This window comes from Enterobacter cloacae complex sp. 277I4 (assembly GCF_050031465.1).
GTDB lineage: Bacteria > Pseudomonadota > Gammaproteobacteria > Enterobacterales > Enterobacteriaceae > Enterobacter > Enterobacter cloacae.
Genome location: NZ_JBLGWC010000001.1, coordinates 4,226,129 through 4,283,799, shown reverse-complemented (window position 1 = coordinate 4,283,799; position 57,671 = coordinate 4,226,129). Strand labels below are relative to the sequence as shown.

Sequence of the window (57,671 nt, the reverse complement as noted above, 5' to 3'; positions counted from 1 at the left end):
AGCCTAGATAAATACCACCAACAATCGATCCTACTAAAATGTTGTATTGTAACAGTGGCCCGAAGATAAAAATAAAGAACGGCGCAAACATCACTAACATGCCGGTAATAATCCACAGCAGGTATTTGCGCAGCCCGAGTTTGTCAGAAAGCAGACCAAACAGCGGTTGGAATAATAGCGAGAACAGAGAAATAGCGGCAAAAATAATACCCGTATCACTTTTGCTGATATGGTTGATGTCATGTAGCCAAATCGGGAAAAACGGGAAGTAGGCTCCCATGATAAAAAAGTAAAAGAAAAAGAATAAACCGAACATCCAAAAGTTTGTGTTTTTTAAATAGTACATAATGGATTTCCTTACGCGAAATACGGGCAGACATGGCCTGCCCGGTTATTATTATTTTTGACACCAGAGCAACTGGTAATGGTAGCTACCGGCGCTAAGGTGGAATTCCGCCGACACTGACGGGCTCCAGGAGTCGTCGCCACCAATCCCCATATGGAAACCGTCGATATTCAGCCATGTGCCTTCTTCCGCGTGCAGCAGATGGCGATGGCTGGTTTCCATCAGTTGCTGTTGACTGTAGCGGCTGATGTTGAACTGGAAGTCGCCGCGCCACTGGTGTGGGCCATAATTCAATTCGCGCGTCCCGCAGCGCAGACCGTTTTCGCTCGGGAAGACGTACGGGGTATACATGTCTGACAATGGCAGATCCCAGCGGTCAAAACAGGCCGCAGTAAGGCGGTCGGGATAGTTTTCTTGCGGCCCTAATCCGAGCCAGTTTACCCGCTCTGCTACCTGCGCCAGCTGGCAGGTCAGGCCAATCCGCGCCGGATGTGGCGTATTGCTCGCCACTTCAACATCAACGGTAATCGCCATTTGACCACTTCCATCAATCCGGTAGGTTTTCCGGCTGATAAATAAGGTTTTCCCCTGATGCTGCCACGCGTGGACCGTGGTAATCAGCACCGCGTCGGCAAGCGTATCTGCCGTGCACTGCAACAACGCTGCTTCGGCCTGGTAATGGCCCGCCGCCTTCCAGCGTTCGACCCAGGCGTTAGGGTCAATGCGGGTCGCTTCACTTACGCCAATGTCGTTATCCAGCGGTGCGCGGGTGAACTGATCGCGCAGCGGCGTCAGCAGTTGTTTTTTATCGCCAATCCACATCTGTGAAAGAAAGCCTGACTGGCGGTTAAATTGCCAACGCTTATTATCCAGCTCGATGCAAAAATCCGTTTCGCTGGTGGTCAGTTGCGGGATGGCGTGGGGCGCGGAGGGGAGTGTCACGCTGAGGTTTTCCGCCAGACGCCACTGCTGCCAGGCGCTGATGTGTCCGGCTGCTGACCATGTGGTCGCGTTCGGTTGCACTACGTGAACCGTTAGCCAGAGTTGTCCGGCGCTCTCCGGCTGCGGTAGTTCAGGCAGTTCAATCAACTGTTTACCTTGTGGAGCGACATCCAGAGGCACTTCACCGCTTGCCAGCGGCTTGCCATCCAGCGCCACCATCCAGTGCAGGAGCTCGTTATCGCTATGACGGAACAGGTATTCGCTGGTCACTTCGATGGTTCGCCCGGATAAACTGAACTGGAAAAACTGCTGCTGGTGTTTTGCTTCCGTCAGCGCCGGATGCGGCGTGCGGTCTGCAAAGACCAGACCGTTCATGCAGAACTGGCGATCATTCGGCGTATCGCCAAAATCACCGCCGTAAGCCGACCACGGATTGCCATTTTCATCATATTTAATCAGCGACTGATCCACCCAGTCCCAGACGAAGCCGCCCTGTAAACGGGGGTACTGACGAAACGCCTGCCAGTATTTAGCGAAGCCGCCAAGACTGTTACCCATCGCGTGGGCGTATTCGCAAAGGATCAGCGGGCGCGTCTCTCCAGGCAACGAAAGCCATTTTTTGATGGACCATTTCGGCACAGCCGGGAAGGGCTGGTCTTCATCCACGCGCGCGTACATCGGGCAAATAATATCGGTTGCGAAGGTGTCGGCTCCGCCGCCTTCATACTGTACCGGGCGGGAAGGATCGACAGATTTGATCCAGCGATAGAGTGCGTCGTGATTAGCGCCGTGGCCTGATTCATTCCCCAGCGACCAGATGATCACACTCGGGTGATTACGATCGCGCTGCACCATTCGCGTTACGCGTTCGCTCATCGCGGGTAGCCAGCGCGGATCATCGGTCAGACGATTCATTGGCACCATGCCGTGGGTTTCAATGTTGGCTTCATCCACCACATACAGGCCGTAGTGGTCGCACAGCGTGTACCACAGCGGATGGTTCGGATAATGCGAACAGCGCACGGCGTTAAAGTTGTTCTGCTTCATCAGCAGGATATCCTGCACCATCGTCTGCTCATCCATGACCTGACCATGCAGAGGATGATGCTCGTGACGGTTAACGCCGCGAATCAGCAACGGCTTGCCGTTCAGCAGCAGCAGACCATTTTCAATCCGCACCTCGCGGAAACCGACATCGCAGGCTTCTGCTTCAATCAGCGTGCCGTCGGCGGTGTGCAGTTCAACCACCGCACGATAGAGATTCGGGATTTCGGCGCTCCACAGTTTCGGGTTTTCGACGTTCAGACGTAGGGTGACGTGATCGGCATAACCACCACGCTCATCGATAATTTCACCGCCGAAAGGCGCGGTGCCGCTGGCGACCTGCGTTTCACCCTGCCACAAAGAAACCGTCACCCGCAGCTCATCGCGCAGCTCGCCGTACATCTGAACGTCTGCCTCCAGTACAGCGCGGCTGAAATCATCATTAAAGTGAGTGGCTACATGGAAATCGCTGATTTGCGTGCTCGGTTTATGCAGCAACGAGACGTCACGGAAAATGCCGCTCATCCGCCACATATCCTGATCTTCCAGATAACTGCCGTCACTCCAGCGCAGCACCATCACCGCGAGGCGGTTTTCTCCGGCGTGTAAAAATGCGCTCAGGTCAAATTCAGACGGCAAACGACTGTCCTGTCCGTAACCGACCCAGCGCCCGTTGCACCACAAATGAAACGCCGAGTTAACACCATCAAAAATAATTCGCGTCTGGCCTTCCTGTAGCCAGCTTTCATCAACATTAAATGTGAGCGAGTAACAACCCGTCGGATTCTCCGTGGGAACATACGGCGGATTGACCGCAATGGGATAGGTCACGTTGGTGTAGATAGGCGCATCGTAACCGTGCATCTGCCAGTTTGAGGGGACGATGACAGTATCGGCGTCAGGAAGATCGCGCTCCAGCCAGCTTTCTGGTACCGCTTCTGGTGCCGGAAACCAGGCAAAGCGCCATTCACCATTCAGGCTGCGCGACTCTTGGGAAGGGCGATCGGTGCGAGCCTCTTCGCTATTACGCCAGCTGGCGAAAGGGGGATGTGCCGCAAGGCGATTAAGTTGGGTAACGCCAGGGTTTTCCCAGTCACGACGTTGTAATACGACGGCCAGTGAATCCGTAATCATTGTCATAGTTGTATCCTGCGTGAATTGTTATCCGCTCACATTTTCGCATAACATACGAGCCGGACACATAGAGTGTAAAGCCTGGGGTGCCTAATGAGTGAGCTGACTCACATTAATTGCGTTGCGCTCACTGCCCGCTTTCAAGTCGGGAAACTTGTCGTGCCAGCTGCATTAAGGAATCTGCCAACGTGCGGGGAGAGGTGGTTTGCGTATTGGGCGCCAGGGTGGTTTTTCTTTTCACCAGTGAGACGGGCAACAGCTGATTGCTCTTCACCGCCTGGCCCTGAGAGAGTTTCAGCAAGCGGTCCACGCTGGTTTGCCCCAGCAGGCGAAAATCCTGTTTGATGGTGGTTAACGGCGGGATATAACACGAGCTGTCTTCGGTATCGTCGTATCCCACTACCGAGATATCCGCACCAACGCGCAACCCGGACTCGGTAATGGCGCGCATTGCGCCCAGCGCCATCTGATCGTTGGCAACCAGCATCGCAGTGGGAACGATGCCCTCATTTAGCATTTGCATGGTTTGTTGAAAACCGGACATGGCACTCCAGTCGCCTTCCCGTTCCGCTATCGGATGAATTTGATTGCGAGTGAGATATTTATGCCAGCCCGCCAGACGCAGACGCGCCGAGACAGAACTTAATGGGCCCGCTAACAGCGCGATTTGCTGGTGACCCAATGCGACCAGATGCTCCACGCCCAGTCGCGTACCGTCTTCATGGGAGAAAATAATACTGTTGATGGGAGTCTGGTCAGAGACATCAAGAAATAACGCCGGAACATTAGCGCAGGCAGCTTCCACAGCAATGGCATCCTGGTCATCCAGCGGATAGTTAATGATCAGCCCACTGACGCGTTGCGCGAGAAGATTGTGCACCGCCGCTTTACAGGCTTCGACGCCGCTTCGTTCTACCATCGACACCACCACGCTGGCACCCAGTTGATCGGCGCGAGATTTAATCGCCGCGACAATTTGCGACGGCGCGTGCAGGGCCAGACTGGAGGTAGCAACGCCAATCAGCAACGACTGTTTCCCCGCCAGTTGTTGTGCCACGCGGTTGGGAATGTAGTTCAGCTGCGCCATCGCCGCTTCCACCTTTTCCCGCGTTTTCGCAGAGACGTGGCTGGCCTGGTTCACCACGCGGGAAACGGTCTGATAAGAGACACCGGCATACTCTGCGACATCGTATAGCGTTACTGGTTTCACATTTACCACCCTGAATTGACTCTCTTCGGGTGCTATCATGCCATACCACGAAATGTTTTGCGCCATTCGGAGGGGGCACGCCGAAGTGAGATTCAAAATGCCGACGTCAGTTCACAGGTGGGTAATGATACCAACGTGTTGATTTCGTATTTTCACTGACACCAGGATCATCCTGATGTTACAAGGATTGAATGACTACAGATTAAAATAGTCATCAACAGGTTGACAGCATTACCGTTTTTTTCGTCTCATTTTTATCGTATTCGGGTGTCTGTCTGTACCATGCAGACGCTCGCTTTTTGTAATGCCAGCTAAAGAAACAGGCTTAACGTAGGATATTTAATGAGATGGTCACTCCCTCCTTCCCGGTACTATGCTGAGGACAGGCTTTCATTCGGAGAACTATCATGGAAAACATTGCGCTCATTGGTATCGATCTGGGTAAAAACTCTTTCCATATTCATTGCCAGGATCGTCGCGGGAAGGCTGTTTACCGTAAAAAATTTACCCGGCCAAAGTTGATCGAATTTTTGGCGACATGCCCCGCTACAACCATCGCAATGGAAGCCTGTGGCGGTTCTCACTTTATGGCACGCAAGTTGGAAGAGTTGGGGCATTCCCCAAAGCTGATATCACCACAATTTGTCCGCCCGTTCGTTAAAAGCAATAAAAACGACTTTGTCGACGCCGAAGCTATTTGTGAAGCTGCATCGCGTCCGTCTATGCGTTTTGTGCAGCCCAGAACGGAATCTCAGCAGGCAATGCGGGCTCTGCATCGTGTCCGTGAATCCCTGGTTCAGGATAAGGTAAAAACAACCAATCAAATGCATGCTTTTCTGCTGGAATTTGGCATTAGCGTTCCCCGAGGAGCTGCCGTTATTAGCCGACTGAGTACCATTCTTGAGGATAATAGTTTGCCTCTTTACCTCAGCCAGTTATTGCTGAAATTACAACAGCATTATCACTATCTTGTTGAGCAGATTAAAGATTTGGAATCCCAGTTGAAACGAAAGTTGGACGAAGATGAGGTTGGACAGCGCTTGCTGAGCATTCCCTGCGTCGGAACACTGACAGCGAGTACTATTTCAACTGAGATTGGCGACGGGAAGCAGTACGCCAGCAGCCGTGACTTTGCGGCGGCAACAGGGCTTGTACCTCGGCAGTACAGCACGGGAGGTAGGACGACATTGCTGGGAATTAGTAAGCGAGGTAATAAAAAGATCCGAACTTTGTTGGTTCAATGTGCCAGGGTATTCATACAAAAACTGGAACACCAGTCTGGCAAATTGGCCGATTGGGTCAGGGATTTACTGTGCCGGAAAAGCAACTTTGTCGTCACTTGTGCTCTGGCAAACAAGCTGGCCAGAATAGCCTGGGCCCTAACGGCACGACAGCAAACTTATGTAGCATAACGGCAGAAATACACCGGTTTAAAGAATTACTGATCTGGTTTTGCGAATACTGATATTGATGATACTAACGGCCCACCGGCCTGTTGAGGAACCTGTAAAACGGAAAGGCTCATTGAAGCCGTATATTTTCTGGAGGTTCATCAGGCGCGGAACTCATCAAGGCGCGGGAATAAAATCCCATTCAGACGCCGGATAGATTCAAGCAAGCCAACTTGTCGTCAAAATCGGTGTTGCAAAAACGGGAGTGACCATAGATTCCGTTTGCCAAGCGGCCCCCATATTGAATGGCTGACGGTACTGGATTTCGATGAGATAAAAATAGACCGTATTTTTATTGCCAATATTGATGACCCGGTGAAGCGAGCGCTACTTGTTTCTGTGGTGAAAGGGTTACGTGGTACTGGCAAACCACTGGTGTTTGAAGGGGTGGAAACGCCAGGACAGTTTGAATTCGTCCGTTCTCTTGGCCCCGGTTACCTAGTTCAGGGCTGGTATACCGGAAAACCCGAAACAATATCTGCGATGAATATTCAGGGTTAAAACGATACGGGGCCCGGCCCGTATCGGCAACCCGACCCGTCAGCGTATCGCTTTCTGTCTGAAGCCGGTTCAGGTCGGCTTCTATCTGCGCGATGCGGCGGGAGATTTATTCAGAACGACTGCCGAAGTTCATCCGGCGAATCTTATCCAGCTGCGCCTGCAGATGGTCTATTTCGCGCTCCCGGTCGGCCTGCTTTTCCAGCAGGGCGCGGTTCAGCGCTTCCTGTTCGGACAGGCGCTGTTTCAGCAGAAGGATGTCGTCAGGGGGAGGTGTTGTTCATAAGCCCGCATTTTACCAGGCTTATTCAACGACAACCAGGATAAAGAGGCCTACAACATGGTCAGGGACGTAAGCAGTCTTTTAGGCTGCCGCCAGTCGATGCCTTCCAGAAGCATTGCCAGCTGCGCCGGGGTCAGGAACACTTTGCCATCGCGGGCAGAGGGCCAGGCGAAGCGGCCGCGTTCCAGCCGTTTGGTCAGCAGGCACAGCCCGTCGCCGGTGGACCACAGCAGTTTGACCTTACTGCCGCTGCGGCCCCGGAAGATGAAGACATGGCCGGATATCGGGTCATCTTTCAGCATCGTCTGCACCTTTGCGGCGAGACCATTGAAGCCGTTGCGCATGTCGGTGATACCGGCAACCAGCCAGATTTTGGTGCCTGTTGGCAGGTGGTTATCACTTCCTTTATCTGTCCTGTGATGATCCTTATGACTTCGCCAGACTACTTCACCACACACATGGGTCTGCCAGATACCGGTTCGGGATGGATTTCCGCTTCTACGCTGAACACCGTCTTTAGAAGCTCTGGTTTCATCACTGCTTCCGGAGCACCTTGCGCCATCACGCGACCGCTTGCCAGTACCACCAGATGATCGCAATAGCGGCTGGCCTGATTCAGATCGTGGAGTACCGTCACTACGGTTTTCCCCTGCCTTTTGAGTTCAACCATCAGGCGCATCAGTTCAACCTGATGATTGATATCGAGGTAGGTCGTAGGCTCATCAAGAAGAATGAGTGGGGTATCCTGTGCCAGCACCATCGCCAGAAACGCACGCTGGCGCTGGCCGCCGGAAAGCTGGGTTAACCTGCGGTCAGCCAGATTGCGCGTCCGGGTCTGACTCATTGCCACGTTGACCCGCTCGTTGTCTTCCGCGGAGAGTCGCCCCCACAACGACAGCCACGGGCTGCGGCCGTAGGAAACCAGTTCCCGTACAGTGATCCCCTCGGGGGATAAATGGTGTTGCGGCAGTAAAGCCAGGCGGCGAGCCAGCTGGCGGGCGGAAAAACCGGCTATGGGTTTTTCATCAAGCAATATCTCGCCAGAGTCTGGTGTTAACAGGCGAGAAAAACAGTTCAACAGCGTCGATTTCCCGCAACCGTTAGGGCCGAGCAGGGCCGTGATTTTTCCGGCAGGCAGGGCGAGAGAAAGTCCATCCAGCACGGTTTGTGCGCCATAGCTGACGGTCAGATTTTCAGTACGTAATCTCATTTATCGCATTCTCACAAGCAGCCAGACAAACCACGGTGCGCCGATAATGGCGGTCAGCACGCCTGCCGGAAGCTCCAGCGGCGGATGAATGATTCGTGCCAGCAGATCGGCAATGACCAGCAACAACGCGCCCGTCAGGGCCGAAACGGGCATCAGCCAGCGGTGACGCCCGCCGGCGATCCTGCGCACCATGTGCGGCACGACGAGACCAATAAAACTTATCGGGCCACAGACGGCCACGCCGGTTGCTGTCATCGCGACAGCCAGCATCAGCCCCTGGAACCGGGTGCGCTGAACCGACACGCCGAGCGTGGCTGCTCGTGCATCGCCCAGCGCCAGCAGGTCGAGATCGCGACAAAAGCGCAGGCTCAGCGGCAAAAACAGAATGAGCAACGGCACGGCAATCTTCACAAAGTGCCAGTCGCGCCCCCATAAGCTACCCGTCAGCCACAGCAGGGCACTGTTTACATCCTGCGGGTGCAGGAGCATCAGGTAATCCGTCAGGCTCGCCCAGCAGGCGGAAAGCGCCACGCCGGTGAGCGCCAGCTTCATCGGCTGGTGGGTCTTTGCCAGCATCTTCAGCAAGATCAACCCCGCCATACCGCCCGCAAAGGCCAGCAGCGGCAGCACCATCACGGATAGTGATGGCATAAGAAGCAGTGCTCCCACAGAGGCAAGGCTGGCGGCATGGTTAATGCCGAGAATATCCGGTGATGCTAGCGGGTTACGCACAATCCCCTGTACCAGCACGCCCGCCACGGCGAGGGCTGCACCGACAAACAGTGCCAGCAGCAAGCGCGGCAGTCGGTACTCCATCAATACATAATAATGCTCGCGTCCGTCCTGCCAGTCGGTCAGCAGCGCGCGCCACGGCACGGGGATCACCCCCATATGGAGTGATAACAGCGCACAACCTGCCAGGGCAAGGGTGATGAAAATGACCAGCGCAATTTTCATCCTCGCCTCCTCACCAGCCAGACAAAGCAAGGACTGCCAATCAGCGCCAGCACTGCGCCTGCGGGCAGATCGCCGGGGAAGGCCAGCGCGCGTGCGAGTACATCTGCCATCAGCATCAGCGTGGCCCCCAGCAGCATGCTCACCGGCAGTACGTTGCGCTGATCGAAGCCTGCCCAGAAGCGCGCCAGATGTGGCACCAGCAGGCCGATAAACGCCACCGGACCTGCCACACTGACGCACGCGCCAACCAGAAGCAGCACTAACATATTGATGATCAAACGTAGTCTCGGCAGGTTCACTCCCAGCGTATGGGCGGTACTGTCGCTGACGTTGAGCAGGTTCAGTTGATTCGCCAGCAGCAACACGACAGGGACTGCAGTGACCACCACCGGCAAGAGCTGCCAGACATCCTGCCAGTGGGCGTGGGACACTCCGCCTGCCAGCCAGTAAAAGATGCCGTAAGCATGATCTTCGGCCAGCAGCAGGGTGATGCGGGTCAGGGCCATACAAAAGGCCGACAGCGCGATACCCGCGAGGATCAGTTTGTTTCTGTCCTGGGTATGACGAAACCCGCCTCCTGCGGTCATGACCAGCAGCCAGCTCACGCCGCCCCCGCATGCCGCGATGAACGACAGGGAATAGCCTGCAACCGGCGTCGGACTCAGCGCGCTGGTAAGCGCCATAGCCAGCGCCGCGCCGCTGTTAATGCCGAGCAGTGAAGGAGAGGCCATTGGGTTGTGGGTCAGGGTTTGCAGCAGCGTGCCCGCGAGCGCCAGGCTTGCGCCGATCAGAACGGCGACCAGGCTTCGCGGCAAACGAAGGTTTTGCACCAGCGCTTCTGGTAGCGTTGGCGTGTGTCCAGGCAGCAGGGCGCGGATTGCGTCTGCTCCGGAAACAGGAATGGCCGAGTAGCAAAACAGACTCAGCCAGAAAATAATAATAAGTACTGCAACGGGAAGCCCCCACAGCAGCACCGGGTGTTTTAGCGCGGTCATTTCACATCGGTAAGCGGCTGATGGTGGAAGATTTTTACCGTGTCAGCGGCAATACGCTCTGCGGCAAAAATACCGCGCATCCGCGCCCAGGCGTTACTGTCGACTGAAGCAACCTGCTGCTTCTGCGCGGCGGTTAATATCTGCCAGAGCGGATCTTGTTGCCAGCGTTTAACAATGCTCTCTTCGCGATAGTGGGCAACCAGCAGCCAGGCAGGATTGACCGCCAGCAGTTGCTCCAGGCCGATGGACGGCATGGACGCGCCCGCCATCGCAGCGGGAACGTTCAGCCCCAGAGAAGCCAGCACGCTGCCGGTCCAGGTCTCCTGGGTATGCAGGTTGAATAGCTGTTCGCGTGATGTGCCAAAGGCCACGCGTGTCCCTGTGGGAAGCTGGCTGGACCACTGCGCCATCTTCTCTTTATGTTGTTCCAGACGCGCCTGCATCTCTCGTTTTTTACCTACCACTTCGCCGATGATAGCCGCTGAGTGCAAATTTTCAGCGTAGGTTTCGTTGCGGGACTTAAGCAGCAGTACCGGCGCGATTTGCTGCAAGGCAGTGTAAATCCCCGCATGGCGACTGCTGTCGGCAATGATCAGGTCTGGTTTCAGGGCAGCAATGGCTTCCAGGCTCGGCTGCGCGCGCGTTCCGACGGACTGCCACGGTTTCAGGTGCGCACGCACTTCGGGCAGGATGCGTTTTGCATCGTTATCGTCGGCAATACCGATCGGGCTGACGTCCACGGCGGCCAGCGCATCGGCGAACGAGAGTTCCAGCACCACAATCCGTTGTGGCGTTTTATCGAGTGTAAACGTGCCGTGTTCGTCCTGAACCGTGGCGGCAAAGGCGTGGCCGATCACCAGCAGCAGGCCTGCAAAAAGAAAACGGATAAATGCCAACATAGTCACATTCCAGCTAAAAGCCCGGCAAGCCGGGCGTTAACACATCAGAACTTCAACGACCCCTGCATATACAGCGTGCGCGGCTGGCCTGCGTAGATGCCTTTGTTGTTGTCGTCATAAGAGCGGATGAAGTAGTCCTGGTCGAAGATGTTTTTCACACCGAACGCCAGGTTCAGATCTGCCATCTGCGGGCCAAAGTCATACGCCACGCGTGCGCCCCAGAGCATGAAGCCGGGAATGCGGCCGGTACTGCCGTCGGCGCTCTCTTTCACCGTATTGGCGTTATCCGCAAACTGGCTGGACTGGAAATCGCTGTTCAGATTGAACGTCCAGTTGCCCGGCTTGTAGTCCACGCCCAGCGTGCCTTTATGTTTCGGGGAGAATGGCACCTGATTGCCATAGGTGTCGCCTTTCTCGCGGATTTCCGCGTTCACATACGCATAGCTGGCGTAGACGGAAACGTTATCAAGCGTTGGCGTTAGCGTACCCAGGTCGTAACGTGCCTGCGTTTCCAGCCCGGTATGGCGCGTTTTGCCACGTGCAGTGACGGTGTCGTTGGTCTGGTTGGAGTCGTACTGATTGTTAAAGTTAATCAGGAACAGCCCCATTTCCGCCGTCAGCGCGCCGTCATCGTAGCGGGTACCGAGTTCCCAGGTTCGCGCTTTTTCCGGTTCCACATTGCCGCTTTGCACAGCCTTGCCAATCTGGCTGTACTGTACGGTGCCGAACGAGCCTTCAGTGTTTGCATAAAGATTCCAGCTATCAGTCAGGTGATAGAGCACGTTCAACGCCGGAAGCGGTGCGTTATAGCTCACCTCTTCGTGCGTGCCTTTGATGGCGTTGTTCTGGTATGACTCGATATGTTCGAAACGCATACCCGGCGTGATGGTCCAGTTGCCGATGTCGATTTTGTCATCCAGATACCAGGCGTGCGCCTCGGTGCCGGAACGCGTGTCGCGGTCGTAAGGGCTTGAGCCGGACGGCAACTGCCCGCTGCTGGTGGCGGTGTAGTAACGCATTTCATGCGTTGATTCATTCACATAGCGATAGCCCACGCCCACTTCGTGCGCGGAAGGGCCGATCATAAAGCTCTGGCTGTAGCGTGGCTCAATACCGCGCACCCAGTAGATACGCGGCGAGAGGGTGATGCGTTTGCCTTGCTCCAGGTAGCCGCTGCGCAGGGTTTGGGTGTAGAACCCCTGAATGTTGAATTTATGCTGGCTGTCCGGCTGGAACTGGTAGCCCAGGCTCGCCAGCTTGCGACGGCCCCAGAAGCGGTCATACGGGCGGGTGGATTGCCAGCGATCGGCGTCGTAATCCGCGCGGGACAGGCCGCCGGGCATGTCGGCTTCACCATCGTAATATTGCAGCAGGCTGTTGAAGGTGTGCACCTCATTCGGCGCATATTTGCTTTTCAGCATCAGGTCGTCGATGCGGGTGGCGCTGTGCTCGCGCCAGTCACTGCCGCGCGTGCCGGAGTAGAGCAGCGCGGTGCCAAAACCGTTGTCCGCTGTGCCGCCCACCATCAGGTTGTGCGTCTCTTTCGGGTTGTTTTGTGAAGAGGTTGGGCTGAGCTGACCTTCCACCCCCGCCTCGATACCAAAGTCCTGCGGAATGGCGCGGGTAACAAAGTTCACCACGCCGCCCACGCTCTGCGGTCCGTAACGCACCGCACCACCACCGCGCACCACGTCAATGGCATCCATGTTGCCGAGCGAAACGGGAGCCAGTGAAAGCTGCGGCTGACCGTAAGGGGCAAAGGGGACGGGGATGCCGTCCATCAGGACGGTCGAGCGGCTGGCGAGGCGTGGGTTCAGGCCCCGGATGCCAAAGTTCATCGCCAGGTCGTGGCTGCCGGTGCCGTTGTTTTCCGGCGCGCTGACGCCAGGGATGCGGTTAAGCACCTCACGCATGGTGGTTGCGCCGGTTTTGGCGAAATCCTCACGGCGGATCACGTCACGCGCGCCAGCATGTTCAAATACGTCGTTTTCACGCGCATCGCCCAGCCAGTCGCCGACCACGGTCAGGGCATCTTCTTTTGGCGCGGGCGCGGTCTCCAGCGTCCAGCTGTTATTTCTCAGCGGTTTTACCTGCAGTCCGCTGCCGTCCAGCAGTTGTTGCAGGCCGCTCTCGACGTCGTAATCTCCGTGCAGGCCGTTGCTCTGCTTGCCGCGCGTCAGGCTGGCGTCAACCGAGAGGGTAATTCCGCTGTGTGCGGCATACTGATTGAGCGCTTTGTCGAGCGATCCCGGTGCGATATCAACCTGTGCAGCAAAAGCGGAAAACGAGAGACCGGCCAGCGGCAGCAGGCTCAGGCGAATGGCGTTAACCAAAGGTGTTGTTTTACGAAAAACGCGTAACGGCGTCATACCTTCTCCATCATCATTTTTGTTGTGTTCAGCTATGAGTCGAACGAGAAGGGTAAAAAGGACAATCGAAATGAGAATTATTTTTCTTACAGCGGTGAAATGTTTATCCAGTACCGCGTAATAGACTGAATTTTAACGGGAAGCGTTTGAGCGATAACGTTCAGGATCGCATCGGTATTTTTCAGCGGGAACGTCCCGCTCAGGCGCAGCCCGGCAACGGCGGGATCGCAGCGCAGCACGCCGTTGCGGTAACGGCTTAGCGTGGCTATCACCTCACCCAGCGGTTTATCGCTGAAGCTCAGGATGCCCTTCGTCCAGCTTGTACTCTCGTCATCCAGCGGTTTCACTGCGCCAAACTCAGAGGCGCTGAACTGCAGGCTTTCACCAGCGTTCACGATGCGTTTTTGCGCGGGGGCACTGGCGAGAAGCACTTCCACGGCGTGCTGCTGCACGTCAAGCTGCGTGAAATTATCCTGCTGGCGGACGGTAAATTCTGTCCCTAAAGCGGTGAGTTGGCCCTGACGGGTCAGGACGCGGAAGGGGCGTTGCTGCGCATCTTTCGCGGTAGTAATGGCGATTTCACCGTACCAGAGCCGGACGGTGCGCTGATGCGCATCAAAACGCACATCCGCCGCGCTTTGGGTATTCAGCGTGAGCAGGGAGTCATCTTCCAGTTGCTGACGGCTGACTGCGCCTTTGGCGGTGCGGTAATCTGCCCGCAGACCTTCGCCGGTTTCCGACTGCCAGAGTTGCCAGCCTCCGCCAGCGCCGAGCAACAGCAGTAATCCTTTCATCACGTGACGGCGGGTGAGGCGGGTATCGTGCAGCGCCCGGCTGGCAACGTCGCCAGGCACACCGCCAAGCTGGTTGCGCAGGTTTTCAACCTGCTGCCAGGCCCACTGGTTATCCTGATCCTGTTCATACCACTGTTGCCAGCGCGCTTCCTGTTGTGGGCTGACGCGCTCGCCGCTTAGCACGGCATACCAGTGGGAAGCTGAACGCAGCGCCTGACGGCGGGAATCGGTTAACGAAGGATTCATAACCCATGCTCCAGACGAAACAGCAGGCAGTGCTCGACGGCTTTCGCCACGTATTTTTTCACGGAGCTGACGGAAACACCGAGTTTGTGCGCAATCTCGCTGTATGTCAGGCCATCCAGTTGCGAAAGCAGAAACGCTTCACGTGTTTTTCCGTTTAGCCCGTCCAGCATGCTGTCGACGAGTTGTAGGGTCTCGAGCTGGCTTTCGCGTTCCTCAGGTGAAGGCGCTACCCCCTCCGGCATAAGCGCCAGCATCTCCAGATACGCTTTTTCCAGCGCGTTTCGGCGAAACAGGTCCACCATCACGCGTTTGGCGATAGTGCACAGGAAAGAGCGAGGATCGCGGATCGTCGAGAGCGTTTCGCTGCTCATTACCCGCAAAAAAGTGTCCTGGGCAATGTCATCTGCATCAAAGGCAGACTGGAGTTTGCGCGTCAGCCAACTTTTCAACCAGCCGTGATGGGTGCCATAAAGCGACTCGAACGTTAAGGAAGCTGTGGAAGTGGCACGGTCAGACATGCGGAGTGCATCAAAAGTTAATTATCACGTAGCCATATTAATATGAGAATGGTTATCATTACAATTGGAAATAAAATTGTTTCCAATAAACATTTTTAACATGTTGTTTTTCTAAGTGTTATAAGGTAGGTATAAAATGGGATGGATCCTCTGCTTCTGGCATCTGTCGGTCAGAATGACATCATGATGTGGTCTGCTATTATTGACATCCTCCCCGCCCTTTAGGGCGGGGAGGATGTCAACTATGAGTGTTGCCTGAAATGTCGCCAGCCCCCGGTACAGCAGAAGTATCTCGGGCTTTCTGCGTTTGCTCCTGGTGGGTATGGCCCCCGCAAGCGGGGGTTATTGCTAACTGGGTAATGACTCAAAATTATTGATAGTGTTTTATGTTCAGATAATGCCCGATGACTTTGTCATGCAGCTCCACCGATTTTGTGAGCGACAGCGACTTCCGTCCCAGCCGTGCCAGGTGCTGCCTCAGATTCAGGTTATGCCGCTCAATTCGCTGCGTATATCGCTTGCTGATTACGTGCAGCTTTCCCTTCAGGCGGGATTCATACAGCGGCCAGCCATCCGTCATCCATATCACCACGTCAAAGGGTGACAGCAGGCTCATAAGACGCCCCAGCGTCGCCATAGTGCGTTCACCGAATACGTGCGCAAACCGTCTTCCGGAGCCTGTCATACGCGTAAAACAGCCAGCGCTGGCGCGATTTAGCCCCGACGTATCCCCACTGTTCGTCCATTTCCGCGCAGACGATGACGTCACTGCCCGGCTGTATGCGCGAGGTTACCGACTGCGGCCTGAGTTTTTTAAGTGACGTAAAATCGTGTTGAGGCCAACGCCCATAATGCGGGCGGTTGCCCGGCATCCAACGCCATTCATGGCCATATCAATGATTTTCTGGTGCGTACCGGGTTGAGAAGCGGTGTAAGTGAACTGCAGTTGCCATGTTTTACGGCAGTGAGAGCAGAGATAGCGCTGATGTCCGGCGGTGCTTTTGCCGTTACGCACCACCCCGTCAGTAGCTGAACAGGAGGGACAGCTGATAGAAACAGAAGCCACTGGAGCACCTCAAAAACACCATCATACACTAAATCATTAAGTTGGCAGCATCACCGATTTTTTAAACATATAAAATACCATCAATGAAGTGATTAAGAAGTTATAGAGTAACAGAGAATTAATAAGATTCTTTTCTCTGAGACGCCAGAATATTTGTTCTGGCGTCTGATTTTGAGTTTATTTGACTAATGAAAATAGATCATTGAGTGATTCGCTCATCGACGGATGAGTAAATATCTGATCGCGTAATATGCTATAAGGCAGCCCGGCATCCATCACCATTTTCACTATATTGATCATCTCGTGGGAGTCAATACACAGCAGTGATGCTCCTAATATACGTTGGGTTTTATTATCAACAATCGCTTTTAATACCCCACGGGTATCGTTCATCACTCTGGCGCGCGGAATTGCAGCTACAGGCAATGTCACCACCTGAATATCAGCACCACTCTCTCTGGCTTGTTCTTCTGTCATACCAACCCTGGACAGGGGCGGTGTCATAAATACGGAATAAGGCACATTTTTCCGATCATCAGTACTACGTTTGCCTTCACCCAGTAACTCATCACGTACAATGCGGTAATCATCCAGTGATATGTAAGTAAATTGCAGCCCGCCGGTAACATCTCCCATCGCCCAAATATTGTCTGCGGTGGTATGTAATCGCTTGTCAACGACAATTGCCCCGCGCTCGTTTACTGCGATACCGGCATTTTCTGGATGTAACGAAGCGGTAGCCGGTTGACGACCGGAAGCTATTAACAGTGCATCCACCGCCAGTTGGGCGTGCTCGCTATGCACTTGCACTTGATTTTCATGGTGACTGATTCGCTCCACATGGGCATTGAGGATAATATCGACGCTCTGATCGCGTAAAATCGTCGCGATATTATCAGCAATATCCCGATCTTCCCGAGGCAAAAACAGCGAAGCTGCCTCTAAAATGGTTACTTTGCTGCCAAAATTAGCGAACATAGAGGCGAACTCAACGCCAATATATCCGCCGCCCAAAATACCTAAATGCCCAGGCAATTCTTTTAGATTAAGTAATCCGGTGCTGTCATATACACCAGGCGTGGTGGTAATTCCAGGAATTGGCGGAACCACGGCTTGTGCACCGGTATTAATAAAAATTTTCTCGCCATGAATCTCCAAATTTCCCTCAGGCCGATGAACACGCAGGCTATGATTATTGATAAACTCCGCCTGGCCGTCGATCACGTCGATATTGGGCATATCCGCAAGATTATGAAAATTCTTATTACGTAAAAAATTAACCACTTCATTTTTACGCTGTATGGCACGGACAAAATCTGTGTGCTGCTGTGCGTCATGAACCAATGTTTTGGTTGGGATACAGCCGATATTAATACAGGTCCCGCCATACATTGCATTTGATTGTTCGATGAGAGCCACACGCCAACCTGCTTTTGCCAGCGTGACGGCTAATGTTTTTCCAGCCTTGCCAAAACCAATAATAACTGCCTGATATTTATTCATGATGATTTCCTGTCGAAACGCGTTCATTTGACATCATGACTATAGACGCAAAAGGTGATGCTGCCAACTTACTGATTTAGTGTATGATGGTGTTTTTGAGGTGCTCCAGTGGCTTCTGTTTGGCTTTGTTGAATAAATCGAACTTTTGCTGAGTTGAAGGATCAGATCACGCATCTTCCCGACAACGCAGACCGTTCCGTGGCAAAGCAAAAGTTCAAAATCACCAACTGGCCCACCTACAATAAAGCCCTCATCAACCGTGGCTCCATAACTTTCTGGCTGGATGATGATGAATCGCCACGCGTTTAACAGACACCTCAGAGTCATTTAAGATGACTTAAAGAGAGGTGCCCATGAGCGGTAAGCGTTATCCTGAAGAGTTTAAAACTGAAGCAGTCAAACAGGTTGTTGATCGCGGTTATTCTGTTGCCAGCGTTGCAACACGTCTCGATATCACCACCCACAGCCTTTATGCCTGGATAAAGAAGTACGGTCCGGATTCTTCCACTAATAAAGAACAGTCAGATGCTCAGGCCGAGATCCGCCGTCTCCAGAAAGAGCTGAAACGGGTTACCGACGAACGGGACATATTAAAAAAAGCCGCGGCGTACTTCGCAAAGCTGTCCGACTGAGGTACGCCTTTATCCGTGACAACTCCTGTTGCTGGCCTGTTCGCCTGCTCTGTCGGGTGCTGGATGTTCATCCCAGTGGTTTTTACGCCTGGCTTCAGCAGCCGCATTCACAACGCCATCAGGCAGACCTGAGACTGACAGGACAGATTAAACAGTTCTGGCTGGAATCGGGATGCGTCTATGGTTATCGCAAAATCCATCTGGATCTGCGTGACAGCGGGCAACAGTGCGGAGTAAACAGAGTCTGGAGACTGATGAAACGTGTCGGAATAAAGGCTCAGGTCGGATACCGAAGCCCGCGGGCACGTAAAGGCGAGGCCAGTATCGTGTCACCCAACAGGCTCCAGCGACAGTTCAATCCGGATGCTCCTGATGAGCGTTGGGTAACGGACATAACCTACATCAGGACCCACGAAGGCTGGCTGTATCTTGCCGTTGTTGTTGATCTGTTCTCACGCAAAATTATCGGCTGGTCCATGCAATCCCGGATGACAAAGGACATTGTCCTGAACGCACTGCTGATGGCTGTATGGCGGCGTAATCCCGAAAAACAGGTGCTGGTTCATTCGGATCAGGGCAGTCAGTACACAAGCCATGAGTGGCAGTCGTTCCTGAAATCACACGGCCTGGAGGGTAGCATGAGCCGTCGCGGTAACTGCCATGATAATGCGGTTGCAGAAAGTTTTTTCCAGTTGTTGAAACGTGAACGGATAAAGAAAAAGATCTACGGAACGCGGGAAGAAGCCCGCAGTGATATTTTTGATTACATCGAAATGTTTTATAACAGTAAGCGTCGGCATGGTTCTAGCGAACAGATGTCACCGACAGAATATGAAAACCAGTATTATCAACGGCTCGGAAGTGTCTAGATTATCCGTGGCGATTCACCGGGGCAAACAGGCCGATCAGGAACGACATAAGAAAGTTCTGTATTACCGACAGGTCAAGAAACTGAGCATAAGAGAAACTGCTGAAGCCACCAGTTACAGTACATCTCAGGTCTGCAGGGTTCAGGCCCTGTTCAGGCCTGAAAATTAAGCACATTTTCTGAGGCTGGAAATCAACTCATGCTGACAGCCTGAGCCTGTTGGCATGGTAAGCAATGTGCTCACCAATAAAGCTGGAAATGAAATAATAGCTGTGGTCGTATCCAGTATGATATCGGAACGACGCATTGAGGTTCATCTCATTGCATACTCTCTCAAGGATTTTGGTGCGCAGTTGCTCTTCATAAAAGGCGTCACTCAGCCCCTGATCAATGAAGATTTCTGGTAATTTTTCACCCTGTAAAATGAGGCTGACTGGATCGTAGGCTTCCCACGTTTTTCTGTTTTCACCCAGGTAAGCGCTAAATGCCTGTTGCCCCCATGGCACCTGAGAAGGCGATACTATCGGGGAAAATGCTGATACGCTCACATATTCACCAGGATTTCGCAGAGCCAGCACCAGAGCACCCAGCCCTCCCATAGAATGACCGGATATAGATTTTCTTGCCGTTGCAGGAAAATGATTCATGACGACATCCGGAAGCTCTCTGAGAATATAGTCATACATCCTGTAATGAACATTCCACGGCTGTTCCGTCGCGTTCAGATAAAAACCGGCCCCCTGGCCAAGATCGTAACTGTCGGCATCCGGGACATTATTACCCCGGGGACTGGTATCCGGGACAACAACGATGACGTTATGCCGGGCTGCATAATGCTGCATACCTGATTTGGTGATGAAATTCTGCTCAGTACAGGTCAGGCCCGACAACCAGTATAGTACCGGCAGTTTTTCTGTTACTGCTTTGGGAGGAAGATACACACCGAAATTCATTTCACAATTAAGGGATTGTGAATAATGCCGGTACACGTTTTGCCAGCCGCCAGAGCTGGCATGCTGCTCAATGAGTTCCATCAGCCGTTATCTCATGGTTATTTCCCCTGACCGAAGCCAGGGGAAGTATCTTTAAATCCGGACGTCAGATAAACGTATACGCCGTGATTTTGTTACCCGCCGGATCCCGCAGGTAGGCAGCATAGGCCCCGGGAAGGTGACCACGCGGGCCAGGTTGACCTTCATCAGCTCCACCGGCGGCAAGGCCGGCAGCATGGAAAGCATCAACCTCTTCCGGGGTGGCAGCAGCGAAGCCGACAGTCACCCCGTTAGCGGAAGGTGCTTCACCGTTGCCCGGACGGGCAATGATAAATGCCGGCTTTTCGCGGCCATAGAGTACCCAGCCGTTGCCAAACGGGCCGAGGTTATTGATACCAAGCGTGCCCAGGACGACATCGTAAAATGCGGAGGATTTCTCGACATCGGCTGCGCCAATGAACACATGAGAAAAGATGCCGTCACCAGAAATTACCGGAGTTGTCATTTTCCACTTCCTTCAGTTTGAGTTGATTAAAATTCTGATGGGATCAGTAATGAATCACTGTCCGGATAGATTTGCCTTCATGCATAAGCTCGAAGGCGTCATTGATTTCATCCAGTGTCATCGTATGGGTTACAAATGGCTCAAGGTCAATATCCCCCTTCATGGCATCCTCGACCATACCGGGGAGCTGAGTGCGGCCTTTTACTCCGCCAAACGCGGAACCTTTCCATACGCGCCCGGTGACCAGCTGGAAAGGACGGGTGGAAATCTCCTGTCCGGCCCCTGCGACACCAATGACAACGGACTGCCCCCACCCACGGTGAGCACTTTCCAGCGCTGCACGCATGACGTTAACGTTACCGATACATTCAAAGGTATGGTCAATACCCCACTTGTTGATATCCAGCAGAACATCTTTAATCGGTTTGTCATAATCATTCGGGTTAATGCAGTCAGTGGCCCCGAACTGACGGGCCAGGTCAAATTTTGTCGGATTAGTATCGATAGCGATAATACGTCCCGCTTTTGCCTGACGGGCCCCCTGTACCGCAGCCAGACCAATTGCCCCCAGACCAAAAATGGCAACTGAATCGCCCGGCTGCACTTTAGCCGTGTTATGGACGGCGCCAATACCGGTAGTCACGCCACAACCCAACAGGCAGACGTGTTCATGGTTCGCCTCCGGGTTAATTTTTGCCAGAGAAACCTCGGCCACAACGGTGTATTCACTGAATGTGGAACATCCCATGTAGTGGTAAAGAGGCTGACCGTTGTATGAAAAGCGAGTGGTCCCGTCAGGCATCAGTCCTTTGCCCTGAGTCTCGCGAACCGATACACAGAGGTTCGTTTTACCGGACTGGCAGAATTCACACTCCCCGCATTCAGCGGTGTAGAGCGGAATAACATGGTCACCCGGCTTCACACTGGTGACGCCTTCACCAACTTCAACGACGATACCGGCTCCCTCGTGGCCGAGAACCACCGGGAAAACGCCCTCAGGGTCATTCCCTGAGAGGGTAAAGGCATCGGTATGGCAGACACCTGTGTGGGTGTTTTTAATCAGCACCTCGCCTTTTTTAGGCGGAGCAACATCAATTTCAACAATCTCCAGGGGCTTCCCTGGTGCAAATGCAACAGCGGCACGTGATTTCATACGTAATATATCCTCAATGTAATAATGGCCTCACCTATTTAAGATAGGCACGAACCAGCTCAATCGTATCGTCAACTGATTTACTGACTTCATGACTGTAGCTGTCATTCTGGTCAAAGGTTTCCCGTATGTGGCTCTCCAGCACCTCTGCCATCAGTCCGTTAGCGGCGCCCCGGACGGCGGCGATTTGCTGGAGAACGGAACGGCATTCAGCGCCACTTTCAAGTGCTCTTTCCAGAGCATCAATCTGACCCCGGATACGGCGAACCCGGGTTAGGACCTTTTTTTTCTCTTCAGGAGTACTGGGCATTGCTTACCTCACTGCTCTGTATTTCTTATACTATAGGGGAGTATTACATTAAGATCAACACATACCCCACTATAGTATAATAAATATATCAGAGCACCGGTAATGACTCCAACTTACTGATAGTGTTTTATGTTCAGATAATGCCCGATGACTTTGTCATGCAGCTCCACCGATTTTGAGAAAGACAGTGACTTCCTGCCCAGCCTTGCCAGATGCTGCCTCAGATTCAGGTTATGCCGCTCAATGCGCTGCGTATATCGCTTGCTGATAACGTGCAGTTCTCCCTTCAGGCGTGATTCATACAGCGGCCAGCCATCCGTCATCCATACCACGACCTCAAAGGCCGACAGCAGGCCCAGAAGACGCTCCAGCGTGGCCAACGTGCGTTCACCGAATACGTGCGCCACAACCGTCCTCCGTATCCTGTCATACGCGTAAAACAACCAGCGCTGGCGTGATTTAGCGCCGACGTAACCCCACTGTTCGTCCATTTCCGCGCAAACAATAACGTCACTGCCCGGTTGTATGCGTGAGTTTACCGACTGCGGCCTGAGTTTTTTAAGTGTCGTAAAATCGTGTTGAGGCCAACGCCCATAATGCGTGCACTGGCGCGACATCCGACGCCATTCATGGCCATATCAATGATTTTCTGATGCGTACCGGGTTGAGAAGCGGTGTAAGTGAACTGTAGCTGCCATGTTTTACGGCAGTGAGAGCAGAGATAGCGCTGATGTCCGGCAGTACTTTTACCGTTACGCACCACGCCTTCAGTAGCTGAACAGGAGGGACAGCTGATAGAAACAGAAGCCACTGGAGCACCTCAAAAACACCATCATACACTAAATCAGTAAGTTGGCACCCTTACCCTGTATAGGTACTCTCTGTTTTTCGTGGCCTGCCTCGCCCACGAATTTCGCCAGTCATGACTTTGCTCCTGCATTTTATTAACGGAAAAGAATAAGTGATTTTGCGCGGAGGCTTCAATCAGTTTATCCCCGGCGGTGACGAGGTGGCCACCTATGCCGACTGGACAGGGGACTGACTATTGCCATAACGCCATCGCAGGTTGCTTCAGTAAACCTGCTAATCCCGTACAATGGCGAATTCGCTATATCCGCTTCTCGCACTTAGCTGCCATAAATCGGCCAGGCAATCACAGGTCATTTCTGTCTCGCAAAGAAGGTGCCGTTTCTGCTTTGCGTTGACACCCCTAAATATTAGAATTAAAAGGAGAGAGTTACTGGAAAAAGGCAGCGGAGGCAGTGACAATCGTGGCTTGAAGCCACTACTCGATGGATGCGGACATGTAGTTGGCGTCATTCGACAAAACTAGCAAACTTCTAATAGTCACCATTTCTCCCGTCTGGCGGGAGTGCTGTCAAATGCCCCCCTCATCTCTGTGTGGGAAATGAAGGGTGAAGGGGAAATAGATGACAGCGTTATTTCTACGCCCAGAATACTGAATACCTTGTACAGACGATCAATACTGGCGCTAGCAGGGTTTGCTTCCAGGCGGGCATAGGTTTGCTGCGTTACGCCAAGCCTCTCAGACACATCTTTTTGCGTGAAGCCCTTGATTTTGCGAAACCCGATTAGCACAGGTCTGAGCTGGTTCAGCGTTTTTATCGGGAACTGATTATTCATAAGTGACCTGCCTCGCAGACTGAGTAGGGAGTACCGCCCTGTAATACAGCAGGTAAGGTGTATTTTGTGTTATACAGACTATAGGCTGTAAAACCTTTATTGAAAAGATGCTGATGTTCCAGGGGCATGCCGAGCATGGACGATTTTCTGCGGGGCGGTATTTCGCTACGGGGGAGATTGCGTTCGGGCAATGTACCGGTGTAAAAAACGTCAATTTTTCAAAACCGCTGTTATCGGGATAAGCTGAAAACTCCGAAGGCAGACACAGCCACGAATAATGTCAGACTTAAGCTCTGTAGCTGTCTTCTTTTGCCTGTAAATAACGTCTAGTTTGACTCTGATGAAGGCTGTACCAGGCAGAGAACATGTCACTCTCGGGGCCGGATGATAAAATGTGTTCAACTGGCTGGGCAGGGTAATAGCGAAGAACGTTCTCTGAAATTCGATTCAGCTCAGCGTAACGTGCGCTGTAGGTATGTATAATCCATTGCATCAATTTTGCATCCGTATTATTCGCAGATTACACACAAGAAGCTTAACAATGGCTGAAAGAGTGAGCAGGGATATGTAACAAAAACAAGGGCTTCAAGATGAACTGGATAAAACCGGAGCAGAGCAAGCCCTGTTCCGGTTTGTCAGGCTTTGGAATTTCTTCCAGGCCCCTGCAGCTAGTCACAACAAACACATTAATGTTTTCATTGCTTCAATTCAATATTATTGTGTGAAAGGGATTCCATCGAAATCGGCTTATGCATGCTTAAAACTAAACTGCCCCGGCTGCAGTCATTTGGTTGCTGTGGGCTCTGTACTGTGTCTAATAGTGAAAGAATCTTACGTTATAACGAAGGAAATTGCTGAATGACTCTACGATTGCAGACGGAATCACCCGCTGACCAGGATATGTTTAGAGGCAGCAGTCATGAAAAAGTTGCAGAGAATGTGGCTCAGATCATCAGGACACCTGATGTCAATATTATTGGTCTGGAAGGTGAGCTGGGTTCAGGTAAGTCAACAATATTGAAGTTCCTGCAGAAAAAGCTTAAAGATGATTTTACGTTCATTAACTTTGATGCAGAACGTTACCATCATGGCTCAACTAAAAAAGCGCTTATCGATGTCATCCACCACGGGGTCAGCCTACAATGTCCGGGCTCCCGGGATGTGTTGGATAAGTATAAAAATCTGGCTCTGGGTAACATCGTTGAATACGACAAGAGGGTCAGCAGCAGGCTAAGCTGGTTGACCGTCGTTTTTATTTTACTGTCATTGCTTTCCGTGCAGATGCTTCGTTATGTGCTAACAGACCTTAATCAATATTTTACTAACAAGGAGTCATTATTAGGGTGGCTTTTTTATGTTGAGGTGGCCGCGTTTCTTTCTCCTGCCATTATGGTCGCAGGACTGGCATGCCTGCAGAACATGGAATGGTACAGAAAGAAAGGGTATTCGAGTATTGGTGATTTGTTCAAACGCAACAGTACTGACAGGATTGAAGAGACTTGGCTAGTTAATAAGGAGGTCGGAGCTATTGAGCTGGCTGAAGCTCTGCAGGGATTTACCTCCAAAGAGGTCATTTCCCATGGAGATCGCTTCATCCTTATCATTGATAATCTGGACCGAATCAGTGCAGACAAAGTGAAAGAGCTCTGGAGTGATATGGAGCTTATTGCCGGAGCCACTCATGAACACTTCAGGATAGTGGTGCCCTATTCGGCAAGACAGGTTTCAGCCTCACTTTCTGTGGCGGGTTTCAGCGGGCGTGAGTTTATTGCAAAGCGGATTCCTGTAAGTTTTCAGGTTCCTCCTCTTATTTCGGCAGGATGGCAGGAAGCGTTAAGGCAGTACTGGAAAGAAACAGTAAATGAGGATGCAGGGATAGCGTGCCGGGAAGCAACGGTGTTGCTTGAGCGCTGGAAACCCTCTGAGTATCCTCGTATCACACCGCGATTAATGAAGAAGTTTGTTAATGATATTCATATTCTGAACCTTACCGTTCCTGCAACAGAAGATCATCGCCATATTCTTATTGCTCTCTACTTACTGGTGGTCAGATACGGGGAGCGAGATATTAAAGTATTACTTCGCGATCCCAAAGCTAGTCAGACCGAACCCGGTATTGCTCCGGATGATTTTGACGAGATGCTCTCGCTAACTTATCAACAAATATCCCGAATTTTTAATAACGATACAGAAAGATGGAGCGAATTTCTGATGAGCATCCACTATCAGTCCACGGTGGAGCTTGCCAGGAGCGAGTTGCTTGATACGCCTCTTAAAGACGCGATTGGTGCTATAAATATCCCACGGCTTGAAGAACTGACGGCCTTGTGGGGTTTCGCTGAAGCATGGCAGCGAGTGGCACCACATATTCAGATGCGAGACTGGCTGGTTTCTTATAGCCGGATGGATGAGAAGTGTCAGGCTCTCGCCGAACCGCAACTCAAAGTCGCAGTGCAAATGCTGAATCAGAGTTATGCTGTTTCACTCAGAGAAAAGAATGATGAAGGTTTCGTATTGAGTCTGCAGAAACTGATGGCTGACGGGCGGATAAGCCTAGAGCCTTTCGTCGAAAGGCAAATATCGTTTATTGTGAGTAAACTTGATGAAATTCAGGATTCAGAAAAATTGGAGGCTGAATCCACGAAGACGTTGCTGCAGGAAGCTGATTCATACTCTGTTCTGGCCGGTGAATCACTACTGAATAAAATGGAGAATTTTGTAGATGGCGTATTTTATGTGGAATACCTTGTCAATAATGAAGAGACCTTGTCAAACCTGAAAATTGGCACACTAGATATCGGAAATCACGGTCGGGAGGAGATGTTACGCTATGGAGCTGAGCAACCTCAGATAGACCTTTTTAATCCGGGAATTATCCGGCATATCAATATTGCATCGAAGGCGGTACAGAACGTAATTGGAAAGAATGATGGTACAGGTGGGGCTCAGGTTAGCTCTGCAATAATGACGCTTAAAAATCGTCAGGTTGTTGAGGACGTTATCCATTTCAGAAAAATTGTTCTGAGCCCGGACTGGAATAATAATGTTTTAAATCAATATTATCTTAATAATACGGCGACGAGGAATCTCTTCCCTGCGGAATTTGCTGCACAGGCTGTTGCTCACATGGTGCTCCATGGTAACTATGCCGGTATCGAGTCGTACAGTGAACATATTGGTGAGGAACGGTTTGACCTGGCTTTGGCTGCATATCTTCGTTATCTACGTACTGCCGAGAGTATCTTTATAGCACTTAAGGATAAAAATGTTCTGCCGTACATCAAAAATGCTGTTGGCAGGATTGTTGATTTAGGTCTTCTGGTGAATATACCTGTCCTGAGCTTTGTTAAAGGTCAGTATGACGTCATCAAAGAAGCTACAAATGCAACCTCTCTTTTAATATTTGTGCGAGAGCGTCAAAAAGCACTGTCAGAGAAAATAATTGAGTCTGATGTGAATGCTATGGGTCCAGTATTTCTCCATGACGTATATCAGTCAGGTGAGCAGTTTGATATTTTGAAGAAAAAGCTGAACGCCCTGGCATGTGGAGTATTTAGTTCTTCTGAAAGGCTTATTGAGTGTTTTACGGTTCTTCCTGTGAACATGCGCTTTATCCTTGAACAAATGCAACTTCAGGGGCAGCATATCCGGATGGAAGGTAGTGTGGGTATCTTTGCATCATGGTTCCGTGATGCAGAGCCAGACGTTGTCACAAATGCCGAGAACATTCATTTTCTGTGGTCTTGCCTCGACGATACCCAGAGAGAGACTGTACTTGATGAGTTGCACGATGTCTTACTTGAAAGACATATTCGTATTGACAGCCGTATTGCGATTATTACCCGTTTTCATAATGAGTTGTCGTTTATTGAACCTGAGAAGGCCGTTGAACGCAGGGCTATTGCGGCGCTGTTTAGCGCTTCTGTTGATAATGTATTATTGTCTCAATGGCTTGACCGTCAGACGTTTTCATTTTCATCATGGTCTCCGGAGGACGCCCGTACGGCAACGAGTTGTATAATGAATAACTCGGAGATTTTTCCTCTCATCTGCAGGAATTCACAGTATATTAAAAACAGAATGTTACCAGAGAAAGCGGACGTTACAGAAGATAGTGATACGTTTCCGGACTGAGTTCGTTCTTTAAATCCTATACCTGAAGACCACAGCGGTGGTCTTTGGGAGTTTTTTTATTGCCTGATATACATTAAGCATGTTATATCTTGCTAAGAAATAATCATTCAGGGATTAATCATAACTACTGAAGTTATGTTGTGTTCTTTTCTTTTAAAAATAAATTATTCAGATTTATTTTCTATTGATTTAATGAGGTAGGGAATGACAGAAAGTGCTTTGCTTTTGCGAGAGGCATTTAATGAATCGGTTAACTATATGACATGGTCTTTTTATTCACTGATAACTGCTTACGTTTCGATGGCTTTTTATGATAGAGTTGAGGTTAAGACCCGAATAAATAATTATCTGAATAAGTTACTTTTCGTGATTGCTATGTCCGTTTTTATCCCAAATATGTACTTTGTTTCAATGGTGTTCAGTCAGAAGTTAGGCACCGCAGCTGGCGTTGCGTCATTCATTATTGGGCTACTTTTCATGATGTTAAACTCGGCACCTGTAATTACTGGTATCGTACAGCAGCGCAAAGATTGAGTTTTATGAGTATAGTCAGTTGGGTTTTCATCTGTTTTATCAGACTTAGAAAAATGAAATCTTTCAATTCATTGATTTTAAACGCAAAAAAATTTCTAAATGATCAGAATTATAGGGTGCTCGCTCTGCTCCATTACCGAGCACGAGGGGCGCATTATTCAGAGCCGTTCTGAAGATTCGATCATCAACGAGATCGAAGCCATTCGCGATACCGTGCCTGGCTTTACCGGGGTGATCTCCGACCTCGGCGGCCCAACGGCCAATATGTACATGCTGCGCTGTAAATCGCCGCGCGCGGAGCAAACCTGCCGCCGTCTCTCCTGTGTCTATCCAAGCATTTGCGAACATATGGACACCAACCACGAGCCGACGATCAACCTCTATCGCCGCGCGCGTGATTTGAAGGGCATCAAGAAAATCCTGATTGCCTCCGGGGTACGTTACGACATCGCTGTGGAAGATCCGCGCTACATCAAAGAGCTGGCGACGCACCACGTCGGTGGCTATCTGAAGATTGCGCCGGAGCACACCGAAGAAGGCCCGCTGTCGAAAATGATGAAGCCGGGGATGGGCAGCTACGATCGCTTTAAACAGCTGTTCGATACCTACTCAAAGCAGGCAGGGAAAGAGCAGTACCTGATCCCGTACTTCATCTCCGCCCACCCGGGTACGCGCGATGAAGACATGGTGAACCTGGCGCTGTGGCTGAAACAGCGTCGCTTCCGTCTGGATCAGGTGCAGAACTTCTATCCGTCACCGCTCGCCAACTCCACAACCATGTACTACACCGGCAAAAACCCGCTGAGTAAAATTGGTTACAAGAGTGAAGACGTGGTGGTGCCGAAAGGGGATAAACAGCGTCGTCTGCACAAAGCGCTGCTGCGCTACCACGATCCGGCTAACTGGCCGCTGATCCGCCAGGCGCTGGAAGAGATGGGGAAAAAGCATCTGATTGGCTCGCGTCGCGACTGTCTGGTGCCGGCACCAACGCTGGATGAGATGCGCGAAGCGCGTCGTCAGAACCGCCATACGCGCCCGGCGCTGACCAAGCACACGCCGATTGTGCATCAGCGTTCGAACGGTAGCGCGGGAACGAAAAAGAATGTGAAACGTAAGAGCGGCTAGTCTCATTGCCCGGTGGCGCTTCGCTTACCGGGCCTACAACTCAGATCGTAGGCCGGGTAAGGCGCAGCCGCCACCCGGCTTTTTACTACCCGCCAAACTGATCCGGATCGGGCCCTAAACGCTTGCCCTGATCCAGTTTCGCAATCTCGCCCAGCTCATCTTTATCCAGGCGGAAATCCCAGACGTCGAAGTTCTCGGCGATGCGCGATGGCGTGACCGATTTCGGGATCACCACCAGGCCGTTGTCCAGGTGCCAGCGAATGACAATCTGCGCCGGGGTTTTGCCATATTTATCCGCCAGATCGCGGATAATTTTCTGGTCGAACACCCCTTCACCGCCCTGAGCCAGCGGGCTCCAGGATTCGGTCTGGATTTTGTGAGTAGCGTTCCAGGCGTGAAGCTGGCGCTGCTGCATCAGCGGGTGCAGTTCAATCTGATTAATCACCGGTACAACGCCCGTTTCGTCAATCAGACGCTGCAGGTGATGAACCTGGAAGTTACAGACGCCGATGCTTTTCACCAGCCCCTCTTTTTGCAGTTCAATCATCCCTTTCCAGGCATCAACATAATGGTCGATAGCCGGAACCGGCCAGTGCATCAGATACAGATCGACGAAATCGAGCTGGAGTTTCTCCAGGCTCTCCTGCAGCGCTTCGCGCGGGCGCTTTTGGTCGTCGTTCCACAGTTTGGTGGTGATAAAAAGGTCGTCGCGGGACATACCGGCGCTGGCCAGTGCTTTCCCCACGCCGTCCTCGTTTTTGTAGGCGGCGGCGGTATCAATGGACCGATAGCCGACTTCCAGTGCTTTATGAATGGCGGAGACGACCTCGTCGTTACCGGCTTTCCATACACCTAGCCCCAACTGGGGCATCACGTTGCCGTCCTGCAGCTTGATTACGGTTTGGTTTGCCATTTTTCCTCCTTCAGGTGCGCATCGCCGGAGGGGGACTCCGGCGATGGGGTGTGCATTAAGTCTGGACGAAATGTCAAAAAACGAAAGGCAGGATGCCAAAAACGCTTAGCGCGCCGCCTCGTAGATACGACGGCTAACGTCCAGCGTAATGTCGCCGTGTTCGCCCAGCTGAGTCATGCCGTGTTCTTCAAGTTTAGCCAGCAGGGCAGGGATAGAGCTGCCATCCAGACCATAGCCGGACAGACGCGTCGGCACGCCCAGGCCTTCAAAGAAGTTGCGGGTCGCTTCGATTGCCGCATCGATACGCGCGTCGTCAGAACCTTCGGTGATGTTCCAGACGCGTTCCGCGTACTGCAGCAGTTTGGCACGTTTGGTATCACGTTTTTCGTTCCACAGGGCTGGCAGAACCACCGCCAGCGTCTGGGCGTGATCCAGACCGTGCATCGCCGTCAGTTCATGGCCCAGCATGTGGGTTGCCCAGTCCTGCGGCACGCCTGCGCCAATCAGGCCGTTCAGCGCCTGCGTTGCAGCCCACATCACGTTGGCACGCACGTCGTAGTTTTCTGGCTCTTTCAGCGCCTTCGGACCCTCTTCGACCAGCGTCAGCAGAATGCCTTCCGCAAAACGATCCTGAATTTTGGCATCCACCGGATAAGTCACGTACTGCTCAACGGTGTGAACAAAGGCGTCGACCACGCCGTTCGCGACCTGACGCGCGGGCAGGGTGTAGGTGTACACCGGATCGAGGATCGCGAATACGGGCTGAACGTGCTCGTTCATAAAGGCCTGTTTGTCTCCGGTGGTTTTACGGGAGATCACCGCGCCTTTGTTGGATTCAGAACCGGTGGCCGGCAGGGTCAGCACGGAGCCCATCGGGATCGCGCTTTTAATGTCGCTGCCGCGGGTTTCCAGGATATGCCATGGGTCGATACCGTCGGCGTAGTGTGCTGCCGCGGCGATGAACTTCGTGCCGTCCAGCACGGAACCCCCGCCGACAGCCAGCAGGAAGGTGATGTTTTCTTCGCGGACGATTTTCACCGCGTTCATCAGCGTTTCATAAGAAGGGTTTGGCTCGATACCGCCAAACTCGCGTACGTCCAGACCTTCCAGTGCGCTGTAAACCTGATCCAGCACGCCGGTTTTTTTCACGCTGCCGCCACCGTAGGTGATCAGCACGCGGGCGTCAGCGGGGATCTGTGCACGCAGATCGGCGATAGCGCCTTTACCAAACAGGATGCGGGTTGGGGTGTGGAGATTAAAATTATTCATGGCTCGTTCCCTATCGTGGGTGAAAAATCGTGGCGGCGCGGATGGCTACCTGATGCTGCACATTGTGGCTGTCCGGGGATATCCTCTCAATGCACATTCCTGCCGATGTCTTGCCCATTTCTACAGAGCACTGGAGAAACGTCAGGAAAATGCGCAGACTGTGAGGGGCCCAAACCGTACCCGGAGTAACGCTAAATGAACCGTGAAGCCATCTGTCTTCAGCTCACTTCGCAGATTAAAAGACTGATTGATAAGCAAAATAACCCAGGCGAACTGCTGCCGGATATTCGCCTGCTCTACGGGACGCAGCCGGGAACGCGGACGCCGGTGATGTATCAGCCGGGCATCGTTTTTCTCTTTTCCGGCCATAAAATTGGTTATATCAATGAACGCGTGTTCCGTTATGACACCAATGAATATCTGCTGCTGACAGTACCTTTACCCTTCGAATGTGAAACCTTCGCGACAGAGGAGGTACCGCTGGCGGGGATCCGCGTAAATGTCGATATTCTTCAGCTTCAGGAGCTGCTGATGGACATTGGTGAAGACGAGCTTTTCCAGCCGTCGATGGCGGCGAGCGGCATTAACTCAGCCACGCTGTCAGAGGAGATCCTCTGTGCCATTGAGCGTCTGCTGGACGTGATGGAGAGGCCGCTGGATGCGCGTATTCTGGGTAAGCAAATCATCCGCGAAATTCTCTATCATGTGCTGCTGGGGCCGGGTGGCGGGGCACTACTGGCGCTGGTCAGTCGGCAGACCCACTTCAGCCTGATAAGCCGCGTGCTCAAGCGCATCGAAAGCCAGTACACGGAAAACCTCAGCGTTGACCAGCTGGCGGCGGAAGCGAACATGAGCGTCTCGGCGTTTCACCACAACTTTAAGTCGGTGACCAGCACCTCGCCGCTGCAATACCTCAAAACCTACCGGCTGCATAAGGCGCGGATGCTGATGATCCACGACGGCATGAAGGCCAGCGCGGCGGCGATGCGGGTCGGGTATGAGAGTGCGTCGCAGTTTAGTCGGGAGTTTAAGCGCTACTTCGGCGTCACGCCGGGGGAAGATGCGTCACGCATCCGAACCATGCAGGGAGTCTGACGGCAAACGTAGGCCGGGTAAGCGATAGCGCCACCCGGCTTTTATTTATGCACTGCAGTACTTCTTCTTAATCACCACCGCAATCGTTCCCACCAGTCCAGCTACCAGCAGGAACATCGGCAGCACCATCAGGAAGGTCATTACCTGGTCTTCATGATGCTTCACAAACGGGATCATGTTCAGCGCATAGCCGAGAGTGGTAACGACACCCACCCATAACAACGCGCTCAGCCAGTTGAAGAACTGGAAGCGGCGGTTCGACAGGCCGGAAATGCCTGCCATGGTGGGCAGCAGGGTGCGAACAAAGGCCAGAAAACGCCCGGCCAGCAAGGCCAGCAGGCCATGCCTGTCAAACATGCAGGTCGCACGCTGATGGTATTTATGCGGTAGCTGCGCCAGCCAGCCCTTCACGACGCGCGTGTTGCCGAGCCAGCGGCCCTGCAGATAGCTCAGCCAGCAGCCCAGGCTTGCCGCGGAGGTGAGGATCACCATGGTCGGCGCGAAGTCCATGACACCTTTACCGATTAACGCCCCCGCAAGCAAAAGGAGGCTATCACCGGGTAAAAATGAGGCTGGCAGTAATCCATTTTCCAGAAACAGGGTCGCGAACATCACGAAATAGACGATACCTACAACGTGAGGATCGGTCAGTGCGGCGAAGTCGTGTTGCCAGAGCGCCGCGATAATATCTTGAATAACAGCCATGGACTTTCCTGTGGAACAACAGATATAGCACTATTGTACTCCCTTATTTGCCCGATGGGGTTGATCGCGGGCGCAACTAATGCAGACTTTTCTGGTGGCGGTGTCCACAAAAGCATCCATGGAGTACATGTTTGCCAGCACTCTACACGATACGCGCAAACCCTGCTGCTAAATCGGCAATTAAATCGTCCGCGTTTTCTAAACCGATATGCAGGCGAATCAGGGTGCCGCTGAAGTCCACTTCACCGCCAGGGCGCAGGGCCGCAATCTGCTCCGGCTGATTAGGCAGGATCAGGGATTCAAACCCGCCCCAGGAGTAGGCCATGCTGAAGAGGGTAAAATTATCCAGATAGCTTGCCAGCTCGTCATTATTCAGCCGTTTTTTTAGAACGAATGAGAACAAACCGCTGCTGCCCGTAAAGTCTCGTTGCCAGAATTCATGCCCTTTACTGCCCGGCAGTGCCGGATGGTTGACGCGCTCAACCTGCGGGTGCTGCGCCAGCCACTCAGCTATCTTCAGGCTGCTTTCGTGATGCTGACGCAGGCGCACCCCCAGCGTGCGGATGCCTCGGCTGGTCATGTAGGCGGTATCGGCATCGACCATCTGCCCCATCAGGTAGGCATTTTCCCGCAGCTGATCCCAGCAGCGGGCGTTAGAAACGGCCGTGCCGATCATCCCGTCTGAGTGGCCAATCAGATATTTAGTCGCCGCCTGAATGGAGATATCAATGTCGAATTCCAGCGCTTTAAACAGCACGCCCGCCGCCCAGGTGTTGTCGATCATGATAATCGCCTCTGGCGCTTTGCTGCGCACGGCTTTCACAATGGCCGGCACGTCGTGTACTTCCATGGTGATCGAACCCGGAGATTCCAGGAACACAATGCGCGTGTTGGGCTGAATAAGCTCTGCGATGCCTTCGCCAATCAGCGGATCGAACCAGCCCGTGGTTACGCCGAGTCGGGAGAGGATTTTGGTGCAGAAATCCTGGCTCGGTTCATAGGCGGTGTTGGTCATCAGAATATGGTCGCCCTGTTCCACGAACGCCAGAATGGTGTTGGCGACTGCCGCCGCACCGCACGGAAACAGCGCGCAGCCTGCGCCGCCTTCCAGCTCGCACATGGCTTCCTGTAGTGAGAAATGGGTTAGCGTGCCACGACGTCCGTAAAACAGCCCGCCTTTGGCGCGGTTACGCGTGGCGATTTTTTTGTCCTCTACGGTATCAAACACCAGCGAGGAGGCCCGTTGGATCACGCTGTTCACCGAACCCTGAGTATATTTCTTGCTGCGCCCGGCCTGTACCAGCGTGGTATCAAGATGCTTCTTGGTCATGTTCGCTAACCCTGTTTTTATACGTCTGGACGTCCAGACTACCACGAATGTGAAAATCTGCACCCGGATGCTTATCGAATAAGCAGAAAATATTAGCAAAAAACCGCATAAGAAATTTTTACTGCGTAAGCGCAAGGAATATGAGCGAAAATTGCGGCACTATGTAAATAGTAATGAGAACGACTATCAATTCGACGATGTTTTGATATTATTACGTTCAGATTTTGTGATTTGCGTCCTGGAGATACAGAGTGGGTAATAATTTGATGCAGACGGATCTCTCCGTTTGGGGCATGTATCATCATGCTGACATCGTGGTTAAGATTGTGATGATCGGCCTGATTCTGGCGTCCGTGATCACGTGGGCTATCTTCTTTGGCAAGAGCGCCGAGCTGATTTCTCAGAAGCGCCGCCTCAAGCGTGAGCAACAGCAGCTGGCTGAAGCCCGCTCTCTGGATCAGGCGTCTGACATGACCTCATCCTTCCACGCGAAAAGCCTGACCACCCTGTTAGTTAACGAAGCGCAAAACGAGCTGGAACTCTCCGCAGGCAGTGAAGATAACGAAGGTATTAAAGAACGTACCGGCTTCCGTCTGGAGCGTCGCGTCGCCGCCGTGGGTCGCCATATGGGCCGGGGCAATGGATATCTGGCGACCATCGGGGCCATCTCGCCGTTCGTGGGGCTGTTCGGTACGGTCTGGGGCATCATGAACAGCTTTATCGGGATTGCGCAAACCCAAACGACGAACCTGGCGGTAGTTGCACCGGGTATCGCCGAAGCGCTGCTGGCGACCGCTATCGGTCTGGTTGCGGCGATCCCTGCGGTGGTTATCTATAACGTCTTCGCGCGCATGATTGGCAGCTATAAAGCCACCCTCGGTGACGTCGCCGCGCAGGTTCTGCTGCTGCAAAGCCGCGATCTTGATCTGAATGCCAGTGCCGCTAAACCGGTGCACGCGGCGTCCAAACTGCGCGTAGGTTAATGAATTATGGCAATGCGTCTTAATGAAAATCTGGACGATAACGGCGAAATGCATGAAATCAACGTGACGCCGTTTATCGACGTTATGCTGGTTCTGCTGATTATCTTCATGGTTGCTGCGCCGCTGGCGACGGTCGACGTGAAGGTAAACCTGCCGGCCTCGTCCAGCCAGCCGCAGCCGCGCCCGGAAAAGCCCATCTATCTGTCGGTGAAAGCAGATAAATCGATGTTCCTCGGCAACGACCCGGTGACGGCTGACTCTGTCATCCCGGCGCTGGATCAGCTCACTGGCGGTAAGAAAGACACGACGGTCTTCTTCCGTGCGGATAAAACCGTTGATTACGAGACCATGATGAAGGTCATGGATACGCTGCATCAGGCGGGTTATCTGAAGATTGGGCTGGTCGGCGAAGAGAAAGCGGCCGCGAAATAACGAAGAAGCTGGCGAAAGCCGGCTTTTTTTATGCCTGTCGGGTTATTCGTGTTTGTTATCCGTCGACGCGGGAGAGAGGGCTGCCAGCGCGTCCTCGTCAAGCGCGACGCTGGTGACGTTTGAGGTACGATACTCGCCGTCGGACAGTTTGCGCGTCAGGCGCAGGGTCGCGGTTTCTCTGGCCAGCAGATACTGATAATTGGCCTCCAGACGCCCCAGAAGCTTCTCTTTCAGCTCGGGCCGTTGTTCGATGATGGCATTCATCACGGCGCCGTAAATCTCTTCCTTGACCTGTAAGGGATAAATCTCGCGGCGGTTCTGCCATTTCAGGCGCACCAGCGTCGCCGGAATGGAAACCAGATCCTGGGTAATACGCGTCATCTCGGCGTTTTTGGTGTTACGCAAAGCCTCGAGATTTTGCTTTAAGATAAATTCGTCACTTTTTTTCTCATCTAAAGTCAAATAAACATCGTTATCTTTAACGTCTTTCACATTAATCTTCCCCCAGGTTATAAAAAATAGGGTTGTTTTTTTCTCGCGTAATTAGATTAAGCCAAATTTCATTGCCCGCTTCATTTATTTCTTTGGTCTTTTCGGCCATTATTTGACTTAGTTTCTGGGCATCTATTTCGCCTTCTGCCTGCAGGTCATTCAACAGGTGGACAAAGGCTTCAATTTTGATGGCGCGAAATAAGCGATCCTTTATATGACGATCGTGCTCTTCCAGCAACATATTACGTGATTTGCCGCTACGGGAGACACCAATTAATATGTCAGGCTCAAAATCAGCGAGCTTTCTTTTTCCCTGAGTGAAATTAGCCTCTTTTTCTGCTTCCGTCGGTTGCTGTTCCACAGGCGTGATGTGGTACTTAGCCGGGACGAGATAGTCGGGCAACATTTTTTAATTTCCTTTAATTTCAACAAGGTGGGGAAGATAAAGGCGTGAGATTCGTTGACAATATCATGAGGCAATTTTAAAATCAAAAAAAATGGAGCCAACCCATGAACAGCATCTTTTTTACGGTCATTACATTACTATTACTGACCGCTGGTGTTCTTTTATTGATGCAGGAGTTCAATAAAACGAAAGAGTCGAAAGACACCAGTGAAACCCCACAGCCTGAACTGATGACTAAAGAGGAAGGTGAAGACCATTTCTCTGTTTTGATGAACTCGGTGACGCCGGTTTGGTACTGGCGGGTGAACCATGAATATATCGACTTTTTGCACGCGACAATAAAGCGGATGAAAATGTCGGAAATTAATGACACGCCGGGCCTGTTTGAAGCGCAGCGTCGCTGCAGTGACCTGAATTCAGCGGTCTATAAATATTACGACAATATCAAAAAGCGCTGTCTGAATGGTGAGAAGGTCTCGTATTCCGATTTAGACGTATTAAACCTGCGTCAGTGCTTTCGCGAGTTCAGCCTGGAAGCCTATCCGGAGCTGGTGGTGCTGGTCTGGCCGGAGTATGCGCGCCCTGAGGTGGATCCTGACAACGTGTAATGGTTAGTTGTTGCAAACAGTCAGCGCCGTTGCGATATACTGAGTGCTGGTTTCGTTTGCAGACAGGACTTTATGGAACGCTTCTTTGAAAACGCTATGTACGCCTCGCGCTGGATACTGGCACCCGTCTATTTTGGCCTTTCGCTGGCGCTGATTGCGCTCACGATTAAGTTCTTCCAGGAAATCTTGCATGTTCTGCCGAACATCTTTTCCATTGCCGAAGCAGATTTGATTCTGGTTCTGCTGTCACTGGTGGATATGACGCTGGTGGGGGGCTTACTGGTGATGGTGATGTTCTCTGGCTATGAGAATTTTGTCTCCCAGCTTGATATCGACGCGCGTAAAGAAAAGCTGAGCTGGCTGGGCAAAATGGATGCCACGTCGCTGAAGAATAAAGTGGCCGCCTCGATTGTGGCGATCTCCTCCATCCACCTGTTACGCGTGTTCATGGACGCAAAGAATGTCCCGGACAACAAACTGATGTGGTATGTCATTATCCATCTCACGTTTGTGCTTTCGGCGTTTGTGATGGGGTATCTGGATAAGATCAGCAAGAAGTAATTTCCTTCTTAACCACCCTCTCCCTGTGGGAGAGGGCAACAGACCGCACTATTTATCCGACGACGCCTGCCACAGATTCAACTCTCCATCCGCAACATGCTTATCAATGCGTATCAGCTCCTCTTCGCTAAAGCGCAGGTTTTTCAGCGCCTGAACGTTCTCTTCCAGCTGTTCCGGGCGGCTCGCGCCAATCAGCACGGACGTTACGCGCTCATCTTTCAGCAGCCAGCTTAGCGCCATCTGCGCCATTGTCTGACCACGTGCCTGTGCCATCTCATTGAGCAAGCGCAGACTGTTCAGATTGGCTTCGGTCAGCATCTTCTGCGTCAGCCCGCGCACTTTATTCCCCTCGCGCTGCATCCGCGAACCTTCAGGAATACCGTTGAGGTATTTTCCGGTCAGCAACCCCTGCGCCAGTGGGGTAAACGCAATACAGCCGGTACCGTTTTGCTTTAGCGTCTCCAGCAGGCCGGTTTTATCCACCCAGCGGTTAAGCAGGTTGTACGACGGCTGATGGATGAGCAGTGGAATTTTCCATTCGCGAAGCAGGTCAGCCATTTTCTGCGTGCGCGCCGTTGAATAGGACGAAATTCCGACATACAGCGCTTTACCGCTCTGCACCGCATGGGCCAGCGCGGCAGCGGTCTCTTCCATCGGCGTGTTCTCGTCCACGCGATGGGAATAGAAAATATCCACATATTCCAGACCCATACGCTTCAGGCTCTGGTCGAGGCTGGCGAGCAGATATTTGCGCGAGCCGCCCGAGCCATACGGTCCCGGCCACATGTCGTAACCCGCTTTGGTGGAGATAATCAGCTCGTCGCGACAGGCGGCAAAATCCTCCCGCAGCAGGCGACCAAAGTTCTCTTCCGCGCTCCCCGCAGGCGGGCCGTAGTTATTGGCAAGATCGAAATGGGTGATACCGAGGTCGAAGGCTTTACGCAGTAGCGCACGCTGGGTGTCGAGCGGCTGAACGTGGCCGAAGCTATGCCACAGGCCAAGCGACAGCGCAGGCAGGCGCAGCCCGCTTTTGCCACAGTAGCGGTACTGCATATTTTCATAACGGCCGGGGTTAGGGTGCCAGGACATGATGTCTCCTTTCTTATCGATGAATTTTCGAAACAGCGTTTTCATTCTTTGATTATCAAACCATAAATCTGCTCGTGAAGCGATGTCGCGGCGGGAAAGGCCTCTAAGCGTTAATCGGTGCTGTGGTACCTGTGAAGCCACGCTAACGAAAAATAGTTACAAAAGGTTATAATTTCCGCGGTTCCTGCCGATAACGAGAGTAGTACTCGCCTCTGGGCGAACTCACCCTCACGGCAAGGAACACTTATGAACATGCTCCGTAATTTCACGATCCGTTTCGTCATGCTGACGATCCTGGGGATCTTTTGTTTAATGTGGGCAGGCGTTGGACTCTACAGCACCTGGTCCCTCTCTCGCGTTTCGGATGGCAATGAAGTCGATCGCCAGTTGGTGAAACAGATGACCATACTCAGCCAGGGCAACGATCAGTATTTCCGCTTTGTCACCCGACTGAGCCGCGCGATGGAAGTCAAAGCCGCCGGCGGTACACCGGATCTGGCCTCCGCCCAGCAGGCGCTGGATAACATGGGCAAAAAACTGGCCGAGATGAAAGCGATCTCTCCGGGTCCGATGGATGAACAGGTCTCCTCCCGGGTGATCGGCACCTGGCAGGCGCTGCTCGAGCAGGGCGTTACGCCACAAATGCAGCAGGCGAAGCTGGGTGCGCTGGATGGTTATCGCCAGCAGGCTAATAACGTCACGCCACAGCTGAGCCGTGCGTTTGGTGCAGCCGCTGAGGAGTTCAATAACGCCGCTGCGAAGGCCCTCGACAGTACCCGCGTAGTGGTGGATGGCCTGACCAGCATGACCCGCACGGTGATTATTGCCGCCACCGTGATTGGTCTGCTGATCCTGCTCTTTAGCGACCGTTACCTGGTGGCGATGCTGGTGAAACCGCTGGACCGAATTCGTCAGCAGTTCCGCCAGATTGCGCAGGGCGATCTCAGCCAGCCCATTGAACCGTTTGGTCGTAACTGTGTGGGACAGCTGGTGCCGTTGCTGAGTGCCATGCAGGACAGCCTGCGCGAGGCGGTCAGCACGATCCGCGCGGGCAGTGAAAATATCTGGCGCGGGGCGACCGAGATCTCCAGCGGTAACAACGATCTCTCCTCCCGTACCGAAGAGCAGGCTGCCGCGCTGGAAGAGACAGCAGCCAGCATGGAGCAACTCACTGCCACCGTGAAGCTGAACGCCGAAAGCGCACGTCAGGCAAGCCAGCTGGCGGATGTGGCATCGACCACGGCCAGCCGCGGTGGCTCGCTGGTGGAGGAGGTGGTGACCACCATGAGTGGTATTTCCGACAGCTCGAAGAAAATTGCTGAAATCACCACCGTGATTAACAGTATCGCCTTCCAGACCAATATCCTGGCGCTCAACGCAGCAGTGGAAGCGGCGCGAGCGGGTGAGCAAGGCCGTGGCTTTGCCGTGGTGGCAGGTGAGGTGCGTAATCTGGCCAGCCGCAGCGCCAACGCGGCGAAAGAGATTGAAGGGCTGATTGCCGATTCCGTCGCTCGCGTCGAGCAGGGGGCTCAACTGGTGAACGACACGGGGACCACCATGGAAGCGATTCTGCGCGATGTAACGGAAGTGACCACCATCATGAAGCAGATTGCGTCAGCCTCTGAGGAGCAAAGCAAAGGCATTTCCCAGGTCGGGGTTGCCATTACGCAGATGGACGGTGTGACCCAGCAAAACGCCTCGCTGGTGGAGCAGGTCTCCGCCGCGGCAGCGGCACTTGAGCGGCAGACCGAAGAGCTTCAGCGTTCGGTGCAGAAGTTCCGCCTCACGGCATAATGTTGCGGTTGGTTGCCTGACCAGAGAAAACAAGAAACCCAGCGTAAGCGCTGGGTTCAGGCTGCTGATATCGTGCGAGATGTGCCCCTCGCCCGGCGGCGCTACGCTTGCACGGGCCTACAACGAACAGTGCCAATTTATTGATATTGTTGTCGATTGTAGGCCGGGTCAGCGTATCGCCACCCGGCAAAACAAGCGGTTCAGTTGTTGATAGCGGGGGGGTTGTCATTAAACTCAACCTACCGGCTCGAAAAGCAGAACCACGGCAATTATCAGTGCGTCGCTTCACCAATCAGCGCGCCTGAACCCGCACCGACAGCTGCACCTTTCAGCACGCTGTTGCCCGTCACGGCAGCGGCACCTGCACCAACAACAGCGCCTACGGCACCGCCTTTACGCGCGGCTTTACCTTTGTCACCGTTTTTGAACATCGCACCCGTGCCTGCACCCACGACCGCGCCGCCTACGGTGGATTTCAGATCTTTACCTGTGGCCGCCCCAATCGCCGCGCCTGCTACCGCACCGGCGGCGGTTTTATCCATCGCCATACCTGAGGTAGAAAAAAGAAGGATGCTGATCACCAGCGCTGTATTGATTGATTTCATAACAAATCCTTTGTGACTGCTGTCGGTTGAAACGTTGCTTCTCGCCGTCTGGCTGGAGAAAAACGTCCGCATAGTGCCAGTAATACCGGCCCAACCCTTAAGCTAATCATGCCCTGGACAAGGATTTGCCTGGCCGGGCGGTTACCCGCCCGGCAGTGCATCACGCCTGACGCTTATCTTCGGTTTTGGTCTCGAAGTCGCTCGCCGCGTGGCGTTCGTGGAGTTGCTCGTTAAGCTCACCGTTGGTGCGATTCACAATCCGTCCGCGCTTCACGGCAGGGCGGTTCGCTACGTCTTTCGCCCAGCGCTGGACGTTGGTGTACTTCTCTGCGTCCAGGAACTCGGCGGCGTTGTAGACGCTGCCCAGCGCCACGCAGCCAAACCACGGCCAGACCGCCATATCGGCGATGGTGTATTCTTCACCCGCCACGTAACGGCCGCGGGCGAGCTGTTTATCCAGTACGTCGAACAGGCGCTTGGCTTCCATCGTGAAGCGGTCAATCGCGTACTCGATCTTCACCGGCGCATAGTTGTAGAAATGGCCGAAACCGCCACCGAGGAACGGGGCCGCGCCCTGCAGCCAGAACAGCCAGTTCAGGGTTTCCGTGCGGCCAGCCGGATCTTTGGGCAGGAAATGCCCGAACTTCTCTGCCAGATAGAGCAGAATGTTGCCGGATTCAAATACGCGCGTTGGCGGGGTGGTGGAGTGGTCACGAAGCGCCGGTATTTTCGAGTTCGGGTTCACCTCAACAAAGCCACTGGAGAACTGATCGCCTTCACCGATGCGGATCAGCCACGCGTCGTACTCCGCGCCCGTTACGCCCAGCGCAAGCAGCTCTTCGAGCATGATCGTCACTTTCTGGCCGTTCGGCGTGCCCAGGGAGTAAAGCTGCAGCGGGTGCGAACCGACGGGCAGATCTTTCTCATGTGTGGCACCAGAAACAGGACGGTTGATGTTGGCGAACGCCCCGCCGCCGTTCTTTTTCCATTCCCACACTTTGGGTGGCTGATAGGTATTTTCGTCTGACATGTTGGCCTGCCTTTTTTGTGATGTGTTGAGGCAGTGTAGCAGGAGATGAATAGACCGTTTAACGAACTGAGCGCAAAGGTCAGGGGAGGTGTATGATAACCCTACCTCTGTCAGGTTAATTACAACGTGCAGACGACGACAACCCTTCAAAAAATTGCCGCCTGCCTGTTTTAGGTTGGATACATGCGTAAAGGAAAGTTAAGCAGTGATGCGCCATTCGGGACGTTGTTAGGCTATGCGCCCGGTGGCGTGGCGATTTACTCTTCAAATTACGGCAGTCTGGACCCGCGTAAGTACCCGCAAGACGCGGATTTCCGCAGCTATATCGGCAACGAATACATGGGCCACAAGTGGCAGTGTGTGGAGTTTGCCCGCCGTTTTCTGTTCCTCAACTATGGCTTTGTGTTTACCGACGTCGGGATGGCGTGGGAGATCTTCTCCCTGCGTTTTTTGCGCCAGGTGGTGAACGATAATATTCTGCCGTTACAGGCTTTTGCCAACGGCTCGAAACGCGCGCCGCAGGCCGGGGCGCTGCTTATCTGGCAAAAGGGCGGCGAGTTCCATGAAACCGGCCATGTCGCGGTAATCACCCAGCTTTTGGATGGCAAGGTCCGTATTGCCGAGCAGAATGTTATTCACTCCCCGCTTCCGCTCGGACAGCAGTGGACCCGCGAACTGCGCATGACCGTTGAGAACGGCTGTTACACGCTTCATGACACCTTCAGCGATACCGAAATCCTTGGCTGGATGATCCAGACGGACGACACGGAGCACAGCATTCCCCAGCCCGAACCTGACGGCGAACTGCTGAAAATCAGCGGTGCGCGGTTGAAGAATAAACGTCAATACGACGGAAAATGGCTCAACGAAAATGACGCCCTGCAGCAGGCCTACATCCACGCCAACGGCCACGTTATTAATAACGATCCCTGCCACTATTTCACGATTACCGAAAGCGCGGAACAGGAGCTGATTAAAGCGACCAATGAACTGCATCTTATGTATCTGCACGCCACCGACAAGGTGCTGAAAGATGACAACTTACTGGCGCTTTTTGACATCCCCAAAATCCTCTGGCCGCGCCTGCGTCTCTCCTGGCAGTGGCGTCGCCACCATATGATCACCGGTCGTATGGATTTCTGTATGGATGAGCGCGGCATTAAGGTTTACGAGTACAACGCTGATTCCGCCTCCTGCCACACCGAGGGCGGGTTAATTCTGGAAGAGTGGGTCAAAAACGGCTATCGCGGCAATGGGCACAACCCGGCAGAAGGTTTGCTGGAGGAGTTGACCGGGGCGTGGAAACACAGCCATGCGCGTCCGTTCGTGCACATCATGCAGGACAACGATGTCGAAGAGGATTATCACGCGCTCTTCATTCAGCGCTCGCTGCTGCAGGCCGGGTTTGACACCAAAATTCTGCACGGTCTGGGCGCGCTGAGCTGGGATGCTGCCGGGCAGTTAATCGACGACGAAGGTCGCCACGTCAACTGCGTGTGGAAAACCTGGGCGTGGGAGACGGCAATCGAGCAGATTCGGGAGGTCAGCGAAACCGAATACGCTGCCGTGCCAATCCGCACCGGTCACCCGGCAGGCGAGGTGCGGCTGATTGACGTCCTGCTGCGCCCGGAAGTGCTGGTGTTTGAACCGCTGTGGACGGTGATCCCTGGCAATAAGGCGATCCTGCCGGTGCTGTGGCAGCTGTTCCCGAACCACCGCTACCTGCTCGATACCGATTTTGAGGTTAACGCGCTGCTGAAGCAGACAGGTTATGCCGTCAAACCCATTGCCGGCCGTTGCGGCAGTAATATCGATCTGATCAGCGCCCAGGATGAACTGCTGGATAAATCCAGCGGCAAGTTTGTCGATCGCAAGAATATCTATCAGCAGCTGTGGTGTTTGCCGAAGGTGGACGGCAAATATATTCAGGTCTGTACCTTTACCGTGGGCGGGAATTACGGCGGAACCTGCCTGCGTGGGGATGAAACGCTGGTGGTGAAAAAAGAGAGCGATATTGAACCGCTGATTGTGGTGAAGGATAAGTAACCGGGCAGAATCAGCATCCGCAGGGATAACCTGCGGATGCCTGAGGTTTATTCCTCGTCCTGCTGACTGATTTTCAAATCAATAATGCGACCGATCTGGTCATGATAGACCGTCAGCAAATTGTACTGGCTCATCTCTGAGATGATTTGCGGCGTCACGTTAAAGCTGCGGGCCAGCTCGTCGTGCTTAAGCGTTGCAGGGCGGTGATGTCGTCTTGCATGCGCGCGGCGGCGATTATATTGATACCACAGGATCAGCAGCCAGCCGTTTAGCGCGGCGATCAGTAAATAGATCAGCACCGTCTTAAAGGAGGCAATAATCACGCCCCAGCGGTAGTCGCTCTCGTTGGTTATCTGCATCCACAGGTTGGCATAGAGGAAAAAGAGAAATCCTCCCCAGGCCAGCAGGGTTAACGCTGCATCAAACAGCCGGGGCACCAGCCGATGTTCAGTCAGGATTAACGTGTTTTCGTTCATTGAATGCTCCCTTTACCTCTGTCCGGACTGATCCAGCGCGCGCGTGAGCGCTGGCGTTTAAGCATGACCTTTGGGAAGGCGACGAGGGTAGTGAACAGGCCGATCATCCAGTACACCATCGGAAACCAGATGATCCAGAAAAGCGAACTCGCCACGTTACGTTCATAGCGTCGCTCGATATACAAACTGACGAGGAACTGCAGCAGGCACATCACCCCCAGCAGGAGCCCGGTGAATTCCGGCGGGAACAGGCTCGTGACGGTCAGGTTTGCCGGGAGCGGCGTGAGGGAGCTGATAATAAATAACAGCACCGTCACCGCATACGCGAACGCCCACAGCGTTGACAGGGCGTACTCTAAAAACAGCGGCCACATGCGATGATGCTCCCAGCGCAGGATCTTGCGTAGATTGACCAGAAACACCTCCGCGCCGCCCTGAGCCCAGCGCAGGCGCTGTTTCCACAGCCCTTTTAGCGTCTCCGGCATCAGGATCCAGCACAGCGCGCGCGGCTCGAAAAAAATATCCCAGTGGCGAAGCTGAAGCTTCCAGCTGATGTCGATATCTTCGGTGATCATATCCGGGCTCCAGTATCCCACGTCCGCCAGCGCCTGACGGCGAAAGGCCGCGATGACGCCAGAGACGGTAAAGACCCGGCCATAGATCCGCTGCGTGCGTTTGATGAGCCCTATGATGGAGGAGAATTCGCCCACCTGAATGCGGCCAATCAACGTGGAGCGCGTGCGAATACGCGGGTTCCCGGTCACGGCGCCCACGTGGGGGTAGTGGATCAGCGGGGCAACCAGATAAGCGGCGGTATCGCGATCGAGCAGGGCATCGCCATCAATACAGACCAGAAGGTCTCCCCGGGCCGCCGCTGCGCCCGCTTTCAGCGCCACGGCTTTCCCCTGATTTTCCGCCAGATGAATGACGCGCAGACGCGGCTGCTCCTGCGCCAGCTGTTGCAGCACCTGCGCGGTGTTATCGGAAGAGCCATCGTTGATGGCGATGACCTCGATATTCGGGTAACGCTGGGCCAGCGCGGCACCGATCGTCTCCCGGGCGTTGCGTTCCTCATTGAAACAGGGAATGAGGATCGAAATTAACGGATCGCCCTCTAACGTCGGGGCGGGTGTTTTTCTGTTCCATGACCAGTGTCGTTCAAGCTGAAACCAGAAATAGAGCCCCCCGGTGATCCAGAATACGGACATGAACAGGGGCCAGAAGAAGACAAAATCCAGAATCAGTTCGCCGGTAAAGAGGGCGGCCACGCCTAATGGCAACCCAAATACCAGGCACAAAATTGAGAAAGCGATAAGGCGATCAGTCATTGTCAGGATACCAGTACGAAGAGAATTCAGGCCTGATACGGGAAAGATCAGGTTGGTTATGGATGAAATCGTCGGGGTAGTAACCGTAATGTTTGCTGCCGTTAAGCTGGAGCACGCGCATCCACTCCGCCAGGCGACTATCGGGTACGGCGCGTTGCGGTGTCTGCGCCCAGTCACGGGCCTGCAGCTCAAAAATGGTTTTATTCAGCGCGCCGGGGCGAGTGGCAACGGTGTTAACCAGGCGCGTTAGCCAGGCGTTGCTCTCGTCTGCCGGGACGGACTCCATCAGCGGCATGGCCATCGGCACCGTCCAGTCATACTCCGCCAGGAAGTCATCAAGATTCTGCGCAAACCACGCCTCGCTCGCCGGGTCGAGGATCGGCAGGGCGAACATATTGCGTGCGGTTTTTATCTGCGGACCGCGGATATGCTTCACCGCCAGGCTCAGGGCGTGGGTAAACCCGATTAGCGTCTGGCTTTTCTGGCGCGTTGTCTGCTGCCCGGCATCATCCTGATCCGTCAGCACCGCATCGTCATGGAACAAGATCCCATTGAAGCTGGCATAGCGGGCCAGATCTTCATAGATTTCGGTCACCTGCTGTCGAACCTGCGGATCCCACGGCGAAAGCCGGGTATAGGGCTCGGTGGCGGCGCGTACCTGGCCCGTTTGCCGATCCCGACGCTGCACGCGCGGCAGTGCAGGGGAGAGATCGAACGAGAGAACCGGCATCCACGCGTAGACTTTTACGCCCGCGCGGGTTTGCAGTTGCCAGGCGACAAAGTTAAAGAGATCGGCACGCACGGGCAGCCGACGGTTGGGGAAGTAGAGCGCGTTAATCGTGCCGTTGCCGAGGGGATCGGAAAATGCCTGCAGGAAAACATGGCTGATTTTCATGTCGTAGACCCGCTGGACCAGCGTATTGATGTTTTTGGTCTGCTGAGCCGGATCGGGGTCATAAACGTAATCCAGATCGACATGCATCACGCGCACAGGGTCGGTCTCCTGAATCTGCGCGATGCTGCTGGCAAAGGCTTTAAGCGAGGGATTCCCGGAGATTAACAGGCGCGGGATGTTGTCGAGGTGACGCACATCTGCCAGCCCGTCCTCAAGGGTAAAGGCCAACTGATAACCCTGCTGTCTGGCAATGGCGAGCGACGTGCCGTTGGCAGCACCGTAGGGCCACACCCAGGCACGCGGCGCTTTGCCCGTCACCTGCGCGATTTTTTCGGTGACTTTCCGCACGTCATCGCCGATGCGCTGGCTGAACTGCTGGTCAGTTTCGTAACGCCCTGTCGCGTTATCGTAAAAGCGGCTGGCAATAGCCGGTTCGCGGCTTCCCTGTGGATTGGCCGGTATACCGTAATGCGAAGCCCAGGTATGCGAGCCGATCTCAATCAGCGGGGACTGGCTTAACTCGCGCACCATGTCCCACGTCGCGAAACGGTCCCGGGGTGTCATCAAACCGCCAAAATTCACGTTTTGATGTGCTGGCGTATCCACCCAACTGCCTACCGGGGCCCACAGCGCCGGCACATTCCAGGCCTGGATCAACGGCCAGACGCGGGTATAAAAACTGCTGTAGCCGTCATCAAAACTGAGCAGAAAGGCCTTTGGCGGCAGCGTTTTTTTACCGTCGTGGGCATCCAGAATATCCTGCACGCTGATGGCGTTATACCCGTTATGCACAAGCCAGCTTATCTGCTCGTTTAAGGCGCTGGTCCGCACGGAGAGATAGCGCTGATCGGCGGCGTCATCTTCCACATCGTGATAGGCCAGCACGAAAAAGTGATTCTTCGGCCAGGGTTTACTGGCTTCCGGCTGAGGTCTCTCGTTGGGCGAAATAAACGAAATGGCCTGGGCGCAGACGCTCGCGCTGAGGCATAACCAGCCGATGATGAGCAGGCCCACAGGAAAACGAATGGTCAACATATTCATCCTTAAAACCGTAAAGTCGCATCGAAAGTGACGGCGAGATTGCTTTCTCGTTTGCCGTCGTAAGGGCGCTTATCCCAGTTCAACATCACGCCGGTATCCACGACGTTGTTCCATTGAACGCGTTGCCCGTAGCCGAGCAGGGTGATGGCGCCAGCAGACTGATTTTTCTGCCAGTATCCTCCGGCTCCGGCGACCAGTTGCTGGCTCCAGAGGGTGTCGTAATAGCGGTACAGCTGATGATCGACGGACAACGCAGCCGTCGCGGACAGATCACGCTCGGGGTTGTAATAGAGCGTATCCCGCTGGCTATTCGCGCTGGCGGAGATGCCCGGTTCAAGATCCAGCGTCAGGGTCGGCGTTTGCCAGAGCCGCTCCTTGCCGGTGAGGGTGTACTCCTGTCGGCGGTTATGGTCGGAAAAATGGCTGATGGCGGCGCTGAGCTGGTACTCACGACGCTCGTTCTGATACCAGCGCATCCAGCCTTCTGCGCGGTCTGCACGGATCCCATTGCGTAACGCCCGCAACGGCGTGGTGCGTGACAGACGTTCAAGGCTGCCGCCAGATTGCCAGCGATCGTTCAGGCTGTACTGACCGGAGAGGCGAGCGCCAGGCGTGTGGGTGCCGTGATAACGGTTGCCGGAGAGCTCCGCTTCAAGCCAGATATCCCGTGACCGCCATTCGACGCCGCCGACCAGATGGCGGCTGGTGCCTTTGCCTTCGTCAAAATTGCCCTCGGCAAAGCGGGTGCCGCCAAACAGTCGCCAGTTATCAGCGACTGGTGGGCCATAGAGCGTGGCGTCCCAGTTCAGATCGTGTGTCCCGCTGACCGGGTTGTCGGAGTGCAATCCCTTGCCTGCGTTCAGACGCAGTTCAGACATATGATGCACATTTCTGAGCCTGTCCAGGCGCTGGACGCTGCGGTCACGTGGCGCACGGGCGAGCACGTCGTCGGTCAGGAGTTCCATTTGTCGCCACTCCTGCAGATCCATCGCGACGTAAGCCTGCTGCTGCTCCAGTTCTGTATTTGACGGCTCCAGTACCTCCGCCATTTTGAGCTTTTGCTCTGCCGCCCGTGGCAGGCCACGGGCCTGAAGCAGGGCGGCATAATCAATCTGTAGGCCCTGGTTGCCGGGTGCCGTGGCAGCCAGACGGTGCGCCACGGCTTCTGCTTGCGGCAGGGCATGGGTTGCCAGCAAATACTGAAACGTGAGCGACTGGCCGATAAGCCATTGATCGTTGGTCTGGGCGGTTGGCGAGCCGTAATCGTAGCGAGCCCAGGGAACGTTGCGGGTTATCTGCGCAAGATAGTGACGGGCGGCCTGATACTGTCCGGTGTCCAGATATGCATAGAAAAGCTGATGTTCTTCATCCTGTGGGTTACGCGCATAGTCAGGATACTTTTGCAGGAGTGCCAGGGCTGCATCGGCGTTTTGCTCCTGAAGATACGCAGAGATCACCCAGCCGATTGCCCAGCCCGGCACCGGATGGTGAGCTGACGTCAGCGCACGATATTCAGCGATCGCCTGCGGGTAATCACCATGCGCATATAGCGCGCCAAGGCGGTCGACGCGGGCGCGAATGATATCTTCCGCCGCCTGCGGGTCGTGTTGCCAGCGGGCAAGCAGGGCATCATAGCGATTCAGTGCGGCTTGCGCGAGACGCAGGCGCTCTTTTTCCGTCCGCCCAGGCGCATCGGCAAGGCGTACCTGTTCGGCTGCGGCGTTAAGTTCAAGCTGGCGCCGTTGTGCGGGCGGCAGAGAAATCCCCTGTGACAGCCGCAGGGCAGGCGTACTGACCCGGTTATCGTTCAGGGCGTCGACGAGCGCGCTGAGCAGTACGTGATTCTCGGGGGCGCTCTTCAGGGCGCGGGTGTCCGCTAATAGACGATCCCAGCTTTTTCCCTGGCGTAAGTACACATAGGCGAGCGTCTCAAGGTTTATCTGGCTGGGGTGGGCTGTTACCCGTTTTTGCGCTTCCAGCAGGGCCAGCCGATCCATGCGGGCATCGGCCAGGGTTTTGATATACCCGATACGGTAGTCGTCGTTCTCCGGTGCAAGGCTACAGGCCTGCTTCCAGAGCGCGAGCGCAGGTTGCCACTGCTTTTGATTTCTCCTGGATTGCGCGGCTGCGGCCACTCCCCGGGCGGGCAGGGGCATATAAACGTGATAACGCAACCACACCTCAATAACCTCATCATCGCGTCCCGCCCAGGAGGCAACCTGCAGCCAGTCTGCCACTTGTTCTGGCGTCAGAGCATGCTGTTGTTGATAACGCTGCAGGTAATGGAGAAACGAAGTGTAATTACCATTACGCGCCTGCTGAATCTGTTGTTCATATACGGATTCGGCAGCCTGAACCAGAATGGGAAACAGTAATAGCAGACACAATAATTTTGGAACGCGGTAAAAGAATAAAGTATTGAAGCGAAGTGATCTTTCCATATCTATTTGCCATTTGTTTATCATAAATCCATTGCGCAACACGGCCGCCTTTATACGTAGCGTTAAAGGCCATAAATGAGAGCGTAAAATGTGAATGCAGTTACGTTATGAGGTACTTACTTAAAGGTAATTATGGATCCTTATCGTTATGGACCGGTGAAAGGTAATGTACACCTGATATGTTGACGGATAAATATGTTGAAAAGCCGGGTTGTTGTTTTGAGATAATTCTGTATCCGGGTGATTTTTATGATTATTTTTAACGGAGTCTATATTTGTAATGCGTTGATATATAATGTATTTATTTTTATTGTGACGTTTTTGTTTATATTTTTAATGCGGCTTTGGTGCATAAATTAAAGTACTTTCTGGTGCATGTTTGGGAAGTTTCGTGACAAAAATTCTTAATATCTTGAGAGGTGACTTTTCTGCGATTGTTTTTTACTTATAATTAATAGCAGACATTGAGTGATAGTCTATGGGAAGTCTTACAAATCAATGTGCGTGTCGAGGGATGATCAAAGCCAGAATACATTTATCGTTCATGTAAAAGCGCTATAAAACGAAGGCGTCTTCTTTCTGAAGGGTCGTTCTTGCTTTAATCTAAAAGGGATGGTTAGTGGCAACTTCAATAGTGTTAGTGACACAGGATCGCTACCTCGTCAGAGGAATGAGGATATTTTTTCCGGATATTATCCTGCTGGACTCGATTGACAGAAAGATATTTGATAACAGTGCAGATGAATATTCTGTGCTGATTGACAGCCGTTCACCGCTCCGTCTGTATGATTATCTGATACGCCATCCGGCCAGAACGAGAAAAACAATCGGCTGCGTCATGCTCGATATGCGGCACCGGGAGGAGAATCAGCTCAGCATGAGGATGTTTATGAATACTGCGCTTCCGGTGGCTGACATGGCGTCGTTGTTTAATCTGGTGCTGAATATGAAAGGCAGGCGCCTGACGACCAAATGGCTGCTTAACTTACGGTTGAGTACCCATGAAGCGATTATGCTGCGGTTGCTCAGGGCGGGCATGTCGATGGAAGAGGTGGCGGACGAACTGAACACCTCGATTAAAAGCCTCTACCGGACGCGAACGGCGCTCTCTGAACGACTGGGGGCGGAGAATTTTAACGAGGCGTGTTTGTTTATCTTTAAAAACAAACTGCTGGATGGAGATGGGAACGATCCCTGATTGGGTCATAGGCCAAAAAAACCGCCACGAAGGCCGGGTCGACGTAGCGCAACCCGGCACTTTAGCGTTGATATCAATCAGAACGACCAGCGCAGATTAGCGTTAACCGAGTTGACGCGGGTATCGGCACCATATTGCCCCTGATAGCCCACATCCAGCGTCGCAGCACGCGACAGTTGTACGCTCACGCCGATATCACCCACCATCACGTCCTCATCCACGGCCTGACCCTGGGTAATGAACGCGTCGCTGCCCGCAAATGCCATGCGCGAAGAGGTATTCTTATCGCCATAGGCGTGCTGCCAGCCCAACGAACCGTAGAGGTTAACGTTCTTCGGCAATCCGGTCACACCACGCACCCCGAGCGTGGAATAGAAGGTGTTCATGGTTTCATTGTGAACGCTCAGCGCGGCGGCACCGCCGTCTTCCCTGAAACTGTCGGTATGCAGTCGAATCCAGGAGAGGTTAACAAAGGGCTCGACATTCATCTCTGGCTGGCCGAAACGGTAGCCCGCTTCGGTGAACGCCAGCAGCGAGTTGGCGTCGTAATCAGACTTCAGCCGATCCGAGAAGCCGCTGAAATCAACATTGCGCTCGCCTTCGATCTTGTGCCAGGTGTAACCCAGTGCGCCGCGAAGGGAGAACGCATCCTGTTGACCCGCTGCATACAGGCCGAGGTGATAGTTGTCGGTATCTGTTGAGGAACGACGGCTGTCGACGTCGTAATCACCGCGGCTGTAGCCGAAGTAACCACCGACACGTACGTTATGATCCGCCAGCTTACGATCTGCCCCCAGCAGGAAACCGGTGGTGTTGCCGTCCAGCTTGCCCACGTTACCGTCGCCGCTGTTTCGGCTCCAGGAGCTGAAGGTCTGGCCCCAGACGCCATTGTTTTGCGGCTCCGGCTGCTGCACCAGCGACATCGCTAACGGTGGTATCGGCAGGCTGTCGTTATCAAACGCGCGCTGCATACGCTGGTTTAACACGTTAAACACCTGCGTGCTGCCGGCTATCAGGTTGGATTGCATTGACGGATAAACTTCTCCGGACAGCTGGTTAAACGCCTCGCGCGCTTCCGGTGCGCTCAGCACCAGTAGCGAGTTATACAGCGCCAGCGACGTGCCGCTTTGCGTGAGCGTGGAGAGCGCGCCGGCGGTATTCCACTGGTTGCTACTCTTTGCCACGGTCTGGAAAATCCCTGGCTTGCCGCTGCCGGGGTTTTCTCCTCCCGGGTTCTCACCACCCGGGTTTTCACCACCCGGGTTTTCACCGCCGGGGTTTTCTCCTCCCGGGTTCTCACCACCCGGGTTTTCACCGCCCGGGTTTTCACCTCCAGGATTCTCGCCGCCGGTCTCTTTCTGCGCGATGGTCAGATCGACGGCGTCGGTGCTCTGCTTAAGCGCCACGTCCAGGAAGGCGGATTTGGAAATCGCTCCGGCGAACTGGCCGTCAATACCCCCGTTCGAGGTTAAAATGCGATAGCTTTGGCCCGTTTTGTAGCTGGTTTGCGGATCCAGCGCGGTGACCTGTACCTTAGCCTGATTGCTGATGGTGGTTTTGCCCGATACCAGCAGTTGGTCACTGCGGCCATCTCCCGCGATATCAACGTCATAGAAGGATTCGCCGATAAAATTCAGATAACGTTTCAGCGTCAGCGTGCCGATATCGCCATCCCCTGGTGAGATATGCCCGCCGGACAGGATCTCAGTCTGGCCCAACGTGCCGTTCCCCCCCAGCGTGCCACCGGCCTTGATTGACGCGGCGCTACTGTAACCTTGTCCGTTGTTAACGTCGGATCCCGCCGTTGCGTTGAGGATCAGCGTACCGCCGTTCTCGGCGCTAAGGGTCTGAATCTCAAAAATATCGTCTTCTGGCTGGGTGTTGATGTTGCTGGCAATAATGACTTTGCCACCGCGCGCGGTCACGTTCGCCTGAAGCGCTGAAAGATCGCCGTTCAGCGTTGTCTGCCCGGAGGTATTTATCACCTCACCTTCGCCGCTCATCTTGTTGCTGAAGATGTAATTTTCGTCGGTATGGTTGAAATAGACATAACTGCCGAATAGCCCGCCACGCAGGCTGATTGCCGTCTTCGCATCGAGGGTACCCGCGCCGCCTGCCGTACCAAGCGTTGGCTCAGTTATACCCGTGCCGGTGTCCATGTTGCCGCGGCTGCCGATGATGAGCGCCCCCCGGTTCGAACCGGAGCCCGATGTCCCTACAATCAGCGCATTGCTGCCTGCGGAAAATGAACCACCGTCAATAACCGACAGCACGCCATTGCCATAATCGCCCACGCTAACGCTGCTGTCGCTGGTAAAGCGCGAGTCTTTGCCCGCAATAACCAGCTCGGCGGTTTTTCCGGCCCCGGAGACGCCCGCCACCTGCACGCCGCCAACGTTAACCGCTCCGCCGTTCAGCACGTCCAGGTCGCCATTAAGCGTCAGCGTACGGCCAACATTCCACTGTGAGCCGCTCCCCGTGACGGTGGCTTTCGGGCTCAGTGTGTCGGTTTCATCTGGCCCGGTACCATTGCCGATGCGCGCATCGTAGGTGGTATTGAGCGCGGCGCCGTCCTCAATCGCCAGCGTGGAGCGTGCGCCCAGATCGGTACCTACGCTAAGGAAATTACTGGTTACGCGAGATCCGGCGCCCGTGGCGATAAGGTGGCTGTCGTAGCCGCGGGTGGTGCCGACAACGATCTCTTTCGCGCTCGCCAGCGCGCCCTCTTCGACTCGCAGGGTGCCGAGGCCAAGATTCAGGTCGCCGCGCAGGACGTACTGATCGTTCACCGCGTTAAGCTCAGCGTTTGGCCCACGGACTGTGACCACGCTTTCATAAATTTGGCCGTCGAACAGCCGACCGATATTGATGTTATAGGCGGTGATTTTGCCATTATCGATCAGCAGGTTTCCGCGTTGATTGCGTCCAACGTAAACGTCTCCGGTGTAACCCAGCGTTTCGGTAATACGTGAGTCGCCATCAAAAATGGCATCGGCTGCACGCGCGAAATCGGCAGGTGAAAGCAGTAACAGCGGCGCGGAAAATAGAGCGAGGTAAAGCCTGGAAAGCGGCGTCTTTACCGCTAAAGAATGCGATGTAGAGTTATTCACAGGGTATCTCCGTACTCATTAGCGTGATGTCTGGAAAATCGGTTTTATATGAAAAATGCGATACGACAGAAAAAGTAAAAGGCGTAATATGTGTACGCCTTTTGATGTGAAGTTAATTATTTATGGGTGACCACAGGTGTACAGATTGGCGCGCTCAGCGTCGGGGCGGATCCTAAAATCCCTGGCATCATCATCGATGAGCAATCGAAAATACGCCCTTTTTCCGTCGTAGCGCGATAAGACAGCTTTTGCCCTCCCAGTGCATCCGGTTGGGCGCCATTAACATTGGTTACGGTTATTTCATCCGATGAGCCCAGCCCCAGCATTTTAGCGGTTTCCGCCTGCAGAAGTGGAATGGCCTGATCGGTTTTTAGCGTGGAACAACCGGCTAGCATCAACGTAACGGTTAAAAAGAGTAGTGGTTTTTTCATAAATTATCCTTTATATCCAATCAGTTAATTTCGCTGATTGTATTTATGTTTTCTATTACTCAAATCTGCGAATAATATATTTCCCTTTCCTAATCGAAAAAACCCTCCTAAAGTAGGGTGGGTAGATAATAATTCATCCGTACTCTCTAATATGCGAAGGTAAAAGGAGGATCCTTTGGGGCAGAATTATGCGTTGGTCGTTGATGACCATCCATTGGTAGCAAGCGGTATCGCCAATTTTCTGATTACACATTGCCGATTTAAGCAGGCGAGTGTGGTGACGAATGAGGATGATTGCTACCGTCAAATTAGGGATAATGGCCCGCCACGTTTGCTGGTAATCGATTTTTGGCTCTCGTCCGGTACCGCGTTGAAATTACTCAAAGAAGTAAAACAACTTTACCCACAGGTAAGGCTCCTGGTGGTTAGTGGGGATGACAATAACGATATCTGGCAGAAAGTTCACGCCGCCGGGGGGCACGGTTTCGTATTGAAAAGCGAGCCACCTGAAATGTTTTCACGGGCCGTTTTTGCCCTCACTGATAATCTCACCTGGTTTCCTGAGGGAAACGAATTTTCCGTTGAGTCGAATAATGAGAAGTTAAGTAAATTTAACTTAACGCCGCGACAAATAGACGTGTTAAATATGATTATGCGTGGCCTGCCAAATAAAAGAATTGCCGCGCAACTTTCTATTTCTGAGCCTACAGTCAAAGAGCACATCAGCAATATATTGAAAAAGATAGGCGTTAACAGTCGGGTCGAAGCCATCACGCTTCTGCATGGCAAACGGGAACCGTCGGAATGAGATTTTTACAGAGCTTACAGAACGCTGGCATCTCTCCTCCCGCGCAGATCCGTTTGCTAAATAATACCTTTTTGCGGCTGGTGTTCAGTTTCAGCGCTGTCCCTTTCGTCGGTATTCCTTTCGCCATCTGGATTAATTTGCTGGGCGATGAACTCGGCCCAACCATTACCTGGATAATTATTTACCTGCTATGTGCCGTGGCGATCCGAATATTGCACCGATGCTACCAGCGCGAAGCGAAAGAGCATGATGAAGCAGACGTCCTGCGCCGCTGGCTGCCGCGTATAAATAAGATCGCTTTTATTCACGGGCTGGGGATTTCATCTCTCTATTTAATTACGCCGCAGACGCAGAACTTTGACTTTTTCCTGCTCCTCAATATCAGTATTGCCGCCATCGTTGCCGCCAATGCGACGCATCTGACGCCGGTCATCAGCACCTTTACATGCTTTTTCTTCGCCTCCTGGGGTGTACTGAATCTTGGCATTATCTGGCGGCTGGACGATCTGATGTTCATTGTGCTGATGTTGAACCTGCTGTACGGCTTCGCCATTTACCGCCATGCATTAACATCGCACGCGTTCTTTATTCAGCAGGCGCTGCTTGAGGAAAAAAGCTCACGCCTGGCAGAACAGTTTCGCCAGGCCAAAGAGGAAGCTGAGCAGGCGCTGCTGGATAAAAATCAGTTCCTGACGACCGCCAGCCACGACCTGCGCCAACCGGTACACGCCATGGGGTTTCTGATCGAAGCGATTATCCACCGAAACCGGGACGACAGCCTCACGCCCCAGCTTCTTGATTTGCAGCAGAGCGTCCGCTCGGTGCATTTGATGTTCAATTCCCTCCTTGACCTCAGCAAGATTGAATCCGGGAATGTGCTTACTGCCCCTGCCAGAGTGGACATCGGCGCGCTGCTCGACTCGGTGATCACGCTGTTTCGCGAAGAGGCCAACAGCCGTGCACTCAGGCTGCGCACCTGGCGGCCTAAACGCCGCATCTACGTGATGGGCGATCCGCTGCTGGTGCGACAATCGCTCATTAACCTTATTCAAAATGCCCTCCGCTACACGCTACAGGGCGGCGTGCTGGTCGCCATCCGACCACGTGGTGACAGGTGTATGGTGGAGGTGTGGGACACTGGTGTCGGTATTGCCGATGACGAGAAAGGTAAAATCTTCTCACCTTACTATCGCCCCGAACTGGCCTGGAAGATCGACAGTGCA

General features: G+C 53.4%; 49 protein-coding genes and 5 pseudogenes (2 of these 54 running past the window's edge). 18 read left to right on the top strand and 36 right to left on the bottom strand.

What is annotated here, in order from left to right; genetic code table 11:
- The 3 genes from lacY to lacI all read right to left on the bottom strand — a co-directional run.
- Nucleotides 1-346: the beginning of a lactose permease gene (gene lacY / locus ACQG19_RS20840; RefSeq protein ID WP_003846917.1), read on the bottom strand. Its footprint begins 908 nt before the window's first position; only the first 346 of its 1,254 coding nucleotides appear in the window; the start codon lies at nt 344-346; its stop codon lies beyond the left edge, outside the window.
- A 51-nt stretch (nt 347-397) separates the two neighbouring features.
- The gene (gene lacZ, locus ACQG19_RS20835; RefSeq protein ID WP_007894989.1) at nt 398-3,472 is read right to left on the bottom strand and encodes a beta-galactosidase; all 3,075 of its coding nucleotides are present in this window, start codon (nt 3,470-3,472) and stop codon (nt 398-400) included.
- Between the two features lie 121 nt (nt 3,473-3,593).
- Nucleotides 3,594-4,676, bottom strand: a complete 1,083-nt coding sequence (gene lacI / locus ACQG19_RS20830; protein WP_007851507.1) for a DNA-binding transcriptional repressor LacI — start codon at nt 4,674-4,676, stop codon at nt 3,594-3,596.
- Nucleotides 4,677-5,083: 407 nt separating this feature from the next.
- Between lacI and ACQG19_RS20825 the strand changes: the two genes are divergently transcribed.
- Both ACQG19_RS20825 and ACQG19_RS20820 read left to right on the top strand, forming a co-directional pair.
- Entirely contained in the window at nt 5,084-6,088 is a 1,005-nt protein-coding gene (locus ACQG19_RS20825; protein ID WP_000427623.1) for an IS110-like element IS4321 family transposase, read from the top strand.
- 261 nt (nt 6,089-6,349) lie between these two features.
- Nucleotides 6,350-6,628, top strand: coding sequence for an EAL domain-containing protein (locus ACQG19_RS20820; protein ID WP_007898884.1), 279 nt, complete (start codon nt 6,350-6,352; stop codon nt 6,626-6,628).
- 22 nt (nt 6,629-6,650) lie between these two features.
- Here the strand turns inward: ACQG19_RS20820 and ACQG19_RS20815 are convergent.
- The 12 genes and pseudogenes from ACQG19_RS20815 to rclA form a co-directional block, all read right to left on the bottom strand.
- Nucleotides 6,651-6,909, bottom strand: a pseudogene (locus ACQG19_RS20815) (IS66 family transposase); the annotation flags it as partial.
- Between the two features lie 49 nt (nt 6,910-6,958).
- Nucleotides 6,959-7,297 (bottom strand): IS66 family insertion sequence element accessory protein TnpB, encoded by a 339-nt coding sequence (tnpB, locus tag ACQG19_RS20810; RefSeq protein WP_028018554.1) that lies wholly within the window; start codon nt 7,295-7,297, stop codon nt 6,959-6,961.
- Nucleotides 7,298-7,350: 53 nt separating this feature from the next.
- Nucleotides 7,351-8,118 carry a Fe(3+) dicitrate ABC transporter ATP-binding protein FecE gene (gene fecE / locus ACQG19_RS20805; RefSeq protein WP_004152282.1) on the bottom strand — a complete coding sequence of 256 codons (768 nt, stop codon included), beginning with the start codon at nt 8,116-8,118 and terminating at the stop codon, nt 7,351-7,353.
- Complete coding sequence (gene fecD / locus ACQG19_RS20800; RefSeq protein ID WP_004118246.1) at nt 8,119-9,075, bottom strand: Fe(3+) dicitrate ABC transporter permease subunit FecD; 957 nt, start codon at nt 9,073-9,075, stop codon at nt 8,119-8,121.
- A complete protein-coding gene (gene fecC, locus ACQG19_RS20795) occupies nt 9,072-10,070 on the bottom strand; it encodes an iron-dicitrate ABC transporter permease FecC (RefSeq protein ID WP_004118243.1) in 999 nt (332 codons plus the stop codon). Before fecC ends, fecD begins: the two co-directional genes overlap by 4 nt.
- The gene (gene fecB, locus ACQG19_RS20790; protein ID WP_007898890.1) at nt 10,067-10,969 is read right to left on the bottom strand and encodes a Fe(3+) dicitrate ABC transporter substrate-binding protein FecB; all 903 of its coding nucleotides are present in this window, start codon (nt 10,967-10,969) and stop codon (nt 10,067-10,069) included. The genes fecC and fecB overlap by 4 nt, the downstream gene beginning before the upstream one ends.
- Nucleotides 10,970-11,013: 44 nt before the next feature.
- Nucleotides 11,014-13,338 (bottom strand): TonB-dependent Fe(3+) dicitrate receptor FecA, encoded by a 2,325-nt coding sequence (gene fecA / locus ACQG19_RS20785; protein WP_022652364.1) that lies wholly within the window; start codon nt 13,336-13,338, stop codon nt 11,014-11,016.
- 86 nt (nt 13,339-13,424) lie between these two features.
- Nucleotides 13,425-14,378: a ferric citrate uptake sigma factor regulator FecR gene (fecR, locus tag ACQG19_RS20780; protein WP_023304425.1), complete on the bottom strand. Its 954-nt coding sequence runs from the start codon at nt 14,376-14,378 to the stop codon at nt 13,425-13,427.
- The gene (gene fecI / locus ACQG19_RS20775) at nt 14,375-14,896 is read right to left on the bottom strand and encodes an RNA polymerase sigma factor FecI (RefSeq protein WP_016151347.1); all 522 of its coding nucleotides are present in this window, start codon (nt 14,894-14,896) and stop codon (nt 14,375-14,377) included. The genes fecR and fecI overlap by 4 nt, the downstream gene beginning before the upstream one ends.
- A 370-nt stretch (nt 14,897-15,266) precedes the next feature.
- Nucleotides 15,267-15,642: pseudogene (locus tag ACQG19_RS20770) on the bottom strand (IS1 family transposase).
- 44 nt (nt 15,643-15,686) lie between these two features.
- Nucleotides 15,687-15,962 carry an IS1-like element transposase gene (locus ACQG19_RS20765; RefSeq protein ID WP_000179213.1) on the bottom strand — a complete coding sequence of 92 codons (276 nt, stop codon included), beginning with the start codon at nt 15,960-15,962 and terminating at the stop codon, nt 15,687-15,689.
- Between the two features lie 177 nt (nt 15,963-16,139).
- Nucleotides 16,140-17,465, bottom strand: coding sequence for a reactive chlorine resistance oxidoreductase RclA (gene rclA / locus ACQG19_RS20760; protein ID WP_047055316.1), 1,326 nt, complete (start codon nt 17,463-17,465; stop codon nt 16,140-16,142).
- A gap of 153 nt (nt 17,466-17,618) precedes the next feature.
- On the opposite strand from rclA, the pseudogene ACQG19_RS20755 reads away from it, so the two are divergent.
- From ACQG19_RS20755 to ACQG19_RS20745, 3 genes and pseudogenes are all read left to right on the top strand, one after another.
- Nucleotides 17,619-17,756, top strand: a pseudogene (locus ACQG19_RS20755) (IS5/IS1182 family transposase); the annotation flags it as partial.
- 62 nt (nt 17,757-17,818) lie between these two features.
- Nucleotides 17,819-18,966, top strand: a protein-coding gene (locus ACQG19_RS20750) for an IS3 family transposase (protein ID WP_085949497.1) whose coding sequence is annotated in 2 segments (ribosomal slippage) — nt 17,819-18,056 and nt 18,056-18,966 — 1,149 coding nt in all. Because the reading frame shifts where the segments join, the coding sequence is not laid out codon by codon here.
- Nucleotides 18,967-18,982: 16 nt separating this feature from the next.
- A pseudogene (locus tag ACQG19_RS20745) lies at nt 18,983-19,135 on the top strand (recombinase family protein); the annotation flags it as partial.
- Between the two features lie 27 nt (nt 19,136-19,162).
- Here ACQG19_RS20745 and fghA read toward each other — a convergent pair.
- The 6 genes from fghA to ACQG19_RS20715 form a co-directional block, all read right to left on the bottom strand.
- Complete coding sequence (gene fghA, locus ACQG19_RS20740; RefSeq protein ID WP_012561110.1) at nt 19,163-19,999, bottom strand: S-formylglutathione hydrolase; 837 nt, start codon at nt 19,997-19,999, stop codon at nt 19,163-19,165.
- Between the two features lie 64 nt (nt 20,000-20,063).
- Complete coding sequence (locus ACQG19_RS20735) at nt 20,064-20,462, bottom strand: VOC family protein (protein WP_012561111.1); 399 nt, start codon at nt 20,460-20,462, stop codon at nt 20,064-20,066.
- A 43-nt stretch (nt 20,463-20,505) separates the two neighbouring features.
- The gene (frmA, locus tag ACQG19_RS20730) at nt 20,506-21,615 is read right to left on the bottom strand and encodes an S-(hydroxymethyl)glutathione dehydrogenase (protein WP_017384070.1); all 1,110 of its coding nucleotides are present in this window, start codon (nt 21,613-21,615) and stop codon (nt 20,506-20,508) included.
- Nucleotides 21,616-21,649: 34 nt separating this feature from the next.
- Nucleotides 21,650-21,925, bottom strand: coding sequence for a formaldehyde-responsive transcriptional repressor FrmR (frmR, locus tag ACQG19_RS20725; protein WP_017384071.1), 276 nt, complete (start codon nt 21,923-21,925; stop codon nt 21,650-21,652).
- A gap of 113 nt (nt 21,926-22,038) precedes the next feature.
- Nucleotides 22,039-22,736, bottom strand: a protein-coding gene (locus tag ACQG19_RS20720) for an IS1 family transposase (protein ID WP_223274117.1) whose coding sequence is annotated in 2 segments (ribosomal slippage) — nt 22,039-22,487 and nt 22,487-22,736 — 699 coding nt in all. Because the reading frame shifts where the segments join, the coding sequence is not laid out codon by codon here.
- A 536-nt stretch (nt 22,737-23,272) separates the two neighbouring features.
- Nucleotides 23,273-23,569: a helix-turn-helix transcriptional regulator gene (locus ACQG19_RS20715; protein ID WP_017384073.1), complete on the bottom strand. Its 297-nt coding sequence runs from the start codon at nt 23,567-23,569 to the stop codon at nt 23,273-23,275.
- An 858-nt stretch (nt 23,570-24,427) separates the two neighbouring features.
- Here ACQG19_RS20715 and ACQG19_RS20710 point away from each other — a divergent pair.
- From ACQG19_RS20710 to ACQG19_RS20700, 3 genes and pseudogenes are all read left to right on the top strand, one after another.
- Nucleotides 24,428-27,703 (top strand): P-loop NTPase fold protein, encoded by a 3,276-nt coding sequence (locus tag ACQG19_RS20710; protein ID WP_021242119.1) that lies wholly within the window; start codon nt 24,428-24,430, stop codon nt 27,701-27,703.
- Between the two features lie 204 nt (nt 27,704-27,907).
- Nucleotides 27,908-28,237 carry a hypothetical protein gene (locus ACQG19_RS20705; protein ID WP_000140246.1) on the top strand — a complete coding sequence of 110 codons (330 nt, stop codon included), beginning with the start codon at nt 27,908-27,910 and terminating at the stop codon, nt 28,235-28,237.
- Nucleotides 28,238-28,351: 114 nt separating this feature from the next.
- Nucleotides 28,352-29,362: pseudogene (locus ACQG19_RS20700) on the top strand (DUF3362 domain-containing protein); the annotation flags it as partial.
- A gap of 85 nt (nt 29,363-29,447) precedes the next feature.
- On the opposite strand, the gene dkgA reads toward ACQG19_RS20700, so the two are convergent.
- The gene (gene dkgA, locus ACQG19_RS20695) at nt 29,448-30,275 is read right to left on the bottom strand and encodes a 2,5-didehydrogluconate reductase DkgA (RefSeq protein ID WP_013098717.1); all 828 of its coding nucleotides are present in this window, start codon (nt 30,273-30,275) and stop codon (nt 29,448-29,450) included.
- A gap of 105 nt (nt 30,276-30,380) precedes the next feature.
- Nucleotides 30,381-31,544, bottom strand: coding sequence for an alcohol dehydrogenase (gene yqhD, locus ACQG19_RS20690; RefSeq protein WP_058660951.1), 1,164 nt, complete (start codon nt 31,542-31,544; stop codon nt 30,381-30,383).
- A gap of 195 nt (nt 31,545-31,739) precedes the next feature.
- Between yqhD and ACQG19_RS20685 the strand changes: the two genes are divergently transcribed.
- Nucleotides 31,740-32,639 (top strand): AraC family transcriptional regulator, encoded by a 900-nt coding sequence (locus tag ACQG19_RS20685; RefSeq protein WP_023619917.1) that lies wholly within the window; start codon nt 31,740-31,742, stop codon nt 32,637-32,639.
- A gap of 45 nt (nt 32,640-32,684) precedes the next feature.
- Here the strand turns inward: ACQG19_RS20685 and yghB are convergent, their stop codons facing one another.
- Both yghB and metC read right to left on the bottom strand, forming a co-directional pair.
- Nucleotides 32,685-33,344, bottom strand: coding sequence for a DedA family general envelope maintenance protein YghB (gene yghB, locus ACQG19_RS20680; protein WP_013098714.1), 660 nt, complete (start codon nt 33,342-33,344; stop codon nt 32,685-32,687).
- 142 nt (nt 33,345-33,486) lie between these two features.
- Entirely contained in the window at nt 33,487-34,674 is a 1,188-nt protein-coding gene (metC, locus tag ACQG19_RS20675) for a cystathionine beta-lyase (protein ID WP_013098713.1), read from the bottom strand.
- A 251-nt stretch (nt 34,675-34,925) separates the two neighbouring features.
- Here metC and exbB point away from each other — a divergent pair, with 251 nt between their 5' ends.
- A complete protein-coding gene (gene exbB / locus ACQG19_RS20670; RefSeq protein ID WP_013098712.1) occupies nt 34,926-35,657 on the top strand; it encodes a tol-pal system-associated acyl-CoA thioesterase in 732 nt (243 codons plus the stop codon).
- A gap of 6 nt (nt 35,658-35,663) precedes the next feature.
- On the top strand, nt 35,664-36,089 hold the full coding sequence (gene exbD / locus ACQG19_RS20665; protein ID WP_014833267.1) for a TonB system transport protein ExbD: 426 nt from the start codon (nt 35,664-35,666) through the stop codon (nt 36,087-36,089).
- 42 nt (nt 36,090-36,131) lie between these two features.
- Here the strand turns inward: exbD and ACQG19_RS20660 are convergent, their stop codons facing one another.
- Nucleotides 36,132-36,581 carry a hypothetical protein gene (locus ACQG19_RS20660; RefSeq protein ID WP_029883022.1) on the bottom strand — a complete coding sequence of 150 codons (450 nt, stop codon included), beginning with the start codon at nt 36,579-36,581 and terminating at the stop codon, nt 36,132-36,134.
- Nucleotide 36,582: 1 nt separating this feature from the next.
- The gene (locus ACQG19_RS20655; protein ID WP_013098709.1) at nt 36,583-36,987 is read right to left on the bottom strand and encodes a hypothetical protein; all 405 of its coding nucleotides are present in this window, start codon (nt 36,985-36,987) and stop codon (nt 36,583-36,585) included.
- Between the two features lie 104 nt (nt 36,988-37,091).
- Here ACQG19_RS20655 and ACQG19_RS20650 point away from each other — a divergent pair, with 104 nt between their 5' ends.
- Entirely contained in the window at nt 37,092-37,595 is a 504-nt protein-coding gene (locus tag ACQG19_RS20650) for an ESA_00282 family adhesion-associated protein (protein WP_013098708.1), read from the top strand.
- Between the two features lie 72 nt (nt 37,596-37,667).
- Nucleotides 37,668-38,156, top strand: coding sequence for a TIGR00645 family protein (locus ACQG19_RS20645; RefSeq protein WP_013098707.1), 489 nt, complete (start codon nt 37,668-37,670; stop codon nt 38,154-38,156).
- A gap of 48 nt (nt 38,157-38,204) precedes the next feature.
- On the opposite strand, the gene ACQG19_RS20640 is transcribed toward ACQG19_RS20645, so the two are convergent.
- The gene (locus tag ACQG19_RS20640; protein WP_023622102.1) at nt 38,205-39,245 is read right to left on the bottom strand and encodes an aldo/keto reductase; all 1,041 of its coding nucleotides are present in this window, start codon (nt 39,243-39,245) and stop codon (nt 38,205-38,207) included.
- Nucleotides 39,246-39,491: 246 nt separating this feature from the next.
- On the opposite strand from ACQG19_RS20640, the gene ACQG19_RS20635 reads away from it, so the two are divergent.
- A complete protein-coding gene (locus ACQG19_RS20635; RefSeq protein ID WP_020689507.1) occupies nt 39,492-41,039 on the top strand; it encodes a methyl-accepting chemotaxis protein in 1,548 nt (515 codons plus the stop codon).
- Between the two features lie 272 nt (nt 41,040-41,311).
- Here ACQG19_RS20635 and ACQG19_RS20630 read toward each other — a convergent pair whose 3' ends face one another.
- On the bottom strand, nt 41,312-41,644 hold the full coding sequence (locus ACQG19_RS20630; protein WP_013098702.1) for a glycine zipper domain-containing protein: 333 nt from the start codon (nt 41,642-41,644) through the stop codon (nt 41,312-41,314).
- Nucleotides 41,645-41,804: 160 nt separating this feature from the next.
- A complete protein-coding gene (gene yghU, locus ACQG19_RS20625) occupies nt 41,805-42,674 on the bottom strand; it encodes a glutathione-dependent disulfide-bond oxidoreductase (RefSeq protein WP_013098701.1) in 870 nt (289 codons plus the stop codon).
- Nucleotides 42,675-42,857: 183 nt separating this feature from the next.
- Here yghU and gss point away from each other — a divergent pair, with 183 nt between their 5' ends.
- Nucleotides 42,858-44,720, top strand: coding sequence for a bifunctional glutathionylspermidine amidase/synthase (gene gss / locus ACQG19_RS20620; RefSeq protein WP_222168907.1), 1,863 nt, complete (start codon nt 42,858-42,860; stop codon nt 44,718-44,720).
- Nucleotides 44,721-44,767: 47 nt separating this feature from the next.
- Here gss and pgaD read toward each other — a convergent pair whose 3' ends face one another.
- The 4 genes from pgaD to pgaA are packed head-to-tail and all read right to left on the bottom strand — an operon-like array spanning nt 44,768 to nt 50,901.
- The gene (gene pgaD, locus ACQG19_RS20615) at nt 44,768-45,196 is read right to left on the bottom strand and encodes a poly-beta-1,6-N-acetyl-D-glucosamine biosynthesis protein PgaD (protein ID WP_038420574.1); all 429 of its coding nucleotides are present in this window, start codon (nt 45,194-45,196) and stop codon (nt 44,768-44,770) included.
- The gene (pgaC, locus tag ACQG19_RS20610; RefSeq protein WP_045293736.1) at nt 45,193-46,524 is read right to left on the bottom strand and encodes a poly-beta-1,6-N-acetyl-D-glucosamine synthase; all 1,332 of its coding nucleotides are present in this window, start codon (nt 46,522-46,524) and stop codon (nt 45,193-45,195) included. The genes pgaD and pgaC overlap by 4 nt, the downstream gene beginning before the upstream one ends.
- Nucleotides 46,517-48,454, bottom strand: coding sequence for a poly-beta-1,6-N-acetyl-D-glucosamine N-deacetylase PgaB (pgaB, locus tag ACQG19_RS20605; RefSeq protein ID WP_222168908.1), 1,938 nt, complete (start codon nt 48,452-48,454; stop codon nt 46,517-46,519). The genes pgaC and pgaB overlap by 8 nt, the downstream gene beginning before the upstream one ends.
- 8 nt (nt 48,455-48,462) lie before the next feature.
- Nucleotides 48,463-50,901 carry a poly-beta-1,6 N-acetyl-D-glucosamine export porin PgaA gene (gene pgaA / locus ACQG19_RS20600; RefSeq protein ID WP_246932795.1) on the bottom strand — a complete coding sequence of 813 codons (2,439 nt, stop codon included), beginning with the start codon at nt 50,899-50,901 and terminating at the stop codon, nt 48,463-48,465.
- A 670-nt stretch (nt 50,902-51,571) separates the two neighbouring features.
- On the opposite strand from pgaA, the gene ACQG19_RS20595 reads away from it, so the two are divergent.
- Complete coding sequence (locus ACQG19_RS20595; protein ID WP_013098695.1) at nt 51,572-52,099, top strand: LuxR C-terminal-related transcriptional regulator; 528 nt, start codon at nt 51,572-51,574, stop codon at nt 52,097-52,099.
- A 77-nt stretch (nt 52,100-52,176) separates the two neighbouring features.
- Here ACQG19_RS20595 and ACQG19_RS20590 read toward each other — a convergent pair whose 3' ends face one another.
- On the bottom strand, nt 52,177-55,209 hold the full coding sequence (locus ACQG19_RS20590) for an autotransporter outer membrane beta-barrel domain-containing protein (RefSeq protein WP_246932797.1): 3,033 nt from the start codon (nt 55,207-55,209) through the stop codon (nt 52,177-52,179).
- 116 nt (nt 55,210-55,325) lie between these two features.
- The gene (locus ACQG19_RS20585; RefSeq protein WP_246932799.1) at nt 55,326-55,640 is read right to left on the bottom strand and encodes a lipoprotein; all 315 of its coding nucleotides are present in this window, start codon (nt 55,638-55,640) and stop codon (nt 55,326-55,328) included.
- A 175-nt stretch (nt 55,641-55,815) separates the two neighbouring features.
- Here ACQG19_RS20585 and ACQG19_RS20580 point away from each other — a divergent pair, with 175 nt between their 5' ends.
- Nucleotides 55,816-56,448, top strand: coding sequence for a response regulator transcription factor (locus tag ACQG19_RS20580; RefSeq protein WP_013098693.1), 633 nt, complete (start codon nt 55,816-55,818; stop codon nt 56,446-56,448).
- Nucleotides 56,445-57,671, top strand: partial view of a hybrid sensor histidine kinase/response regulator gene (locus ACQG19_RS20575; RefSeq protein WP_161657702.1) — the 5' portion only. The gene runs 561 nt beyond the window's last position; the window shows 1,227 of its 1,788 coding nt (coding positions 1-1,227); the start codon lies at nt 56,445-56,447; the stop codon falls past the right edge of the window. Before ACQG19_RS20580 ends, ACQG19_RS20575 begins: the two co-directional genes overlap by 4 nt.

Bases quoted from the DNA above. Each gene is read 5' to 3' on its own strand.
- lacZ (WP_007894989.1), bottom strand. From the start codon at position 3,472: ATGACAATGATTACGGATTCACTGGCCGTCGTATTACAACGTCGTGAC.
- ACQG19_RS20825 (WP_000427623.1), top strand. From the start codon at position 5,084: ATGGAAAACATTGCGCTCATTGGTATCGATCTGGGTAAAAACTCTTTC.
- fecE (WP_004152282.1), bottom strand. From the start codon at position 8,118: ATGAGATTACGTACTGAAAATCTGACCGTCAGCTATGGCGCACAAACC.
- fecD (WP_004118246.1), bottom strand. From the start codon at position 9,075: ATGAAAATTGCGCTGGTCATTTTCATCACCCTTGCCCTGGCAGGTTGT.
- fecC (WP_004118243.1), bottom strand. From the start codon at position 10,070: ATGACCGCGCTAAAACACCCGGTGCTGCTGTGGGGGCTTCCCGTTGCA.
- fecB (WP_007898890.1), bottom strand. From the start codon at position 10,969: ATGTTGGCATTTATCCGTTTTCTTTTTGCAGGCCTGCTGCTGGTGATC.
- fecA (WP_022652364.1), bottom strand. From the start codon at position 13,338: ATGACGCCGTTACGCGTTTTTCGTAAAACAACACCTTTGGTTAACGCC.
- fecR (WP_023304425.1), bottom strand. From the start codon at position 14,378: ATGAATCCTTCGTTAACCGATTCCCGCCGTCAGGCGCTGCGTTCAGCT.
- fecI (WP_016151347.1), bottom strand. From the start codon at position 14,896: ATGTCTGACCGTGCCACTTCCACAGCTTCCTTAACGTTCGAGTCGCTT.
- rclA (WP_047055316.1), bottom strand. From the start codon at position 17,465: ATGAATAAATATCAGGCAGTTATTATTGGTTTTGGCAAGGCTGGAAAA.
- fghA (WP_012561110.1), bottom strand. From the start codon at position 19,999: ATGGAACTCATTGAGCAGCATGCCAGCTCTGGCGGCTGGCAAAACGTG.
- ACQG19_RS20735 (WP_012561111.1), bottom strand. From the start codon at position 20,462: ATGACAACTCCGGTAATTTCTGGTGACGGCATCTTTTCTCATGTGTTC.
- frmA (WP_017384070.1), bottom strand. From the start codon at position 21,615: ATGAAATCACGTGCCGCTGTTGCATTTGCACCAGGGAAGCCCCTGGAG.
- frmR (WP_017384071.1), bottom strand. From the start codon at position 21,925: ATGCCCAGTACTCCTGAAGAGAAAAAAAAGGTCCTAACCCGGGTTCGC.
- ACQG19_RS20715 (WP_017384073.1), bottom strand. From the start codon at position 23,569: ATGAATAATCAGTTCCCGATAAAAACGCTGAACCAGCTCAGACCTGTG.
- ACQG19_RS20710 (WP_021242119.1), top strand. From the start codon at position 24,428: ATGACTCTACGATTGCAGACGGAATCACCCGCTGACCAGGATATGTTT.
- ACQG19_RS20705 (WP_000140246.1), top strand. From the start codon at position 27,908: ATGACAGAAAGTGCTTTGCTTTTGCGAGAGGCATTTAATGAATCGGTT.
- dkgA (WP_013098717.1), bottom strand. From the start codon at position 30,275: ATGGCAAACCAAACCGTAATCAAGCTGCAGGACGGCAACGTGATGCCC.
- yqhD (WP_058660951.1), bottom strand. From the start codon at position 31,544: ATGAATAATTTTAATCTCCACACCCCAACCCGCATCCTGTTTGGTAAA.
- ACQG19_RS20685 (WP_023619917.1), top strand. From the start codon at position 31,740: ATGAACCGTGAAGCCATCTGTCTTCAGCTCACTTCGCAGATTAAAAGA.
- yghB (WP_013098714.1), bottom strand. From the start codon at position 33,344: ATGGCTGTTATTCAAGATATTATCGCGGCGCTCTGGCAACACGACTTC.
- metC (WP_013098713.1), bottom strand. From the start codon at position 34,674: ATGACCAAGAAGCATCTTGATACCACGCTGGTACAGGCCGGGCGCAGC.
- exbD (WP_014833267.1), top strand. From the start codon at position 35,664: ATGGCAATGCGTCTTAATGAAAATCTGGACGATAACGGCGAAATGCAT.
- ACQG19_RS20655 (WP_013098709.1), bottom strand. From the start codon at position 36,987: ATGTTGCCCGACTATCTCGTCCCGGCTAAGTACCACATCACGCCTGTG.
- ACQG19_RS20650 (WP_013098708.1), top strand. From the start codon at position 37,092: ATGAACAGCATCTTTTTTACGGTCATTACATTACTATTACTGACCGCT.
- ACQG19_RS20645 (WP_013098707.1), top strand. From the start codon at position 37,668: ATGGAACGCTTCTTTGAAAACGCTATGTACGCCTCGCGCTGGATACTG.
- ACQG19_RS20640 (WP_023622102.1), bottom strand. From the start codon at position 39,245: ATGTCCTGGCACCCTAACCCCGGCCGTTATGAAAATATGCAGTACCGC.
- ACQG19_RS20635 (WP_020689507.1), top strand. From the start codon at position 39,492: ATGAACATGCTCCGTAATTTCACGATCCGTTTCGTCATGCTGACGATC.
- ACQG19_RS20630 (WP_013098702.1), bottom strand. From the start codon at position 41,644: ATGAAATCAATCAATACAGCGCTGGTGATCAGCATCCTTCTTTTTTCT.
- yghU (WP_013098701.1), bottom strand. From the start codon at position 42,674: ATGTCAGACGAAAATACCTATCAGCCACCCAAAGTGTGGGAATGGAAA.
- gss (WP_222168907.1), top strand. From the start codon at position 42,858: ATGCGTAAAGGAAAGTTAAGCAGTGATGCGCCATTCGGGACGTTGTTA.
- pgaD (WP_038420574.1), bottom strand. From the start codon at position 45,196: ATGAACGAAAACACGTTAATCCTGACTGAACATCGGCTGGTGCCCCGG.
- pgaC (WP_045293736.1), bottom strand. From the start codon at position 46,524: ATGACTGATCGCCTTATCGCTTTCTCAATTTTGTGCCTGGTATTTGGG.
- pgaB (WP_222168908.1), bottom strand. From the start codon at position 48,454: ATGTTGACCATTCGTTTTCCTGTGGGCCTGCTCATCATCGGCTGGTTA.
- pgaA (WP_246932795.1), bottom strand. From the start codon at position 50,901: ATGGAAAGATCACTTCGCTTCAATACTTTATTCTTTTACCGCGTTCCA.
- ACQG19_RS20595 (WP_013098695.1), top strand. From the start codon at position 51,572: ATGAGGATATTTTTTCCGGATATTATCCTGCTGGACTCGATTGACAGA.
- ACQG19_RS20585 (WP_246932799.1), bottom strand. From the start codon at position 55,640: ATGAAAAAACCACTACTCTTTTTAACCGTTACGTTGATGCTAGCCGGT.